The organism is Candidatus Pseudoscillospira sp. SGI.172 (genome assembly GCF_050313575.1).
GTDB lineage: Bacteria > Bacillota > Clostridia > Oscillospirales > Oscillospiraceae > Vermiculatibacterium.
In genome coordinates this window covers 1-56,008 of sequence record NZ_JBNPLQ010000011.1, presented here as the reverse complement: position 1 = coordinate 56,008, position 56,008 = coordinate 1, and the positions used below count along the sequence as shown (strand labels likewise).

At 61.4% G+C, this 56,008-nt stretch carries 59 protein-coding genes and 1 tRNA gene (1 of these 60 cut by a window edge); 50 read left to right on the top strand and 10 right to left on the bottom strand.

All coding sequences use genetic code 11. The features are described from left to right. The 7 genes from ACQRD3_RS06175 to ACQRD3_RS06145 form a co-directional block, all read right to left on the bottom strand. Nucleotides 1–184 carry the 5' portion of a hypothetical protein gene (locus ACQRD3_RS06175; RefSeq protein ID WP_427780449.1) on the bottom strand. It extends 119 nt beyond the left edge of the window, so 184 of the gene's 303 nt are visible here — the first part of the coding sequence; the start codon lies at nt 182–184; the stop codon falls past the left edge of the window. Continuing rightward, nucleotides 174–1,100, bottom strand: coding sequence for a plasmid segregation actin-type ATPase ParM (locus tag ACQRD3_RS06170; RefSeq protein WP_427780447.1), 927 nt, complete (start codon nt 1,098–1,100; stop codon nt 174–176). The genes ACQRD3_RS06175 and ACQRD3_RS06170 overlap by 11 nt, the downstream gene beginning before the upstream one ends. Continuing rightward, complete coding sequence (locus ACQRD3_RS06165) at nt 1,097–2,152, bottom strand: DUF4240 domain-containing protein (RefSeq protein WP_427780445.1); 1,056 nt, start codon at nt 2,150–2,152, stop codon at nt 1,097–1,099. Before ACQRD3_RS06165 ends, ACQRD3_RS06170 begins: the two co-directional genes overlap by 4 nt. Next, nucleotides 2,139–2,567: a synapsin-1 (Synapsin I) gene (locus tag ACQRD3_RS06160; protein WP_427780444.1), complete on the bottom strand. Its 429-nt coding sequence runs from the start codon at nt 2,565–2,567 to the stop codon at nt 2,139–2,141. Before ACQRD3_RS06160 ends, ACQRD3_RS06165 begins: the two co-directional genes overlap by 14 nt. Further along, nucleotides 2,518–3,468 (bottom strand): hypothetical protein, encoded by a 951-nt coding sequence (locus ACQRD3_RS06155; RefSeq protein ID WP_427780442.1) that lies wholly within the window; start codon nt 3,466–3,468, stop codon nt 2,518–2,520. Before ACQRD3_RS06155 ends, ACQRD3_RS06160 begins: the two co-directional genes overlap by 50 nt. Further along, entirely contained in the window at nt 3,468–3,842 is a 375-nt protein-coding gene (locus ACQRD3_RS06150) for a single-stranded DNA-binding protein (protein ID WP_412625087.1), read from the bottom strand. The genes ACQRD3_RS06155 and ACQRD3_RS06150 overlap by 1 nt, the downstream gene beginning before the upstream one ends. Nucleotides 3,843–3,926: 84 nt before the next feature. Beyond that, a complete protein-coding gene (locus ACQRD3_RS06145) occupies nt 3,927–6,002 on the bottom strand; it encodes an S-layer homology domain-containing protein (protein WP_427780439.1) in 2,076 nt (691 codons plus the stop codon). On the opposite strand from ACQRD3_RS06145, the gene ACQRD3_RS06140 reads away from it, so the two are divergent. Beyond that, nucleotides 5,985–6,263: a hypothetical protein gene (locus ACQRD3_RS06140; RefSeq protein ID WP_427780438.1), complete on the top strand. Its 279-nt coding sequence runs from the start codon at nt 5,985–5,987 to the stop codon at nt 6,261–6,263. The two genes, ACQRD3_RS06145 and ACQRD3_RS06140, sit on opposite strands and share 18 nt — an antisense overlap. Before the next feature lie 209 nt (nt 6,264–6,472). Here ACQRD3_RS06140 and ACQRD3_RS06135 read toward each other — a convergent pair whose 3' ends face one another. Continuing rightward, nucleotides 6,473–6,904, bottom strand: a complete 432-nt coding sequence (locus ACQRD3_RS06135) for a translation initiation factor 2 (RefSeq protein WP_427780436.1) — start codon at nt 6,902–6,904, stop codon at nt 6,473–6,475. A gap of 392 nt (nt 6,905–7,296) precedes the next feature. Then, nucleotides 7,297–7,382 (bottom strand) — tRNA-Leu (locus tag ACQRD3_RS06130). 172 nt (nt 7,383–7,554) lie between these two features. On the opposite strand from ACQRD3_RS06130, the gene ACQRD3_RS06125 reads away from it, so the two are divergent. The 41 genes from ACQRD3_RS06125 (at nt 7,555) to ACQRD3_RS05925 (ending at nt 44,512) form a co-directional block, all read left to right on the top strand. Further along, the gene (locus tag ACQRD3_RS06125) at nt 7,555–8,523 is read left to right on the top strand and encodes a M23 family metallopeptidase (RefSeq protein ID WP_427780434.1); all 969 of its coding nucleotides are present in this window, start codon (nt 7,555–7,557) and stop codon (nt 8,521–8,523) included. Beyond that, nucleotides 8,520–9,134, top strand: coding sequence for a site-2 protease family protein (locus ACQRD3_RS06120; RefSeq protein WP_080908460.1), 615 nt, complete (start codon nt 8,520–8,522; stop codon nt 9,132–9,134). The genes ACQRD3_RS06125 and ACQRD3_RS06120 overlap by 4 nt, the downstream gene beginning before the upstream one ends. 176 nt (nt 9,135–9,310) lie before the next feature. Further along, complete coding sequence (gene rplS, locus ACQRD3_RS06115; protein WP_427780433.1) at nt 9,311–9,652, top strand: 50S ribosomal protein L19; 342 nt, start codon at nt 9,311–9,313, stop codon at nt 9,650–9,652. A gap of 153 nt (nt 9,653–9,805) precedes the next feature. Further along, a complete protein-coding gene (ylqF, locus tag ACQRD3_RS06110) occupies nt 9,806–10,687 on the top strand; it encodes a ribosome biogenesis GTPase YlqF (protein WP_080908805.1) in 882 nt (293 codons plus the stop codon). Further along, nucleotides 10,684–11,289, top strand: coding sequence for a ribonuclease HII (locus tag ACQRD3_RS06105; protein WP_080908458.1), 606 nt, complete (start codon nt 10,684–10,686; stop codon nt 11,287–11,289). The genes ylqF and ACQRD3_RS06105 overlap by 4 nt, the downstream gene beginning before the upstream one ends. Continuing rightward, nucleotides 11,286–11,657 carry a YraN family protein gene (locus ACQRD3_RS06100; protein ID WP_080908457.1) on the top strand — a complete coding sequence of 124 codons (372 nt, stop codon included), beginning with the start codon at nt 11,286–11,288 and terminating at the stop codon, nt 11,655–11,657. The genes ACQRD3_RS06105 and ACQRD3_RS06100 overlap by 4 nt, the downstream gene beginning before the upstream one ends. Then, on the top strand, nt 11,654–12,589 hold the full coding sequence (locus tag ACQRD3_RS06095; RefSeq protein WP_427780430.1) for a dipeptidase: 936 nt from the start codon (nt 11,654–11,656) through the stop codon (nt 12,587–12,589). The genes ACQRD3_RS06100 and ACQRD3_RS06095 overlap by 4 nt, the downstream gene beginning before the upstream one ends. Then, nucleotides 12,577–14,064 (top strand): threonine synthase, encoded by a 1,488-nt coding sequence (thrC, locus tag ACQRD3_RS06090; protein ID WP_427780428.1) that lies wholly within the window; start codon nt 12,577–12,579, stop codon nt 14,062–14,064. Before ACQRD3_RS06095 ends, thrC begins: the two co-directional genes overlap by 13 nt. Continuing rightward, nucleotides 14,064–14,765 (top strand): metallophosphoesterase, encoded by a 702-nt coding sequence (locus tag ACQRD3_RS06085; RefSeq protein ID WP_080908454.1) that lies wholly within the window; start codon nt 14,064–14,066, stop codon nt 14,763–14,765. Before thrC ends, ACQRD3_RS06085 begins: the two co-directional genes overlap by 1 nt. A gap of 132 nt (nt 14,766–14,897) precedes the next feature. Then, the gene (tig, locus tag ACQRD3_RS06080) at nt 14,898–16,334 is read left to right on the top strand and encodes a trigger factor (protein WP_427780426.1); all 1,437 of its coding nucleotides are present in this window, start codon (nt 14,898–14,900) and stop codon (nt 16,332–16,334) included. 76 nt (nt 16,335–16,410) lie between these two features. Next, complete coding sequence (locus ACQRD3_RS06075) at nt 16,411–16,992, top strand: ATP-dependent Clp protease proteolytic subunit (protein WP_080908452.1); 582 nt, start codon at nt 16,411–16,413, stop codon at nt 16,990–16,992. Nucleotides 16,993–17,108: 116 nt separating this feature from the next. Then, nucleotides 17,109–18,425, top strand: coding sequence for an ATP-dependent Clp protease ATP-binding subunit ClpX (clpX, locus tag ACQRD3_RS06070; RefSeq protein WP_427780424.1), 1,317 nt, complete (start codon nt 17,109–17,111; stop codon nt 18,423–18,425). 62 nt (nt 18,426–18,487) lie between these two features. After that, entirely contained in the window at nt 18,488–20,890 is a 2,403-nt protein-coding gene (gene lon / locus ACQRD3_RS06065) for an endopeptidase La (RefSeq protein ID WP_427780422.1), read from the top strand. A 7-nt stretch (nt 20,891–20,897) separates the two neighbouring features. Continuing rightward, a complete protein-coding gene (gene yihA / locus ACQRD3_RS06060; protein WP_427780420.1) occupies nt 20,898–21,497 on the top strand; it encodes a ribosome biogenesis GTP-binding protein YihA/YsxC in 600 nt (199 codons plus the stop codon). Continuing rightward, a complete protein-coding gene (locus tag ACQRD3_RS06055) occupies nt 21,494–22,246 on the top strand; it encodes a fumarylacetoacetate hydrolase family protein (protein ID WP_427780418.1) in 753 nt (250 codons plus the stop codon). Before yihA ends, ACQRD3_RS06055 begins: the two co-directional genes overlap by 4 nt. 129 nt (nt 22,247–22,375) lie before the next feature. After that, complete coding sequence (locus ACQRD3_RS06050) at nt 22,376–23,089, top strand: site-2 protease family protein (protein WP_427780417.1); 714 nt, start codon at nt 22,376–22,378, stop codon at nt 23,087–23,089. A gap of 18 nt (nt 23,090–23,107) precedes the next feature. After that, entirely contained in the window at nt 23,108–23,905 is a 798-nt protein-coding gene (locus tag ACQRD3_RS06045; RefSeq protein ID WP_427780416.1) for a segregation and condensation protein A, read from the top strand. 12 nt (nt 23,906–23,917) lie between these two features. After that, nucleotides 23,918–24,592 carry an SMC-Scp complex subunit ScpB gene (scpB, locus tag ACQRD3_RS06040; RefSeq protein ID WP_427780414.1) on the top strand — a complete coding sequence of 225 codons (675 nt, stop codon included), beginning with the start codon at nt 23,918–23,920 and terminating at the stop codon, nt 24,590–24,592. Further along, the gene (locus ACQRD3_RS06035) at nt 24,589–25,194 is read left to right on the top strand and encodes a DUF2953 domain-containing protein (protein WP_427780412.1); all 606 of its coding nucleotides are present in this window, start codon (nt 24,589–24,591) and stop codon (nt 25,192–25,194) included. The genes scpB and ACQRD3_RS06035 overlap by 4 nt, the downstream gene beginning before the upstream one ends. Before the next feature lies 1 nt (nt 25,195). Beyond that, nucleotides 25,196–25,606, top strand: coding sequence for a GerW family sporulation protein (gene ytfJ / locus ACQRD3_RS06030; protein WP_427780410.1), 411 nt, complete (start codon nt 25,196–25,198; stop codon nt 25,604–25,606). A 41-nt stretch (nt 25,607–25,647) separates the two neighbouring features. Further along, the gene (locus ACQRD3_RS06025) at nt 25,648–26,781 is read left to right on the top strand and encodes a D-alanyl-D-alanine carboxypeptidase family protein (protein WP_427780408.1); all 1,134 of its coding nucleotides are present in this window, start codon (nt 25,648–25,650) and stop codon (nt 26,779–26,781) included. A gap of 6 nt (nt 26,782–26,787) precedes the next feature. Then, nucleotides 26,788–27,492, top strand: a complete 705-nt coding sequence (locus tag ACQRD3_RS06020; RefSeq protein ID WP_080908443.1) for a pseudouridine synthase — start codon at nt 26,788–26,790, stop codon at nt 27,490–27,492. 133 nt (nt 27,493–27,625) lie between these two features. Beyond that, nucleotides 27,626–28,489: a MurR/RpiR family transcriptional regulator gene (locus tag ACQRD3_RS06015; RefSeq protein WP_080908802.1), complete on the top strand. Its 864-nt coding sequence runs from the start codon at nt 27,626–27,628 to the stop codon at nt 28,487–28,489. 12 nt (nt 28,490–28,501) lie between these two features. Then, the gene (locus ACQRD3_RS06010; RefSeq protein ID WP_427780406.1) at nt 28,502–29,764 is read left to right on the top strand and encodes an NAD(P)/FAD-dependent oxidoreductase; all 1,263 of its coding nucleotides are present in this window, start codon (nt 28,502–28,504) and stop codon (nt 29,762–29,764) included. After that, entirely contained in the window at nt 29,754–30,428 is a 675-nt protein-coding gene (cmk, locus tag ACQRD3_RS06005) for a (d)CMP kinase (protein ID WP_080908442.1), read from the top strand. The genes ACQRD3_RS06010 and cmk overlap by 11 nt, the downstream gene beginning before the upstream one ends. Then, nucleotides 30,425–31,018 carry a lysophospholipid acyltransferase family protein gene (locus ACQRD3_RS06000; protein WP_080908441.1) on the top strand — a complete coding sequence of 198 codons (594 nt, stop codon included), beginning with the start codon at nt 30,425–30,427 and terminating at the stop codon, nt 31,016–31,018. The genes cmk and ACQRD3_RS06000 overlap by 4 nt, the downstream gene beginning before the upstream one ends. Further along, nucleotides 31,015–32,961, top strand: coding sequence for a bifunctional 4-hydroxy-3-methylbut-2-enyl diphosphate reductase/30S ribosomal protein S1 (locus ACQRD3_RS05995; RefSeq protein ID WP_427780404.1), 1,947 nt, complete (start codon nt 31,015–31,017; stop codon nt 32,959–32,961). Before ACQRD3_RS06000 ends, ACQRD3_RS05995 begins: the two co-directional genes overlap by 4 nt. Nucleotides 32,962–33,136: 175 nt before the next feature. Further along, entirely contained in the window at nt 33,137–33,616 is a 480-nt protein-coding gene (locus ACQRD3_RS05990; RefSeq protein WP_080908439.1) for a CarD family transcriptional regulator, read from the top strand. Between the two features lie 297 nt (nt 33,617–33,913). After that, entirely contained in the window at nt 33,914–34,552 is a 639-nt protein-coding gene (ispD, locus tag ACQRD3_RS05985) for a 2-C-methyl-D-erythritol 4-phosphate cytidylyltransferase (protein ID WP_427780402.1), read from the top strand. Further along, nucleotides 34,549–35,031 carry a 2-C-methyl-D-erythritol 2,4-cyclodiphosphate synthase gene (gene ispF, locus ACQRD3_RS05980; protein ID WP_080908437.1) on the top strand — a complete coding sequence of 161 codons (483 nt, stop codon included), beginning with the start codon at nt 34,549–34,551 and terminating at the stop codon, nt 35,029–35,031. The genes ispD and ispF overlap by 4 nt, the downstream gene beginning before the upstream one ends. A gap of 151 nt (nt 35,032–35,182) precedes the next feature. Further along, nucleotides 35,183–35,437, top strand: coding sequence for a DUF3343 domain-containing protein (locus tag ACQRD3_RS05975; RefSeq protein WP_080908436.1), 255 nt, complete (start codon nt 35,183–35,185; stop codon nt 35,435–35,437). After that, nucleotides 35,437–36,561 carry an aminotransferase class V-fold PLP-dependent enzyme gene (locus ACQRD3_RS05970; protein WP_080908435.1) on the top strand — a complete coding sequence of 375 codons (1,125 nt, stop codon included), beginning with the start codon at nt 35,437–35,439 and terminating at the stop codon, nt 36,559–36,561. The genes ACQRD3_RS05975 and ACQRD3_RS05970 overlap by 1 nt, the downstream gene beginning before the upstream one ends. A gap of 167 nt (nt 36,562–36,728) precedes the next feature. Beyond that, nucleotides 36,729–38,345, top strand: a complete 1,617-nt coding sequence (gene hisZ, locus ACQRD3_RS05965; RefSeq protein ID WP_427780400.1) for an ATP phosphoribosyltransferase regulatory subunit — start codon at nt 36,729–36,731, stop codon at nt 38,343–38,345. Then, entirely contained in the window at nt 38,339–39,613 is a 1,275-nt protein-coding gene (gene hisD / locus ACQRD3_RS05960; RefSeq protein WP_427780398.1) for a histidinol dehydrogenase, read from the top strand. Before hisZ ends, hisD begins: the two co-directional genes overlap by 7 nt. A gap of 28 nt (nt 39,614–39,641) precedes the next feature. Next, nucleotides 39,642–40,217: an imidazoleglycerol-phosphate dehydratase HisB gene (gene hisB / locus ACQRD3_RS05955; RefSeq protein WP_080908432.1), complete on the top strand. Its 576-nt coding sequence runs from the start codon at nt 39,642–39,644 to the stop codon at nt 40,215–40,217. Nucleotides 40,218–40,235: 18 nt separating this feature from the next. Beyond that, the gene (hisH, locus tag ACQRD3_RS05950) at nt 40,236–40,844 is read left to right on the top strand and encodes an imidazole glycerol phosphate synthase subunit HisH (protein ID WP_427780396.1); all 609 of its coding nucleotides are present in this window, start codon (nt 40,236–40,238) and stop codon (nt 40,842–40,844) included. Beyond that, nucleotides 40,841–41,563 (top strand): 1-(5-phosphoribosyl)-5-[(5-phosphoribosylamino)methylideneamino]imidazole-4-carboxamide isomerase, encoded by a 723-nt coding sequence (gene hisA / locus ACQRD3_RS05945; RefSeq protein WP_427780394.1) that lies wholly within the window; start codon nt 40,841–40,843, stop codon nt 41,561–41,563. Before hisH ends, hisA begins: the two co-directional genes overlap by 4 nt. Nucleotides 41,564–41,577: 14 nt before the next feature. Next, complete coding sequence (hisF, locus tag ACQRD3_RS05940) at nt 41,578–42,333, top strand: imidazole glycerol phosphate synthase subunit HisF (RefSeq protein ID WP_427780392.1); 756 nt, start codon at nt 41,578–41,580, stop codon at nt 42,331–42,333. Nucleotides 42,334–42,345: 12 nt separating this feature from the next. Next, nucleotides 42,346–42,681: a phosphoribosyl-AMP cyclohydrolase gene (hisI, locus tag ACQRD3_RS05935; RefSeq protein ID WP_080908428.1), complete on the top strand. Its 336-nt coding sequence runs from the start codon at nt 42,346–42,348 to the stop codon at nt 42,679–42,681. Then, the gene (hisE, locus tag ACQRD3_RS05930) at nt 42,674–43,000 is read left to right on the top strand and encodes a phosphoribosyl-ATP diphosphatase (protein WP_427780390.1); all 327 of its coding nucleotides are present in this window, start codon (nt 42,674–42,676) and stop codon (nt 42,998–43,000) included. Before hisI ends, hisE begins: the two co-directional genes overlap by 8 nt. Nucleotides 43,001–43,123: 123 nt before the next feature. Beyond that, complete coding sequence (locus tag ACQRD3_RS05925; RefSeq protein WP_080908426.1) at nt 43,124–44,512, top strand: MATE family efflux transporter; 1,389 nt, start codon at nt 43,124–43,126, stop codon at nt 44,510–44,512. Nucleotides 44,513–44,574: 62 nt separating this feature from the next. Here ACQRD3_RS05925 and ACQRD3_RS05920 read toward each other — a convergent pair whose 3' ends face one another. After that, the gene (locus ACQRD3_RS05920; protein ID WP_080908425.1) at nt 44,575–45,417 is read right to left on the bottom strand and encodes a DegV family protein; all 843 of its coding nucleotides are present in this window, start codon (nt 45,415–45,417) and stop codon (nt 44,575–44,577) included. Nucleotides 45,418–45,601: 184 nt separating this feature from the next. Between ACQRD3_RS05920 and pyrH the strand changes: the two genes are divergently transcribed. From pyrH to ACQRD3_RS05880, 8 genes are all read left to right on the top strand, one after another. Continuing rightward, on the top strand, nt 45,602–46,324 hold the full coding sequence (gene pyrH, locus ACQRD3_RS05915; RefSeq protein ID WP_080908424.1) for a UMP kinase: 723 nt from the start codon (nt 45,602–45,604) through the stop codon (nt 46,322–46,324). Nucleotide 46,325: 1 nt separating this feature from the next. Next, the gene (frr, locus tag ACQRD3_RS05910; protein WP_080908423.1) at nt 46,326–46,880 is read left to right on the top strand and encodes a ribosome recycling factor; all 555 of its coding nucleotides are present in this window, start codon (nt 46,326–46,328) and stop codon (nt 46,878–46,880) included. A gap of 92 nt (nt 46,881–46,972) precedes the next feature. After that, nucleotides 46,973–47,713 carry an isoprenyl transferase gene (locus ACQRD3_RS05905; protein WP_427780388.1) on the top strand — a complete coding sequence of 247 codons (741 nt, stop codon included), beginning with the start codon at nt 46,973–46,975 and terminating at the stop codon, nt 47,711–47,713. Nucleotide 47,714: 1 nt separating this feature from the next. Continuing rightward, complete coding sequence (locus ACQRD3_RS05900; protein ID WP_080908421.1) at nt 47,715–48,530, top strand: phosphatidate cytidylyltransferase; 816 nt, start codon at nt 47,715–47,717, stop codon at nt 48,528–48,530. A 3-nt stretch (nt 48,531–48,533) separates the two neighbouring features. Continuing rightward, complete coding sequence (locus tag ACQRD3_RS05895; protein WP_427780386.1) at nt 48,534–49,670, top strand: 1-deoxy-D-xylulose-5-phosphate reductoisomerase; 1,137 nt, start codon at nt 48,534–48,536, stop codon at nt 49,668–49,670. Between the two features lie 49 nt (nt 49,671–49,719). After that, entirely contained in the window at nt 49,720–50,814 is a 1,095-nt protein-coding gene (locus ACQRD3_RS05890; RefSeq protein WP_427780384.1) for a M50 family metallopeptidase, read from the top strand. 5 nt (nt 50,815–50,819) lie between these two features. After that, the gene (gene ispG, locus ACQRD3_RS05885) at nt 50,820–51,857 is read left to right on the top strand and encodes a flavodoxin-dependent (E)-4-hydroxy-3-methylbut-2-enyl-diphosphate synthase (RefSeq protein ID WP_427780382.1); all 1,038 of its coding nucleotides are present in this window, start codon (nt 50,820–50,822) and stop codon (nt 51,855–51,857) included. Nucleotides 51,858–51,916: 59 nt separating this feature from the next. Then, a partial coding sequence (locus ACQRD3_RS05880) for a PolC-type DNA polymerase III (protein WP_427780380.1) occupies nt 51,917–56,008 on the top strand: 4,092 nt, incomplete at its 3' end.

The window sequence follows — 56,008 nt, the reverse complement described above, 5'->3', positions numbered from 1 at the left end:
CCTGTCGGATGGTCTGGCGAACGGCGTCCAGCAGTTCCTGCTGCCCTTTATACTCACAGACCATGCGGCAGACCGCGGCGGTGCGCTGTCCTGCGGGGATCTCCGTCAGCTTCTTCCACGCCCTGCGCTGGATGGGTGAGGACATGGAAAAGGACAGATTGATCCGCTTTTTGTTACTGCTCATCGTTCTTGGAAAGACGTTCCGCCAGCCGCTCATAGCCTTTGGCGTTGAGGGATACATCGTCAAGGATGACTGGGCGGCAAAGACCGTCCGCGGCGGATACAGTCCGCTTCAGCAGCGCTGCGCCGCCGCCCAGAAAAACAGCAGGCATGGCGCGGGTATCCAGTCCGCTCTCCGTAATGGCGGAGAGCAGGCGATGGACATAGGCGTCTGCCTGCCGGTCAATAATTTTTCTGGCATCCTCGTTGATATGGACAGCATCGCCGCGCAGCACGCTTTCCATCTGTGCCGCCGTCATAGACAGGCCCAGCGTGCGGCGGATCTGCTCACCGATCTCATCCAGACAGCGGATCATGCCAAGTTCCAGACTGCGGCAGGTCGATGCATTGGGGATACGGTTGTCCAAACGCATCAGATCCACTGTCCATCCGCCAATATCCGCCACGATCACAGAAGGCTCATCCAGCAGGATGCTCTGGGTCAAGACTGCGGCATAACCTTGCGGGAACAGGGACACCTTGCGGATGGTGATAGAGTAGTCCTGTCCCTCATAGCGGAAACTCACCGTTTTCCCATCCCGGAGCAGATAGTCCCGGAATGCATTTTTCTCCCGTCCAAAGCTGGTGAGGGGCAGTCCGGCCGCTAGATGGATCTCTGCTGCAGGCTCCGCATGACGGAAGGAGATCTCCTTTGCGATGGCTGCCAGCGTAAGGAGGTAGTAGTCCTCTGTCTGCGTTTTGTTCTTCTGAAGCGCCTGTCGCCCGCTGCCCACCACATAGAATTTTCCGCCGTATTCCAGCACGTCCTTCAGCGTATATGGCTCATGCTCATACGCCACCAGACCAGATGGAAAAGAGAAATGGGCCGTTTTCATAGCGGCATAGCCGTGGTCGACACCAACAATCATGGACTCGCTCATCTTGCTTCACCTCCACGGCTGCGTTTCTTCTTATTTGATGTCTGGCGCCAGTCATAGTCCTTTCCGGCATGGATCAGATCCCGAATCTCCTTCAGCTGCAGATTCCAGCGCGTTTGACCGTCCCACTCCGGATGCTTCGCGCAGAGCCGGGGCAGATATTTCTTCAGATCCGCGCCCTCTCTGGGAAACTCGATGCCGCCCTTATAAACGATATCCTGTTCCAACTTCATCAAAAGCGCTTCATATGCGCTCCAATCTGTCTGATCATAGGCGCTTTTCCCAGTGAGCTGCTCGTAGGCATAGTCCCCGACATAGCTCAACTGCTCAAAGCAGCAATCTCCGTAGGGAACGACATCCGCAAGGCTGTCCGGGTCTGCCAGCGCGGCAAAATAGACCTCGCGCCCCTGTGCGATGAGCCAGGCGCGAAAATCGATAAACCCATCATCGCTGCAGCCGTATTCCTTCATGATCCCTGCCGCGTCCCACAGGCCGTACTTGTCTGCGAGATCTTCATAGGCGTGGATGATGTCGTGAAAATTCTGTGCCTGCATGGGGCCCATAGAAGCCAGCCGGTCTTTCAGATAGGCCAGCATAGCGTCCATATCCTGCCCGCAGGCGTTTTTTGCCTCATGGATCAGGTCCCAGAAGGATTCTTTGTTGATCTCTGAGATCGGTTCCTTCACATTCTGTCTCTCCTTCCCAATACGTTTTTTGATGTGCGCTGCTGCACCCGCGCAGATCTTTTGATAAAACGTGCGATACTTCGGTGTGGTTTTGTCCACTTCACCGAGAATAGCACGCTCATAGGGTGTGCCGGGGACGATCTCCCAGGTAACGGTCCCAAAGTATGCCGCTTCCAGATACCGCAGCAGCGTGTGTCCGTCTGCCAGCTCAAACATTCCCCGGTTATCCTCATAGGGAAATTCTTCATAGACCTTGAGCCCGGTGACTTCTTCCGCGGCGGCATACAGCGAGAAACCGTCTGCGTCCAGCGTCGGTGCAAGCTGCACGTACTGTTCCTCCGGGGATAGCATTTCCTCATGCTGCTCCATCTGACCGCTCCTTTCTTACCCAGCCCGCAAAACGCTCTAAAAAGTGAACGCGCCCATGCACTTTCACGGCAGACACATCCAGCCCATTCATCTGCGCCTGAATGCGGCGCTGGATGGCTTTCAGCTTCTGCGGGTCATTGCAGCAATCTACGATGACATACTCGCCGCCGCTGGTGGAGAGGATTTCCCGCTTGCCGTTCTCGTCCCGGATGCCGGACAGGAGACGCTGTCCCAGCCGTTTCCGGTAGGCGTCCTGGAGCGCATCCATATCTCCGCAGACATCATGCTTTTTCAAGATCTCCGCGATCTCACAGGAAGTGATCTTCGTCTCGGCAGACAGCTTTTGCAAAATCTCCGCCTGCGCGTCAGGCGGGATTCCCGTCCGGCTGGGCATCGTTTTCTTCGCTTTCTGCATCGGCACACCTCCAATCCGCGGGCAGGATCTTCTGCTCGATGATATCCGCAATCGTCCGGAACACCTCCGCCAGCTCGCGGGATTCCTTCACGGTATCCCGCATTTCCTCCGGGGTCATCCGCGTCCCGTCCGTCCAGCAGCGGACATTTTCCTCGGACGGTGTCAGCAGGACGGCTTTTTCATACGCTTTGCAGAAAAGCGCCGCGATCTTTCCTTTCCGGTCGATCTCGGCATCCTGCTTTTTCAGTTCTTTTTTCGCTTTTTCGTATTCCAGCGCTTCGGCGGCCGCCTGCTCCCGCTGCTCTTCCGGCAGGTCCTGAAGCTGCCGGGTCAGGTCATAACCCTTGTTGATGGAAAGTTCCTTCTTATCCAGAGCCTCCTTGATAACCTCCGGGGCATTCTCATCGATCTGCATGACCTTGCCCATGGTGCGCTCACCTAGGCCGACTGCTTCTGCCAGCTCCTTGCGGGTGTCCACAGTATCGGAACTTTCCGGCAATGTTGCCGAAAGGTCTGTGCGTGTCCCTTGGTTTGCCCTGGCTTTCGCCTCGATCTCCGGCTTCAGCTTCAGTGCGATCTTGCCCAGCTCCCACTTTTCCAGATTGCGACGACCTTTCTGGGTATCCAGCGCCCACTGCTTGGCTTCCAGCAGATCCTCGAAGGAGAATACCGCCATCGTATAGGGCAGACCATGCTTTTCACACAGCGACTGTCGGTTATGCCCGTCCACGATCACCATGTCCTCATTGACGATGATGGGGGAGTAACAGCCGTTTCGCATCAGATCCTCTTCCAGAGCGGCAGACTGCTCCGCGCTCAAAGGCGGGAGCAGTTCGGCCATCTCCGGCAGGATCACAGGACTGCGCTCTGCGCTGGTGTATGTGATCCCGGTGTTTTTCATCAGGCGGCGTCCTCACTGGCGGACATATCCTCCACCGCCTGTGCCGCGTCCTCCGCCTTGCGGGGAGACAGGAATTCCACATCGCTGGCTTTGATGAGGAAACCGGGTTGGCGCTGGGGATCGTCCGCGAAGGTGATGGTCTCGAAATCGCCGGTGGCTGCCAGCTTACAGCCCTTCCACGCAAACGCCGCGCAGCGCTCGGCCAGAGGGCCGCGCACCTTGATGGAGATAAAATCGGTGAGCTTGTTGCCGTCCTTATCCTTATAGCGGCGATCCGAGGCGATACGCAGGATGGCATAGGGTTTGCCGGTGGCCTCGTTCATCTTCAGTTCCACATCGTGGGTCAGATTGCCAATGGCAGTGATTTTCAGCATATTCAGTGCTCCTTTTTTTAATGGTTAGGTTTAGTTAAAAAGTGCGGGTGGTCTGCTCTCAGACCACCCGCAGGGGGATACAATTTACTTGCTCCAGCTTTCGCTGTCACCAAGAATGGCGGTATGGGCGTTGGCAGCCTCCATGACTGCGTAGTACGCCCAATGCTTGCGGCTGACATCCGGGAAGGTGTTCAGCTTGCGGAGATTGTCCGCGATGTAGTCCTCATCCGCTTCGCGGCCCAGCAGGCGGTTGACGATGGTGATGACCTCGGCGCGGTTGATCTCGCGGTCTGCGTGGAACGAGCCGTCCCCGTAGCCGTTGATCCAGCCGTGGAGCGCGGCGTACTTGATGTATTCTGCCGCCCAATAGCCGGAAGAAACATCGTTGAAGCCGCTGAACTGCTCCATGATCTCCGCATCACCGCTGCCGTAAACATCAAAGAAACGGACAGCCATCGTGGTAAACTCAGCACGGGTAATGGCATCGTTGGGGGCAAAGATGGTCTTGCTCTTACCATAGGTAATGCCGTTGTTGCTCAGATACTTCACATAGCCGCTATACCAGGCGTGGGCAGGAATGTCCGCAAATTTGGTATTTGCCGCCGTGGAAATGGTATCACCGTTCTTCTCGGCAAGCAGACGGGCGAAGATGGCGGCGGCTTCCGCGCGGGTCATGCTGCGGCTGGGGCCAAAGGTGCCGTCCGTGTAGCCGACGATGTAAACGCCGTGGCGCTCGGTCTGCTCCACTTCGGGGACGGTCAGCTCACCGTTTTTGTCGGTCTTGCCTACGGCAGACTGACCCAGATCACCCTTGACCGTGACATTTTTGCCCTGCTGGGGAGCCTTCTTGTGGTCGGTCACGATGACCGTCACCTGATGCTTGGCGTCCAGATCTGTGCCGTCCGGCAGCTTCACCGTGATATTGCCGGTCTTACCGATGGACACTGCACTGCCGGAGATGGGGCGCTTCGTGTCCGTGCGGATGACCTTGACGGTCAGCGTCCAGCGGTCGCCGTCCGCGTCCTCATAGCCAGTAGTGACCTTGCCGTCCTCGTTGGTCTTGCCGCTGCCGGTGGGGACGGTGATCTGACCTGCCTTGTCGGTCTTGCCGGAGGCGTAGTTGTCATTCTTATCCGTGACAGCGATGCTCATGTCCGGCACAGCGGACTTGTCCTTGACAAGCTGCACGGTCACGGTGGTCTGGTCGGCGTAGTCCAGCAGGCGGCTGTTCGGCAGGCGGATGGAGATGCTGTTATCCTTGTGGAGCGCAACTGCGGCGTTTGCCACAGGATTTTTGGTGTCGGTATCGGTGACGGTCACAAGGTAGCCGCCCACAATGGCCTCACCCTTGCTGTCCGTGGTGGCGCTGTTGTAGATTTTCTCAATGGGCTGCGCCTCCAGCTTTTCACCGCACACGGTACACTCCTTGTGCTTGCTGCCCTCAGAATCGGTGGTAGGCTCCTTGTCGATGATCCAGTCGCCGGGTTTATGACCGGCAGGCTCGGTATAGTCGGTCTTGGTAGTGTCGCCACAGCGGGCGCAGGTGTTTGTGGTGTAACCCATCTCGGTGCAGGTGGGGGCGGTCACTTCGGACTTGTAATCGTGTCCCAGCACGTTTTTCAGCACTGCGCCGCACTTGGTACAGAGCTGCGGCTGGGTGCAGGTGGCATCATTGCCGGGGACATGACCTGCCGCCTCATTGCCCTCGATGCGGTGATAGCCACAGCGGGTGCAGCGGTATTCCATGACCCCCTCGCCGGTGCAGGTGGCGTTGGTAACAAGGGTTCCCTTATCCCAGCTATGGCCCAGGGAGTCCGTATAGTCTGTGACAAAGGAACTGCCGCAGCCATCGCAGCGGTGGATGGTCTTGCCGCCGCCCTCACAGGTCGCGGCGATTACATGGGATTCGTAGTTATGGGGCAGAACGGAAGTGATGTCCTCGATATGGCGGTCGCCGCAGACGGAGCACTCGCGGACGGTGTAGCCGGGGTTCATGCAGGTGGCGGCTACGGGATAGGTCTTATACTGATGCTCTCCCTTGGGCGTGGCGGTCTGCTTCATCTGGCCGCAGCGGGAGCAGAGCTCCAGCAGCTTGCCATCGGTTTCGCAGGTGGCATCGCGGATGACGATGCTCTGCCATGCGTGGCCGAGAGAGTCCACATAGTCGCGCTTTTCGATCTTGCCGCACTCGGTGCAGAGGTAACGGTCATAGCCAGGGGTGATGCAGCCAGCCTTGGTGCGGTCCAGCAGAATGAAGTGGTGGTTTTCACCGCAGCCCTTGTCGGCACAGCAATTTCCGTTGCAATGCTTGTTCTGGCAGCCGCAGTTGGGGTTAGAGCAGCCGCAGCCGCAGTTGCCGTTCTCATCTGTGGTATCATCACGGAGCCAGACATATGGAAGCGTCCCACGCGCTTCACCTGATAGCCGAGGTGGGAGAGCAGCTCCGGCAGGTCCGTTTCTCTGGCGATCTGCATTTCTGTGTCTGTGAAGCGTCTTTTGATCTCGCTTGCCATGGTGATGACCTCCTTTCTGGCGAAACGCAAAAAGCCACCCAGGGCATCCGAATATCTCGGATGCCCTGGGTGGCTTTTCCCTAAATCATGTTCTTTTGTTTTGGCTTTAATACGGGCTTACACGGCGTTATCTTCGTTGGGGGTATCCGTGTCCGCTGGAGCGGTCACGTCGGCTACACGGGGCGCGACAGAGGCCTCAGTGGGGGCGTTCTGCTCTGCGGTGTTCTCAGCGTCCGCTTCGTCCAGCGCCTGCGTGATCAGGTTCAGCACGAAGTCTCGCTGGGTGAGCTTTTTGCCGTTGCGGAGCGTCTCGCGCTCCAAGTGACGCTTGATGCGCTGGAAGAGTTCTTCGGGAATCTGGAATGCCATGGTTCTGCCTTTTTCAGTCATTTGAATGCCGCCTTTCTGATTTTCTATCATGTTGTAATAGTCTTGGATGAGGTTGGTGATGTACTCACTGGTGGTCTGACCCAGCCGTTCTCGTTCTTCACTGACCCGCTCATGTAGGTCGATGGGAATCTGAGCACACAAGTTTTTAGTGGTTGCCATTCTCGGATACCTCCTCGTTTTTTGTAACGCAAGCATACCCGAAAGGTCCAGTAAAAGCTATTACCAACACCACCAAGGAATGATAGACAAACGAAGCGAAAGCAACATAAGCACCAATGAGACGAAAAAGGCCGCCGTCCGCTCCCACATAGGGAGCCGAACGGCGGCCTGCCTTCTTATTCTTATTCTTTTTTAAGCCTCGGTGTTCGAACCACACCAGACCACAAATCTGGCAGGGCGCATCTTCAAAATGTCGCCTCTCGCTGGGCAAAACTGAAATTTTGAAAAATCGAGTTTTTGCAACTTTTTCATTCTAAAAGTGGCGCATTATATGTGAAAACGCCGCACTTTCGTGCGGCGTTTTCGGCGTTGCATCTTTCATCAACACATTTTGGTGCCGGCGGTGGGACTCGAACCCACACCCTGTTGCCAGGAACGGATTTTGAGTCCGTCACGTCTACCATTCCATCACGCCGGCAGATACAGCCCATGGGCCTGACATTAAATTATTATATCGTTTTTTGTCCGCCTTGACAAGCCTTTTTTTCATTTTTGCGGCAGGAAATGCCGGGCCGGGCCACGGACAAAAAAGAGGAATAGAACCGCCGCCTGTCTCATACAATGTCCCAGCAGCAAAAGGGGTGGGGCATATGGAAAAGACGGCGCGCTTGGAAGCCGGACGGCGGATATCTGTTGGAAAAAAAAGGCAGAAGGCTGCCCTAGGCAAACGGGAAAAACGGAGACTGATCCAGCTGACAGCCTGCCTGCTCCTGTTCCTGACGGTGTTTTTTGCCAAAGGCATGGACAGGCTGGCGGATCTGCGGGGTCACCTGGAGGCGGCGATCTGCGCGGATACGGACTTCCGGGCGGCCTTTGCGGACTTGGGCTGGTCGGTTGCCGCGGGGCGGCCGATCCGGGAGACCCTGGAAGAGTTCTGGGTGGATGTGATGATGCCGTCCGACCAGATCACTGTGGAGCCGAACGGGGGAGGGGCGCTTTACCGGCAGGCTGTGAAGGCAATGGGAGTTTCAGACGGAAAGTCGGTCTCTGTGCTGGTGGGGCTGGGTGCGGCCTCTGTTCCGGTCGATCCCATGGAGGCCAGCGTTTCCCGCCAGGCCTCGGCGGTGCAGCCGGCTCAGGAAGCTGAGCCGGAAGTGGTCCACGTAGACTATACGGGCCCCGCGCTTCCGGACAACACCACGATGGACCGGTACGCGCTTGGTCTGGGGGAAACCGTTACTCCTGTGATGGGAGCTCTCTCGTCCGATTTCGGCTGGCGGGAGCACCCCATCGACGGGGAGGAGAAATTCCACTGTGGAGTGGATCTGGCTGTGGACACCGGGACACCGGTTCTGGCGTTCGCCGCCGGAACGGTGGACTATATCGGAGAAAGCGACATCTATGGGCAATATCTTCAACTCCGCCACGCCAACGGCGTGACGACTTTCTATGCCCATTGCAGCAAGCTGTGCGTCCAGCAGGGGCAGGTCGTGGCGGCGGGGGAAAAGGTGGCCGAATCCGGCGCCACCGGCCGGGTCACAGGCCCGCATCTCCATTTTGAGGTGAAACGGAACGGGGTCCGTCTGGAGCCCCTCTATTATATCCAGACACTTTCATGACGATTGGGAAACTGGAGATCAGCGGGGGCTTCGCACTGGCTCTGGCGCTTCTGTATTATCTGGATGGGGACGAGATCGTCCCATGGGCTTTGACCGCCTGTGCCGCCCATGAGCTGGGCCACTGGTGGGTGATCCAGCGCCTGGGGGGGCGGGTGACCCGTATGCGTCTGAGCTGTTCCGGGGCGGAACTCAGGCTCTCGGCGGCCCGGCCGCTGTCCTCCGGGCGGATGATCCTGGCGGCGCTGGCCGGTCCGGCGATCAATTTTGCGCTGGCCGGGCTGGCCGCCCGGCTGGCTCGGCTGGGCGCGGGAGAGCGGCTCTATCTGTTTGCCGGACTGAACCTGGGACTGGGCTGCTTTAATCTCTTGCCTGCGGGCTGGCTGGACGGGGGAAGAGTGCTGCACGGGCTCTTTGCCGTCCTTGGGCTGGAGGAGACGGGGGGGCGGGTCGTGAGACTCTGCTCCATAGGGGCGGCGGCACTTCTGAGCGCGGTGGGGGCCTGCCTGCTCTGGCAGAGCGGCGGACGAAATTTCACTTTGCTGGCCGCATCGCTCTGGATGTGGAACGCCGCGCTCCGGGAGGAGCGGCAGGGGAACGCAGCGGCCTGGTAAGACCGGGCGGAAGGTCCCCCAAAGAACAAAAAAACTGCCGATTTTGCTTGCATCTCCATAAAATATGTGGTAAAATACTTCAGTCTCAATAAAGGGTGTTCCGCTGCGGCGCCGACCCGGAACAGCGGCGGCAGAAAGGCCGGCATGAACGCCTATAAACTTAGGAGGAAAATAGAATGGATTTAATGCAGGCTTTTACCGCCAAATATGCCAAGGCTGAACCCCCCGTGGCCAACGTGGGTGACACCGTTCGTGTCCACGTGAAGATCAAGGAAGGCAGCCGTGAGCGTGTCCAGATTTTTGAGGGCCTTGTGATCGCCAAGAAGCACGGCGGTATCGATGAGAGCATCACTGTGCGCCGCGTATCCTATGGCGTTGGCGTGGAGAAGGTGTTCCCCCTCCATGCTCCCGCTGTGGAGCAGATCGAGCTGGTCCGCAAGGGCAAGGCTCGCCGGGCGAAGCTCTACTACCTGCGCGACCGCGTGGGCAAGAGCGCCAAGCTCAAGGAGAAGCTGTAAGAACCATACGGGAAAGGAGCGGGAAACCGCTCCTTTTTTGTATATTTGCCCTGCCCGAAGGGGATTTTTTGCCTTTTCAAATGGGAAAAAATTGTGTATAATGAGATTTAATAGTCGGATGAAGAATCCGGCGGCAGAAGGGGGATGCGGAAGGTGAATATCCAGTGGTATCCGGGCCACATGACCAAAACCCGGCGGCAGATCGAGGCCGATCTGGGTCAGGTGGACATGGTGGCGGAGATCGTGGACGCCCGTATCCCGATCTCTTCTCGCAATCCGGACATTGACGCGCTGGTGGGGAGCAAGCCCAGGCTGATCGTGCTCAACCGGGCCGACCAGGCCGACCCCGCGGGGAACCGGCTCTGGGCCCGGAGCTATCAGACAAAGGGGTATGCGGTGCTGGAGACCGACGCCAAGAGCGGGCGGGGCGTGCCGGGTTTTGCCGCCGCCTCCCGGGGGCTGCTCCGGGAGCAGATCGAGCGGTGGAAGGCCAAAGGGCTGGTGGGGCGGCCTGTTCGGGCCATGGTGGTGGGTGTGCCCAATGTGGGGAAGTCTACCTTTATCAACCAGGTGGCCCGCCGCAAATCCGCCAAGGCGGGGGACAGGCCTGGCGTCACCCGGGGCAAGCAGTGGGTGACAGTGGATACGGGATTGTCCCTCCTGGACACCCCGGGTATCCTCTGGCCCAAATTCGAGGATGAGCGGGTGGGACTCCACCTGGCCTATACCGGCGCGGTGAAGGACGACATCATGGACGTGGAGACCCTGGCCTGCCGTCTGATGGACGATCTGGCCCGGCGCTACCCCAGGGCTCTGGCCGAGCGATATCGGCTGGAGGTTTCCCCGAAAGGTACGGAGCAGGACAGCGTGGCCTACGGCTATGAGCTGCTGCGCGCCGCCGCCGAGAGGCGGGGATTCCGCATTTCCGGGGGTGACGTGGACACGGAGCGGATGGCGCATATCCTCCTGGACGAGTTCCGGTCTGGAAAGCTTGGACGCTTTACACTGGAACTGCCCGAGGAGGAGAACGCATGAGCCTGTGGGCGTTGGAGCGGCGTTGCTGGGCCGAGGGGTACACGCTGGTCTGCGGCGCGGATGAGGCGGGAGCCGGGCCGCTGGCCGGAGCGGTATACGCCGGGGCGGTCATCCTGCCCCGGGGTCTGGAACTTAGGTGGCTCAACGACTCCAAGCAGGTGACTCCAAAGCGGCGAGATCTGCTGTTCGACGAGATCAGGGACTGCGCGGTGGCGTGGGCCGTGACGGCGGTGGACGAAAAGACGATCGATGAGATCAACATATTGAACGCCAGACTGCTGGCCATGGAGCGGGCGATCCGCAGCCTGGAGCCCGCCCCGGACTACGCGCTGATCGACGGGAATCGCGACAAGGGAATTACCTTGCCACATGCGGCGGTCATAAAGGGAGACAGCCTCAGCGCCAACATCGCGGCGGCCTCCATTTTGGCCAAGGTCAGCCGGGACCGGTACATGGAGGAAATGGCGGAGAAATACCCGGAATACCGCTTCGATCAACATAAGGGCTATCCTACCAAGCTGCACTATGAGATGCTGGACCGTTACGGGCCCAGCCCCATTCACCGGATGTCCTTTCTGAAAAAGTGGGAGGCCGGGAAATGAGCGGAGAAGAGAGCCGGGTTTTAGGCCGCTGGGGAGAGACGCTGGTGGCAGAAAAACTGCGCCGGGAGGGCTGCACGCTGCTGGCCGCCGGGTGGCGCTGCCGGATGGGGGAGATCGACCTCATTGCCGTTGACGGAACCTACCTGCGGTTTGTGGAGGTCAAGCTCCGCAGGAACGACCGCTTTTCCAAGGCGATGGAGGCTGTGGACCGGCGCAAGCAGGAGAAGCTGCGCATCACGGCCCAGCTCTATCTGGCGGAGCACTCCACGGAACTCCAGCCCCGGTTCGACGTGGCGGAGGTCTATGTCCCGGAGGGGATCCGGACCCAAAGTCCCAAAATCAACTATATAGAGGATGCGTTTCAATGAAGGTTTTTGACGGACACTGCGACACCATTCTCCGCTGCTATCAAAAGGGCGGCGGGATCCGAAGGAATGGCGGGCATCTGGATCTGGAGCGGATGGGGAAGTACGGCGGCTATGCCCAGTTCTTTGCTATTTTCGGCTCAAAAGGAGACATGCCGGGCCGTTCGCTCTGGCAGGTCTTTCAAGAGGAGTATGCCATTTTTCACCGGGAAATGGCGGAGAATGCGGATCTGGTGGAGCACTGCCGGACGGCGGCGGAGGCCGAGGCGGCCTGGCGGAGCGGAAAGAATGCGGCCTTCCTCTCAGTGGAGGGAGCCGACCTGCTGGAGTGCAGCCTGGAGAAGCTGGAGCGGGCCTATGAGCTGGGCGTGCGGGCCGTCAACCTGACGTGGAACTATGAAAACGCGCTCTCCGGGACCAATGAGGAGGGGGCGGAGCGGGGCCTGACAAAGCAGGGCCGCGCCTTTGTGGAGAAGATGCAGGAACTGGGCATGCTGGTGGATGTCTCCCATCTGTCCGATCCCGGCTTTTGGGACGTGATCGCCCTGGCCGGGAAGCCCATCTTTGCCAGCCATTCCAATTCTCGGGCGGTCTGCCCCCACAAACGGAACTTGACCGACGCGCAATTTACTGCCATAATAGGCAATCATGGTGTGGCCGGGCTCAATCTGTGCGACGAATTCATCGGGGAAAACCCGGATATGGACCAGACAGTGGCGCATATTGAGCATTTTCTGGCGCTGGGCGGAGAGAAAAACGTCTCCCTGGGCGGGGACTGGGACGGGATCACCGGGATGCCGGAGGGCTTTCACGGGATCCAGGATCTGGACGCCCTGGCGGAGCGCCTGCTGCAGATGAATTATCCGGAGGGACAGGTGGAGGACCTGTTCTGCAATAATTTGATGAGGGTCGTGAGAGAAGTATGTACTATGTAAGCACGAGAGACCGGCTGAGAAAAACTACGGTGTCCGGCGCCATTGCCTATGGACTGGCTCCCGATGGCGGCCTTTATACGCCGGAGGCCATCCCCACGCTGGCGGGCAGCGCCCTGAATACCCTGAAGGATATGAATTATCAGCAGAGGGCGCTCTATCTTATGAATATGTATCTCGACGGCTATTCCGCCGCCGAGCTGGTGGGTTTCTGCTCCCGGGCTTACGGCGGCGGGAAGTTTGACGATCCCGCCGTGGCTCCCGTCCGGCCGGTGGAGGAGGGTACCTACGCTCTGGAGCTCTGGCATGGGCCCACCTGCGCCTTCAAGGACCTGGCGCTCCAGATGCTGCCCCACCTGCTCACCGCCGCCCTGCGGAAGGAGGGGGAGAACAAGACCGCCTGTATCCTGGCGGCCACCTCGGGGGACACCGGAAAGGGCGCGCTGGAGGGTTTCCGGGACGTGCCGGGCACCCGTATCCTGGTGTTTTACCCCAAGGACGGGGTCTCCGCCGTCCAGGAGATGCAGATGAACACCCAGGAGGGCTGCAACGTGGGGGTGTGCTCCGTGGTGGGCAACTTCGACGATGCCCAGACCGGGGTCAAGCGCATCTTCTCCGACCCGGAGCTGAAGGCGGAGTTGGCGGGGCGTGGGATGTTCCTGTCCTCGGCCAACTCCATCAACTGGGGCCGGGTGCTTCCGCAGATCGTCTACTACGTCTCGGCCTACTGCGATCTGATGAAGGAGGGTGTGCTGGAGAAGGGGGACAAGCTCAACGTCTGCGTGCCCACCGGAAACTTCGGCAACATCCTGGCGGCCTATTACGCCAAGCGGATGGGCGTCCCCTTCGGAAAGCTCATCTGCGCCTCCAACCGGAACAATGTTCTCACCGATTTTATCCGCACCGGCGTGTATGACCGGAACCGTCCTTTCTACAACACCATCTCTCCCTCCATGGACATCCTGATCTCCTCCAACCTGGAGCGGCTGCTTCATGCCCTCACCAACGGGGATGCCGCGCAGGTCAAGGGCTATATGGATTCTCTGGCGGAGCACGGCCGCTACGAAGTGTCCGGCGGACTGCGCCGGAACTTGGAGCGGGACTTTGCCGCCGGCTTCTGCGACGACGGGGAGGCCAAAAAGACCATTGCCCGGGTGTGGAATGAGCGGAAGTACCTCATCGACCCCCACACCGCGGTGGCCATGAACGTGCTGGAGCAGTACCGCGCCGAGACCGGGGACGCCACGCCCGTGCTGGTGGCCTCCACCGCCAGCCCCTTCAAGTTCGGCCCCGCCGTGCTGGAGGCACTGGGGGTGCCCCAGCCCCAGCAGGGCCTGGAGAGCATCGGGCAGCTGGCCGAGTTTACGGGCATCTCCGCCCCTGCGCCGCTGGAGAACCTGGCCGGGAAGCGGATCCGCTTCGACCGGACAGTGGAGAAGGACCATATGACCGACGCGATCCGGGAGATGCTGTTGTAATGGCCCTTTATGCCATCGGAGACACCCATCTGTCCCTGGGGGGAAACAAGGCCATGGACACCTTCGGCGGGGCCTGGGAGGGCTACGTGGACAAGTTGCGCGCCGGATTCGCGCCCCTGACGGCCGAAGACGCCGTGGTGTTCTGCGGAGACCTGTCCTGGGGGATGAGCCTGGAGGAGGCGCTGCCCGACTTCCGGTTTCTGGACGGGCTGTTTCCGGGAAAAAAATATTTGCTGAAGGGAAACCACGACTACTGGTGGACCACTGTCAGCAAAATGATGAACTTTTTCACGGGAGAGGGCCTGACCAATTTTTCGCTCCTCCACAACAACTGTCAACTCTACGGGGAGACCGCCCTCTGCGGGACGCGGGGCTGGTTTTTTGAAGAGGAGGCCGACGGCCACAACGAAAAGGTCTTTCGCCGGGAGCTGCTGCGGCTGGAGACCTCCCTGAAGGCGGCGGGGGAGCGGGAGAAGCTGTGCTTCCTCCACTACCCGCCCCGCTATCAGGGCTACATCTGCCAGGAGATCGTGGATCTGCTGGAGCGCTACCGGGTCGCCGCCTGCTACTACGGACACCTCCACGGCGGGAGCCACCGTCTGGCCCAGGAGGGGAGACGGGGGAGCGTGGAGTACCACCTGGTGGCGGGGGATTATGTGGGTTTTGTCCCCCGGCTGGTTTCAGAATGGGACGGAAATTGAAAAAGTTCTGTGAATTCCTGAAAAACCTCTGGAAATGTGCAGTCATCTCTGATACAATAAATAAGATTTCGTAAACGGGCGCTGCCGGCCAAGAGAAGGTGGGGCCTGCGCCGACAGGAGGAAATAACAAACATGAATGTCAAGAGCGTGGAGAAACTGGAAAAGAGCATGGTCGCCCTGACCATCGAGGCCAGCGCTGAGGAGCTGGAGGCCGCGGTTCAGAAGGTTTATCTGAAGCAGCGCGGCAAGATCATGATCCCTGGATTCCGGAAGGGCCACGCGCCTCGGAAGATCATTGAGACCATGTATGGCGCGAATGTATTCTATGAAGACGCTGTGAACGAGGTCTATCCCGACCTCTTTGACCAGGCCGTCGCCCAGGAGAAGCTGGATACCGTCGCGTATCCCTCTGTGGATGTTCTGGAGATGAGCAAGGACGGCTTTACCTTTAAGGCCACCGTGGCTGTCCGCCCCGAGGTCGCTCTGGGCGACTACAAGGGCCTGACCGCCCCCAAGGACGTGGCTGCCGTCACTGAAGAGGACATCGACAACGAGCTCAAGCCCTTCATCCAGCGTGCCACTCAGATGGTGGACGTGGATCGTGAGGCCAAGCTGGGCGACACTGTCACCATCGACTTCGAGGGCTTTGTCGGCGACAATGCGTTCGAGGGCGGCAAGGCTGAGGGCCACGATCTGGAGCTGGGCTCCGGCTCCTTCATCCCCGGCTTCGAGGATCAGCTGGTGGGTGTGAAGACCGGCGACGAGAAGGATGTCAACGTCACCTTCCCCACGGAGTATCAGGCTGAGGAGCTGGCCGGCAAAGAGGCCCGCTTCCGGGTGAAGGTCCATGCCGTCAAGGAGAAGGTCGAGCCCAAGCTGGACGATGAGTTCGCCAAGGACGTGTCCGAGTTTGAGACCCTGGCCGCCCTCCGGGAGGACCTGGGCAAGAAGCTGGCCGACCGCCGGGAGAACCAGGCCCGCAGCGCCTTTGAGGAGAACCTGCTGGATCAGGTCGCCGCGAATATGACCGCCGAGATCCCCGACGCCATGGTGGAGGTCCGCGCCCAGCGGATGCTGGAGCAGTACAGCCAGCAGATCACCCAGCAGGGGATCCCCTTTGAGCAGTATCTGGCCATGACCGGGCTGACTGTGGACATGCTCCGCGAGCAGGCCATGGAGGGTGCTCTGCGTCAGGTGAAGGTGGATCTGGCCCTGTCCGCCGTGGCCAAGGCCGAGGGCATCGAGGTCACCGACGCCGATATCGATGAAGAGTGCAAGCGCCTGGGCGAGCAGTACCACATGGACGCCGAGAAGGTGAAGAAGATCGTGCCCCTGGGCGACCTGAAGAACGACCTGACCAACCAGAAGGCAGCCAACGTGATCTTTGACTCCGCCAAGGTGGGCAAGGCCCCCGAGAAGAAGGCGGAGGAACCTGCCGCCAAGGGCGAGGAGAAGAAGCCCGCCAAGAAGACCGCGGCTAAGAGGACCGCAAAGAAGGCCGAGGGCGAAGAGACGGAGAAGCCCGCCGCCAAAAAGACCGCCAAAAAAGCGGAGAAAACCGAGGAATAATCCGGGGTGCTCTGGGGATACTGTAAAGTGTGTCTGTGTTTCCTGTGTCGATCTTGGTAAAGGAGATTAGTAAATCATGAGTTTGGTTCCTTATGTAGTGGAGCAGACCAGCCGGGGCGAGCGTTCCTACGACATTTTTTCCCGGCTGCTCAATGACCGTATCATCTTCCTGGGGGAGGAGGTCAACGCCACCACCGCCAGCCTGGTGGTCGCCCAGATGCTGTATCTGGAGGCACAGGACCCCGACAAGGAAATCCAGTTCTACATCAACAGCCCCGGCGGCTCCGTGACCGACGGCATGGCCATTTATGACACCATGCAGTATATCAAGTGCGACGTGTCCACCATCTGCATCGGCATGGCGGCGTCCATGGGCGCTTTCCTGCTGTCCTCGGGCACCAAGGGCAAGCGTCTGGCGCTGCCCAACGCGGAGATCATGATCCATCAGCCCTCCGCCGGCACCCAGGGCCAGATCACCGATATGGCCATCCATCTCAAGCGTTTGGAGATCATCAAGCAGCGGATGAACAAGATCCTCTCGGGCAACACCGGAAAGTCCCTGGAAGAGGTCACTGCCGCCTGCGAGCGGGACAATTTCATGTCCGCTGAGGAAGCCAAGGACTTCGGACTGGTTGACAAGGTCATCTATCAGCGATAAAATAACCGCAAGGAGCGGGGCCGATCGCCCCGCTCCTTTGAGTATGAGAGACAGTTCCCGCGGCTTTCGCGGTCCCGGCCGCTCATTTGAGAAACCGTGAATGATGAGGTAACACTATGCCGAAAAACGACGAACACAAATCAGTCCGCTGCTCTTTCTGCGGCAAGCACCAGGAGCAGGTCGCCCGCATCATCGCGGGCCCCGGGGCTTATATCTGCAATGAGTGCGTCCATCTGTGCATGTCCATTCTGGACGACGCGGAGGATCAGGCCGAGCCTTTCAGCCCGGAGATCCCGGACGCCATTCCCACCCCGAGGGAGATCCACCAGGTGCTGGACCAGTATATCATCGGTCAGGACAGCGCCAAGGTGGCCCTTTCGGTGGCGGTCTACAACCACTATAAACGCATCTACTTCGGGGGGTCCGACGAAGTGGAGCTCCAGAAGAGCAACATCCTCCTGGTGGGTCCCACCGGCTGCGGCAAGACTCTGTTTGCCCAGACCCTGGCCCGGGTGCTGAAGGTGCCCTTCGCCATCGCCGACGCCACCACTCTCACCGAGGCTGGCTATGTGGGCGACGATGTGGAGAATATCCTGCTGCGCCTGGTGCAGGCCGCCGACTACGACGTGGAGCTGGCCGAGCGTGGGATCATCTACATCGATGAGATGGACAAGATCGCCCGGAAGAGCGAGAACACCTCCATCACCCGGGATGTGTCCGGCGAGGGCGTGCAGCAGGCCTTGCTGAAGATCCTGGAGGGCACGGTGGCCAATGTGCCTCCTCAGGGCGGGCGCAAGCACCCCCATCAGGAGTTCATCCAGGTCAACACCAAGAACATCCTTTTCATCTGCGGCGGCGCGTTTGACGGCCTGGACAAGATCATCGAGCAGCGGCTGGACAAAAAGACCATCGGCTTCGGAGCTGAGATCAAGAGCAAGGAGGAGCGGAACACCGGCGAGCTCTTCGCCCAGGTCCAGCCCCATGACCTCATCAAGTTCGGGATCATCCCTGAGCTGGTGGGCCGTCTGCCTGTGGTGACCACCCTGGGCTCCCTCACCCGGGAGCAGCTTGTGCGCATCCTCACCGAGCCAAAGAACGCCCTGGTGCGCCAATACCAGAAGCTGATGTCTTACGACGACGTGGAGCTGGAGTTTCAGCCCGAGGCGCTGGACGCCACCGCTGGAAAGGCCATCGAGCGGGGCATCGGCGCCCGCGGCCTGCGGGCCGTACTGGAGGAGGTCATGACCCACACCATGTACGACGTGCCCTCCGACCCCACCATCTCCAAGGTGATCATCACTGCCGAGAGCGTGAACGGGAAGGAGCCGCCTGAGTTGGTTCGTGACCGGGAGAAGGCCGACCGGCCCAAGCTGGGCAGCGGCGCCCTCCACTCTGCCCAGGGTGGAACCCCCATGCGGGACACCGCATCTTAAAATGATCAGCCGTGGGGCGGGGGAGACCCCGCCCCACTTTTTCAGAAAGGAAGTGACATGCCGTGGCGGAGGAGAATACGATCACCACGATGCCTGCTCTGGCCCTGCGGGGTCTCACCGTTTTTCCCAATATGCTCCTCCACTTCGACGTCAGCCGAGAGAGCTCCGTCCATGCGTTGGACAAGGCGATGAGTGACAATTCCAGCGTATTTCTGGTCTCTCAGCGGAATCTGTCGGTGGAAGAGCCCGGGGAAAAGGATCTGTTTTCCATTGGCACCATCTGCACCATCCGCCAGCTTCTGCGGATGCCCGGCGACAACGTGCGGGTGATGGTGGAGGGAGTGAGCCGGGGACGGCTGCTGGAGCTCTCCGCCGCCGACGCCTGCCTCACTGCGCAGGTGGAGACTCTGCCGGCTTCCCAGCCGGTTCGACAGACAGCCCGCACCGAGGCGCTGGTACGCACGGCCTACGGCCTGTTTGAGCACTATGTGGAGCTCTCCCCCCGGCTGAACTCGGATCTGCTGCTGAGTATCCTTTCCAGTGACGATCCGGGCTATATCGCCGACTACATCGCCCAGAACATCCCCATGCGCACGGAGGATAAACAGGCCATCCTGGAGGAGACCAATCCCGTCCGCCGTCTGAGCCGCCTGAGCCAGTTCCTCCGCCGGGAGACCGAGGTGCTGGAGCTGGAGCAGGACATCGAGTCCAAAGTGCGTCAGCAGGTGGCGGGGACCCAGCGGGATTTTGTGCTGCGGGAGCAGCTCAAGGTCATTCAAAGCGAGCTGGGGGAGACCGGCGGCGGAGACGACGAAATGGCGGAATACCATAGCCGCATTGATGCGATGCAGGCCCCTGAGGAGACTCGGGAGAAGCTGCGCAAAGAGCTGTCCCGCCTGGAGAAGCAGCCCTTCGGCTCCGCCGAGGGGGCGGTGCTGCGGGGCTATCTGGACGCCTGCCTTGACCTCCCCTGGGGGAAGAAGACCCGGGACCGGCTGGACGTAGAGGCTGCCCGCAAGTCGCTGGACGCCGACCATTACGGCCTGAGTAAGGTCAAGGAGCGGGTGCTGGAATTTTTGGCGGTGAAGCAGCTGGCTCCCGATCTGAAGGGGCAGATCCTCTGCCTGGTGGGCCCTCCCGGGGTGGGCAAAACCTCGGTGGCGATGTCCGTGGCCAAGGCCACCCGCCGGAAGCTCACCCGGGTCTCCCTGGGCGGCGTCCATGACGAGGCCGAGATCCGGGGGCATCGAAAGACCTATGTGGGCGCCATGCCGGGCCGGATCATCGCGGCCGTCCAGCAGGCGGGGACCTGCAACCCGCTGATGGTGCTGGACGAGATCGACAAGCTGGGCAGCGACCAGCGGGGCGATCCCGCCTCTGCGCTGCTGGAGGTGCTGGATCCGGAGCAGAACAGCACCTTCCGGGACCACTTCCTGGAGATCCCCTTCGACCTGTCTGAGGTGCTGTTCATCACTACAGCCAACACTACGGAGACCATTCCCCGCCCCCTGCTGGACCGGATGGAGATCATTGAACTGCCCAGCTACACCGACGAGGAAAAGCTTCAGATCGCCCGCCGACATCTGCTCCCCAAGGAGATGAAACGCCACGGCCTGCGAAAGACACAGCTCCGGATCACAGACGAAGCCATCCGGGCCGTGATCGCCGGGTATACCAAGGAGTCGGGGGTCCGTGTGCTGGAGCGGGAGCTGGCGTCCCTGTGCCGAAAGGCCGCAATGCGCATTGTATCAACGGGCGTAAAGTCTGTTTCCATTACAGAAAAAGGCCTGGAAGAGCTGCTTGGCCCCCGGAAATTCCGACCCGAACTGCGCAGCCATGCCCCCCGGGTGGGGGTGGTCAACGGTTTGGCCTGGACCAGCGTGGGCGGCGAGCTGCTGGAGGCCGAGGCCAATGTGGTCCCGGGCAGCGGCAAGCTGGAGCTCACCGGCAACCTGGGGGACGTGATGAAGGAGTCCTGCCGCACCGCCCTGAGCTACATCCGGGCCCACGCCGACACCCTGGGAGTGGAGGCGGATTTCTACAAGACAAAGGACATCCATGTTCACTTCCCGGAGGGTGCGGTACCCAAGGACGGCCCTTCCGCCGGAGTGGCCGTCACTACGGCCCTGGTCTCGGCCCTGACCGGTATCCCGGTGCGGGGCGATGTAGCCATGACAGGCGAAGTGACCTTACAGGGACGGGTCCTCGCCATCGGCGGGCTGCGGGAAAAGACCATGGCGGCCCTGCGGGAGGGGATCCGTACGGTGCTCATCCCGGCGGACAATCTCCCCGACCTGGAGGAGATCGACCCTGCCGTCCGCGCCGCTCTGCGGTTTGTGCCCGTCCGGGATGCGGATGGGGTGCTGGCCAATGCTCTGGCGGTATCGAAGCCGGAGACCGAGCTGTCTCCAATGCCCGAGACGGCGGCCTGCGGCCCAAAAGGCGGCAGGGCTCTGATCCAGTGAGGTGAATATGGGACTGAACACACAAAAGGCGGAATTTATCCGCTCTGCCGCCGGGCCCCGGGATTTTCCCCGGGATCCGCTGCCCCAGGTGGCCTTCGCGGGCCGCTCCAACGTGGGCAAATCCTCGGTCATCAACCGTCTGCTGAACCGGAAGAACTTTGCCCGGGTGGGCGCGGCGCCGGGTAAGACCGTCCACATCAATTACTTCCGCATCGACGAGAAGCTCTATCTGGTGGATCTGCCGGGCTACGGCTACGCCAGAGTCTCCCAGGCGGAAAAGGCGCGCTGGGCGGGGCTCATCCAGAGCTGGTTTGACGACCGGAGCCTGATGAGCCTGGGCGTCCTTATCATAGACGCCCGCCACAGGCCCACCGCCGACGACAAGGTCATGTGCGATTATTTCAAGTCTACGCTCCGTCCCTTCGCGGTGGTGGCCAACAAGCTGGACAAGCTGAAAAAGAGCGAGATCGAGCCCAATCTGGCACTGATTCGGGAGACCTTGGAGCTGTCCGACGATGTGAAGGTAATTCCCTTTTCGGCAGAAAAGGGGGACGGCCGGGAGGAGCTGCTGGGCCTCATTCTGGACCATCTGGAGGGAACGGTATGAAATATGTCCGTGTTCTGCGGGGAGAGACGCCGGTCTGGGGCGTTTTGGAGGGTGAGACCGTCCGCACCCTGAGCGCCGCGCCCTACGAGGGCCTTGTCTATGACGGCGGGCAGCTGCCTCTGGCGGAGTGCCGCCTGCTGGCCCCCTGTGAGCCCACGAAGATCGTGTGCATCGGCAAGAACTACTACGACCACGCCAAGGAGATGGGGAGCGAGCCTCCGGCCAAACCCCTGCTCTTCCTCAAGGCTCCCAACACCCTCAACCACCCCGAGGGGAAGGTCCACGCCCCGTCCTTTGTGGAGCGGCTGGACTATGAGGGAGAGCTGGCTTTCGTGGTGAAGCGCCGGGCAAAGGATGTAAAGGAAGAAAACTTTGCAGATTATGTGCTGGGCTACACCTGTCTCAACGACGTCACGGCCCGGGATGTGCAGTACGGGGACGGCCAGTGGACCCGGGGAAAGAGCATGGACGGCTTTGCCCCTGTGGGGCCGGTGGTCACCGACGAGATCGACGGCGCCTGTGTGGAGGTGGAGACCCGCCTCAACGGCCGGATGGTCCAGAAAGGGAACACGGCGCTCTTCATGCACAAGCTCCCCGCCCTGATGGCCTTCATCACCGCCTCCATGACCTTGGAGCCCGGCGACGTGGTGACCACGGGGACGCCCGCCGGTGTGGGCCCCATGCAGCCGGGGGACACGGTGGAGGTGGAGATCCCAGGGATCGGGGTGCTCCGGAACCACATTATTTAAATGCAGCGGAAAGCCTCATCCCTGGCGGATGGGGCTTTCTGTCTCGAAGGCCGCGTTCCGCCGCTTGTGCCCGGGGCGGAAATTTGGTATAATCATCTATCTGGATTTTCAAAAGGGGGCGGCGGGGCGATGACAGAAGTTTCTGATTTTCTGGAGCGCATGGACTGGTGGGGGTTCCTGGGCCTGTTGGTCTCGGCTGCGGCCGCGCTTTTGTGCATCACCTTTCACGAGCTCTCCCACGGTTTTGTGGCCTTCCGACTGGGGGATCCCACGGCCAAAAACGCCGGACGGCTGACCCTGAATCCCATCCGGCACATCGACCCGCTGGGCCTTGTGATGATGCTGGTGGCCAAGGTGGGCTGGGCCAAGCCCGTACCCGTGGACATGCGCTGGTTTAAGCACCCCAAGCGGGATATGGCTGTCACCGCCCTGGCCGGGCCGGTCTCCAACTTCCTGCTGGCGCTGGCGGCCCTGGGGCTCAGCTCGGTGATCTACCACGTCTCCGATCTGGGAAACGCGGCCCTTGTCTGCCTGTGCTTTCTGTCCAACGTGGCGGTGCTGAGCATGGGGCTTGGGATCTTCAATCTGATCCCCATTTCGCCGCTGGACGGCTCCAAGGTGCTCTTTGCCTTCCTGCCAGACCGCATCTATCTGGCTATCCTGCGCTATGAGAAGTACGTGATGATCCTGGTGGTCATCCTCACCATGGCGGGGGTGTTTCAGGGACCGCTCTCCCGGCTGATCCTCTGGGGCCTTCAGGGCCTCTGCGATTTGGTGGGGTACCCCATTCAGGCGGTGTTCCTCACCCAGGACATCTCTTCCCTCATCCGGCTTTTGCACTGAAAGGGCGGTGAACACATCGTGGAGACACCGATCTATCACCTGGAGAAGGTGGTCCGGGTCCGCATGGACGACGTGGAGGACTTTACCGGCCCGCTGGATCTGATCCTCGCTCTGCTGGCCAAGAACAAGATGGAGATCCAGGACATCCAGATCTCGCTGATCCTGGAGCAGTACCTGGCCTGGATGGACAAGCGCCGCGCTCTGGACCTGGAGGTGGCCAGCGAATTCGTCTCCATGGCCGCCCAGCTCATGTTCATCAAGAGCCGGATGCTCCTGTCCATCCACGATGAGGAGGCCATCTCCGAGCTCGACCAGCTCATCGCGTCTCTGGAAGAACACCAGAGGCACGAAAACTACGCCCGTATCCAGTCCGTGCTGCCCCGACTCTCCGACCGCTATGACCTCTGCCGGGATTACATCCCCAAGGGTCCAGAGTACCTGCCGGTGAACCGGGTCTACCGATACAGCCACCGGCCCGAGGATCTCTTCCGGGCCATCGGCGCGGCGCTGGAGCGGGTGGATCACCACCTGCCGCCCACCATGGCCGCCTTTGAGGGCATCGTTGGCCGGGAGCCCTACCCGGTGTCGGACAAGGCCGGGGAGATCGTGGAGCGTCTGCGCCGCTTTGGAGTGACCCGCTTCCGGGCACTTTTCCAGGGCAGCCGGAGCCGGTCGGAGATCGTGGCCACCTTTCTGGCGGTGCTGGAGCTCTGCAAGGCCCGGCGTCTGCGCCTGACGGGGACTGACGGCGACTGCACGGTGACCACCGTGAGCGGCGGAGAAGAGGACTTTGAATTTTCCGCCGACGTTGATTAAGGAGGGATCGCCTTGGACGTAAAAGAAGTGGAGTCGGCCATCGAAGGCATCCTGTTTGCCGCGGGAGAGCCGGTGGGGGTGGAGCGGCTTTGCATGACGCTGGAGATCGACCGGGCCACGGCGGACGCCGTCTGCCAGCGTCTGGCCGATCAGTACAGCTATGAGCGCCGGGGGATCCGGCTGGTGAAGCTGGAGAACTGCTATCAGTTGTGCTCCGCACCGGAATACGCGGACTATATCCGCAGGGCCTTTGAAAGCCGCCGCCCGGCCAAGCTGTCTCAGCCGGCGCTGGAGGTACTGGCCATCATCGCCTATTACCAACCTACCACCAAGGCCTACGTGGATCAGATCCGGGGGGTGGACAGCGCCTACACCGTGGGCCTGCTCACCGAGCGGGACCTCATCGAGGAGTGCGGACGTCTGGCAGTGCCCGGCCGCCCCATTCTGTATCGGACGACCCAGAACTTTTTGCGCTCCTTCGGCCTGTCCAGCCTGGAGGAGCTGCCTGACCTGCCCAGCGCCTCGGAAGAGGAGGAGCAGCTCACCCTGGACATGCAGAACCAGGTGGAGCGTCTGCGTGAGCAGGCCGAGGCGTCGGATTCCGAGCAGATCGGGGACGAAGAGCTGGTCGCGGCCGCCACAGCGCTGGCCCAACAGGAAGGGGCCTCGGAGGCGGAAAAGGGATGAGTGCGCTGAAGATCCTGCTGGCAGTTTTTCTGGTCCTGTTTCTCCTGAGCCTGATCCGGGTGGGCGGGGAGGCGGAATACACCGCGGACGGAGCCCTGGTACGGCTCCGGGTGGGGGCATTCCGGGTTCAGGTCTATCCCGTCCGACGGCCGAAACGGGAAAAGAAAGCCCAAAAAGAGCGGAAAAAACCGGAAAAAGCCCAATCGGAGCCAAAACCCGGTGCGCCCATGGAGCTGGCGCGGCGGTTCCTTCCGCTGGTGGGAGAGGCCGCAGGGGCGCTGAAACGGAGGATCCGCATCGACCGGCTGTTTTTGGACGTCACGGCGGGCGGCCGGGACGCTGCGGCCGCAGCCCTCTCTTTTGGAAGGATCAATGGCGCGGTGGGTATGATTTGGCCCATTTTCGAGCAGAATTTTGATGTGCGGGATCACCGCATCCGCACGGCGGTGGATTTTCAATCGAGCGGACTCACCGTCTCCCTGAGCGCCGCGTTTTCAGCCCGGCTGGGTCAGCTGATTTCCTTTGCCGTCCGCTATGGGCTGAAGTTTTTTACCTGCTACCGAAGCGCGAAGAGCGCGCCAAAACAGAAAGAGGCGATTTGACATGGAAAAGAAAGAGCATCCGCTGAACGATCTGATGAGCGCCACTATGGAGAAGATCCGCGCCATGGTGGATGTGAACGCTGTGGTGGGACAGCCCATCCAGACCGGGGAGGTCACCATCATCCCGGTCTCCAAGGTGAGCTTCGGCTTTGCCTCCGGCGGGAGCGACTTTGCCGGGAAGAACCAGAAGCCCGAGGCTGAGAACTCCTTTGGCGGCGGCAGCGGCGCGGGCGTGAACATCAACCCTATCGCGTTCCTGGTGGTGCGGGGGGACAATGTCCGGCTGCTGTATGTGGCGCCTCCCATTGACGGCGCGGTGGACCGGGTGGTGGACATGGTGCCGGAGCTGGTGGACAAGGTCACCGGGTTTATTGAAAAGCAGCAGGAAAAAAAGGATAACGCGGACTTCTGATACGCATACTGGCACTATCTCATGCTGTGAGGGAGTGCCGAATGAAACGATTGTCTGCGGCCTTTTTGGCTGCCTGTCTGCTCTGCCCTGCCTGTCGGGCGGCGGAACCGGTCCCGGTTTCCGCCGTCTCCGCCATTTTGGTGGACGCCGAGAGCGGGCGGGTCTTGTATGAAAAGAATCCCCATCAAAAGCGGCTCATCGCCAGCATCACCAAGCTGATGACCGCCCTGGTGGCGGTGGAGTCCACTCCGGATCTGAACTGCGTGATCCCGATCAAGGCCGAGTATCAGGCGGAGGGATCTTCCATGTATCTCCGGCCGGGAGAGGAGATCACCCTGGAGGGGCTGCTCTACGGACTGCTGCTCTCTTCCGGGAACGACGCGGCGCTGGCCATTGCGGGCGGCTGCGCCGGGGAGATAGATACCTTTGTGGAGTGGATGAACCGGAGGGCCGCCGACCTGGGAATGAAGGACACCCACTTTTCCAACCCCAACGGCCTGGACGCGGAGGACCACTACTCCACCGCCGCGGATATGGTGCTGCTGGCCCGGGCAGTGCTGGAAAACGAGACGCTGGCCCAGATCGTGGGGACCAAATCCACCACCATTGCGGGCCGGAGCCTGACCAACCACAACAAGCTGCTGTGGCGATACGAGGGCTGTTCGGGGATGAAAACAGGATACACGGACGCCGCAGGCCGGACGCTGGTCTCCAGCGCCTGCCGGGACGGGCAGACTCTCATCTGTGTCACCCTGAAGGATCCAAACGACTGGGAGGATCACGCCACGCTGTTTGACTACGGCTTTTCGACGTTTCCCCGCCATCCGCTGGCCCGGGAGGGAAAGCTGTTCCGCACTCTCCCGGTGACGGGAAGCCTGCTGTCCCAGGTGGAGGTGGAGACCGCCTCCGACGTGGGGTATCCGCTGGCGGCGGACGAGCGGGTGCGGGCTCGGATCGCACTGCCCGACCGGGTGGCTGCGCCAGTGCGGAAGGGGGCTATCGCGGGAAAGCTCACGTTCCTGGTGGGGGAGAAGATCGTGGGGGAGACCTACCTGCTCTATACTTCTGAAGTGCCGGAGAATACTCCGCAGCCCAATCTTTTTGAACGCATGACCCAATTCCTGCGCGGCGGGGAGAACTCCTCCCTGGCCGTACTCCTGACCGAACTGGGGTGAATCGGCGTGGAAGAGCGCCTGCAAAAAATATTGTCCGGGGCGGGGATCTGTTCCCGGCGTGCGGCGGAGGGATACCTGGCCGCCGGGCGGGTGGCCGTCAACGGCGTGACCGCCCGGGTGGGGGAGAAGGCCGACCCTGAGCGGGATCGGGTGACCGTGGACGGCGTACCCGTCGCAGCCGGCGCGCCCCGGGTCTGGCTGATGCTCCACAAGCCCAGGGGCTATGTCACGACCCTGTCGGACGAGAAGGGACGGCGGACGGCAGCCGAGCTGGTGGCCGACTGCGGTCATCGGGTCTGGCCGGTGGGGCGGCTGGATCTGGATTCGGAAGGGCTGCTCCTCTTTTCCAATGACGGCGCCGGAACCAACCGCCTTCTCCACCCCAGTCATGAGGTGGAGAAGGAGTATCGGGTCCTGGTGGAGGGGGATGTGGCGGCGGCTCTTCCCATTTTGAACGGCCCCATGGAACTGGACGGGGACCTGCTGGCCCCGTCCCGGGCTTCCGTGCTCCGGACGGGGAGCGGCGGGGGAGAGATCGCCGTGGTCATCCACCAGGGCAAGAACCGCCAGGTCCGCCGGATGTGCGCTCAGGCCGGACTCCGGGTGCGGCGGCTCTGCCGGGTGCGGGAGGGGACACTGCGCCTGGGCTCGCTCCCCAGCGGAAAATGGCGCTATCTCACCCGGGAGGAAGAGGCGGCGCTCCTTTTGTGAGAGGATTAGGCCCGTTTTGCAAGTCTGCGTGGGATCCCTGCAAAAAACGGTTGATTTTCCCGCCGATTCCGGCTATGATAACAAGGTGAACTTTCTTCGAAAGACGGAGAAAAAGAAGCCGGAGAGTGAAAAAATGGGGAAAGATATTCTGACGACGATCCAAAATGAGATGAGTTCCTTTTCCAAGGGCCAAAAGCTCATCGCAGCTTACATCTTAAAATTCTATGACAAGGCGGCGTTTATGACCGCCAGCAAGCTGGGCAAGACGGTGAATGTCAGCGAGTCCACGGTGGTGCGTTTTGCCGCCGAGCTGGGCTATGACGGCTATCCCGCCATGCAGAAGGCCCTTCAGGAGATGATCCGCAATAAGCTCACCGCGGTGCAGCGCATCGAGGTCTCCAACGACCGCATCGGAAACCACGACATCCTTTCTATGGTCATGCACGCGGACGCGGAGAATATCCGTGCCACCCTGGAGGAGATGAACCGCCAGGATTTCGACCGCTCGGTCAGCACCATCCTGGCTGCCCGGAAAATTTACATCCTGGGAGTTCGCTCCGCATCCGCGCTGTCCAGCTTTCTGGGCTTTTATTTCAATATGATGTTTGAAAATGTGGTGGTGGCCCACACGAACTCCTCCAGCGAGCTCTTTGAGCAGATCCTGCGGATCAGGGAGGGGGACGTCATCATCGGCATCAGCTTCCCCCGCTACTCCCGCCGGACGGTCAAAGCCATGCGCTACGCCAAGGACCGGGGCGCGGGTGTCATCGCCATCACCGACAGCGCGGCCTCTCCGCTGGCCGAACTGGCCGACCACACTCTGATGGCCCGGAGCGACATGGCGTCCTTCGTGGATTCCCTGGCGGCCCCACTCTCCCTGGTCAATGCGCTGATTGTGGCGGTGAGCCGGAAGAAGAGCGAGGAGATCTCCGGGACCTTCAGCAAGCTGGAGAAGATCTGGGACGAATATGAAGTCTACGAAAAGACGGACGAATAAGGAGCTTTGGCATTGTCATCCTTTGATGTGATCGTGATCGGCGGGGGCGCCGCCGGGTGCATGGCGGCGCTGTCCGCCGCGGCCTCGGGCGTCTCCGTTCTCCTGATGGAGCGCAACTCCAAGATCGGACGTAAGCTGTATATTACGGGCAAGGGCCGGTGCAACGTGACCAACCGCTGCTCGGTGCAGGAGTGTCTGAGCAGTATCCCCCACAACGCCCGATTCCTGACCAGCGCCATGACCCGGTTTCCGCCGGAGGAGGCGGTGGCCTTTTTTGAGGGACTTGGGGTCCCCCTGAAAACCGAGCGGGGCAGCCGCGTGTTTCCCCAGTCCGACCGGGCCGCCGATGTGATCGATGCCCTGCTTCGGGCCCTGCGTAAGAGCCGGGTGGAGCTGGTTCAGGATCGGGCCTCCGCGCTGGAGATTCAGGATGGGGCCGTGACGGGCGTCACAGGGGAGAAGGGCAGGCACTATGCCTGCCGGGCGGTGATCCTGGCCACCGGCGGAGTCTCCTATCCCGGCACCGGCTCCACGGGCGACGGCTACGCCCTGGCCCGGTCTGCGGGCCACACCATTCAGCCGCCGAAGGGCTCCCTGGTGCCATGGGAGGCGGCGGGGTGCGCCGAGCTCCAGGGACTGTCGCTGAAGAACGTGGAGCTGACCGTCCGGGACAGCCGCAAAAAAGTGCTGTTCCGGGAGCAGGGGGAGCTGCTGTTCACCCACTTCGGCCTCTCCGGCCCGCTGGTCCTCAGCGCCAGCGCCCACACCCGGGACTTTGAGAAGGAGCGCTATACCGCCGTCATCGACCTCAAGCCCGCGCTGGACGAGGAGACGCTGGACCGGCGTCTGGTCCGCGAGCTGACGGAGGGGGCCAACCGGGATCTGCGCCATGTGGTGGAGACGATGGAGCCCCGCTCCCTGGTGCCGGTGCTGCTGGAGCGGGCCGGACTCACAGGCGGGGAGAAGGCCAACGCAGTCACCCGTGCTCAGCGCAGGAGCCTGCTGGAAGGGATCAAGGGCCTGACCTTTCCCATCACCGGTCCCCGGCCGGTGGAGGAGGCCATCGTCACCGCCGGCGGCGTGACGGTGCGAGAGGTCTCACCCGGGGATATGGCCTCCAAAAAGACCCGGGGGCTCTATCTGGCGGGGGAGCTGCTGGATGTGGACGCCTACACCGGCGGCTTCAATCTGCAGATCGCCTGGGCCACCGGCCGGGCGGCCGGACTGGGTGCGGGAGCGTTTTGCCGGGAGGAGAGATGTGCATATGAAGTATAGAAGCATTGCCGTGGACGGCCCTTCGGGGGCGGGAAAGAGCACCATGGCCAGAATGGTTGCCCGGGCGCTGGGCTTTCTCTATGTGGACACCGGGGCCATTTACCGGACGCTGGCCCTCTTTGCCCTCCGGGAGGGGGCCGCGCCCGCCGATGCGCAGGCGGTGGCCGGGCTGTTGCCCCGGGCCGGGATCCGGATGGGCTACGGTGAGGACGGGGGGCAGCGGATGTATTTGAACGGGGAGGACGTCACCGAGGCCATCCGGACGCCGGAAGTCTCCGCCGCGGCTTCCCAGGTTTCGGCCCACCCCCAGGTGCGGGCCTTCCTGCTGGATATGCAGCGGGATCTGGCCAAGACGGGAAACGTCATCATGGACGGCCGGGACATCGGGACCGTGGTGCTCCCGGACGCCGACGTGAAGATCTTTCTCACTGCTTCGGCGGAGGACCGGGCCCGGCGGCGTCTGGCCGAGCTGCTGGAGCGGGGAGAGCAGATTCGTTTTGACACGGTGCTGTCCGACATCACAGAGCGGGATCGCAGAGACTCCACCCGCTCCGCTGCGCCCCTCCGCCAGGCGGAGGACGCTCTTTTGGTGGATACCACGGACAAGTCTCTGGAGGAGAGCTTTGCACTGCTCCTTCAGACCATTCAGGAGAAATTAGCATGAAAACAGCCTATGCCATCGTCTACTGCATCGCCTGGCCCTTCTTCAACCTGTTCCATCCCTGCCGGGCCATTGGCCGGGAGCACGTGCCGGAGGGGCCGGTCATCTTCTGCCCCAACCACACCCGGCTGTCCGACCCTCTCTTCGTGGCCTTTGCTTTGGGACTGCGGTTCCGACCCCAGGTCATGGCCAAGGCGGAGCTGCTGGAGATCCCTGTTCTGGGCTGGATCCTGAAAAAAGTCGGGGTCTTTGCCGTGGAGCGGGGGAAGTCAGATGTGGGTGCGGTGAAACGGGCCATGAAGTGCCTGAAAAGCGGTGACAAGCTGCTCCTCTTTCCGGAGGGGACCCGCTACAAGGACGGAAAGATGGGGGAGGCTAAGGCGGGCGTGGCCCTGCTGGCCCTCCGCACCGGGACCCCCATCCTGCCCATGTATATCCCGCCCAACAAAAAATGGTTTGGCCGGACGCCGGTGGTCTTTGGGGAGCCCTATCTGCCCCGGGCCGAATCCCGGCACGGCTCCGCGGAGGAGTATGAGATCATCGCCCGGGACCTGATGGAACGCATCGCGGCACTGGAGGCGCAGGCGAGGTGAGGATCACGGTGGCAAAGTTCGCGGGCTTCTGCTACGGCGTCCGGCGGGCGGTGGAGCTGACCGAGGCGGCCGCCCGAAGCCCGAACCCCTGCGTGATGCTGGGGCCGGTGATCCACAACCGTTCGATGATCCGCCGTCTCCAGGCCCAGCGGGTGGAGGTAGTGGAGCGGCCGGAGGATGTGCCGGAAGGGGCGGCAGTGATCCTGCGCTCTCACGGGGAGAGCGCGGCGGTCCACCGGCAGCTTCAGGAACGGAGCATCCCGGTGGTGGACACCACCTGCCCCAATGTCTCTCATATTCACAGGCTGGTTGCTCAGGCGGAGAACGAGGGGAGAACCGTCATCATCATCGGGGCTCCGGAGCATCCGGAGGTGCAGGCTATCGCCGGCTGGTGCGGCGATCCGCTGATCTTTTCGGACGGCGGCGCGCTGAAAAAATACCTGCTGGATCATCCTGAAATCGCCGGTGGGCCTGTGACCATGGTGTCACAGACCACATCAACTCAGGCTACATGGAATTTTTGCGTAGAAAACGCAAAAAAACTGTGTACAAATATTGAAATTTTTGATACAATATGTAATGCTACCTATGCACGCCAATCCGAAGCACAGAGGCTGGCTGCCCAAAATGATGCCGTCATCGTCATCGGGGGGAGGGACAGCGCGAATACCAGGCGTTTGTTTGAACTGTGCGCGGCGCTTTGCCCTCATACGGTCTGGGTGGAGGACGCGGACGAGCTGGCGAGCTCTGACTTCAGAGAATGCTCGAGCGTGGCAATCACCGCAGGCGCTTCCACGCCTGCGTGGATCATAAAGGAGGTTTATGACAAAATGAGTGAAGAAAACATGGAGATCGAGGAATCCTTTGCCGAACTGCTGGAGAAGTCGATCAAAACTTTGCATACGGGGGAGAAAGTCACGGGCGTCGTTACTGACATCACGCCCACCGAGATCTACGTGGACCTTGGGACCAAGCACGCCGGTTACATACCGGTGTCTGAACTGACCGACGACCCCACTGTCAAAGTGGAAGATCTGGTGCATGTGGGCGACTCCATCGAGACCTACGTCATGCGCGTCAATGACGCGGAGGGCGTGGTCACCCTGTCCAAGAAGCGCCTGGATACCGTCAAGAGCTGGGACGACGTGGAGCAGGCCTGCGAGGACCACACCACCGTCGAAGGCGTCGTCACCGAGGAGAACAAGGGCGGCGTCGTGGTCAGCATCAAGGGCGTGCGGGTGTTCGTGCCCGCCTCCCAGACCGGGCTGCCCCGGGATGCGGCCATGTCCGAGCTGGTCAAGCAGAAGGTCAAGCTGCGCATCACCGAGGTCAACCGTGCCCGCCGCCGCGTGGTGGGCTCCATCCGCGCCGTCTCCGCCGCGGAGCGGGCTGAGAAGGCCGCCGCGGTCTGGAGCGCCATCGAGGAGGGCAAGCACTATCATGGCGTGGTGAAGTCCCTCACCTCTTACGGCGCCTTTGTCGACATCGGCGGCGTGGACGGCATGGTCCACATCTCCGAGCTGTCCTGGAGCCGCATCAAGCACCCCTCCGAGGTGGTCAACCCCGGCGACGAGGTGGATGTGTACGTCATCTCCTTCGACCCGGAGAAGAAGAAGATCTCCCTGGGCATGAAGGATCACGGCCAGGATCCCTGGGCCAACTTCACCGAGCAGTATCACGTGGGCGACACCGCCAATGTCCGCGTGGTGAAACTGATGACCTTCGGCGCCTTTGCCGAGGTCGTCCCCGGCGTGGACGGTCTGATTCACATCTCCCAGATTGCCGATCACCGGATCGACAAGCCCGGCGACGTCCTCCACGAGGGTGACAAGGTGGACGTGAAGATCACCGACATCGACTACGACCGCAAGAAGGTCTCCCTCTCTATCCGCGCTCTGCTGGAGGATGGACAGGCTGATTCTGAGGAGTCCTCCGAGGACTGAGTTTCTTTCCGGGGCCCTACCTGACAAATCAGACAAAACAGCGCTATTTTCTTTGGGAAATGGCGCTGTTTTTCTGCTTTTCGAGAAAAAGTTTCAGTTTTGCTTGCATGAAATTGATGGAGAGGGTATAATCAATCTTGTAAGAATTGGAAACGGGGGCGTCGGGAGGCGTAACATGTTTCAGGTAGGGGATAAAATTGTCCATCCCATGCACGGTGCGGGTATCATCGACAGCATTGTGACCAAGAAAGTCAACGGGGTAGTGCGGGATTATTATATCCTGAAACTGCCCGTGGGCGGTATGCTGGTGATGATCCCCACGGAGAATTCGCAGGAGATCGGTGTGCGCCCGGTGATGGATCCGGATCAGGCCGACCGGGTCATTGACGCGATCCCCTCCATTCAGGTGGATGCAGACCCGAACTGGAACCGGCGTTACCGGGAAAATATGGTGCGGCTCAAGAGCGGAAATCTGCTCGAGGTCGCCCGAGTGGTCAAAAGCTTGATTCTGCGGGACGGAGTAAAGGGCCTGTCTACCGGGGAGCGCAAGATGCTCCATTCGGCCAAGCAGATCCTGATCTCCGAGATCGTGCTGTCCGAAAGCGCCAGCTATGAAGAGGTGGAGCGGCGCATAAACCGGGCGATGGCCCAATAGAATGGTCCGGGGCTGTCCGGCTGGTGCGGCAGCGAACGGATTTCAAATAAGAGAGGAACCGTCAAGCCCTCTGTTTCAGAAACGCATTGAGGCAAGACCGCGTTCGCCTGCGGGCAGACTGCGGACGCCCCTGCCGGTGTTTCTCAGGCAGGAGGTGTTTTTCGGTTCCTTTTTTATCCAAAATCGGACGGAAAAGAGGAGAAAATTGTGGGACTTCTGCAAAAAGTCTTTCGAAGAGCCGGCCCGCCCGTTACGCGGTGTACGGCTGTGGTACCGGCGGCAGGCCGTTCCACCCGGATGGGCGAAGATAAGCTGATGCTCCCCCTGGGGGATGTACCTGTCCTGCTCCGTACGCTGTGGGCGTTGGAGCAGTGTGCCGGGATCACTGAAATCGTGGTGGTTACCCGGGAGGATCTGATCGTCCCTGTGGGCCAGCTGTGCAGGGACGCGGGTCTTGTCAAGGTACATAAAGTGGTGGTGGGAGGAGAGAGCCGGACAGAGTCGGTACTGGCAGGCGTCCGGGAGGCAGATCCTGCGGCGGAGCTCATCGCCGTTCACGATGCGGCCCGTCCCCTGATTACCCGGGATCTTCTGGAGAAGGTGCTGAAAACGGCGGAACAGTACGGCGCGGCGGCCCCGGCCGTCCCTGTGAAGGACACCATCAAGCGGGCGGTGAACGGTGTGGTGGAAAGTACGCCCGACCGGTCGGAGCTCTACGCGGTGCAGACCCCCCAGGTGTTTGAGCACGGGCTCCTTCTGGGTGCGCTGGAGAAGGCACTGGCCGAGGGGGCGGAGCTCACCGACGACTGCTCTGCCGTGGAGCGGCTTGGAATGTCGGTGCGGTTGACGGCCGGCTCCTATGAGAATATCAAGCTGACCACCCCGGAGGATCTGGCGGTAGCCGAGTCCATTTTGGAGAGGAGGGGAGCGCTGTGAGGATCGGACACGGTTATGATGTCCACCGCCTGACCGAGGGGCGGAAGCTGCTCCTGGGCGGGGTGGAGATCCCCTTTGAAAAAGGCCTGCTGGGCCACTCTGACGCCGACGTGCTCACCCACGCGGTGATGGACGCTCTGCTGGGGGCCTGTGCCCTGGGAGACATCGGACACTTTTTCCCGGACAGTGACCCGGCCTTTGCCGGTGCGGACAGTCTGAAGCTGCTGGAGGAAGTGATGCGGCAGCTGAGGGCTCGGGGTTTCCGAGTGGGAAATGTGGACGCCACCGTCCTGGCTCAGCGGCCCAAGCTGGCGCCCTATCTGGATAGGATGCGGGAAAACCTGGCTGTACGGCTGGGGGTCGCCCCGGATCGGATCAGCGTAAAGGCCACCACCGAGGAAAAGCTGGGATTCACCGGCAGCGGTGAAGGGATGGCGGCCCATGCGATGGCGCTGATCCTTGAGGCAGACGACCGGTAAGAAGCGGGACGTTCCAAAACGCTCCTCTCGCGCATAGAATGCGCTGAGAGGAGCGTTTTTGCCTCTTTTGGTGAGAGGCCATTTCTCTCAGGGCAGGGAGGAGCGCCGGCGCTCCTCTTTTTCCCACGACCTGGAAAGGAATGGTCATTGAATGGTCTATTATCTTATTGTCTGCCGCTCCCTGACCTATGCCCAGCGGACGCAGACCGCGCTGGAACGCGCCGGAATCACGGCTCATATCCTGCGGTCCCCAAAGGTGATCGACAGCGAGGGCTGCAGCCACTCGGTCAAGGTCTCGGAGCGGAATCTGGCTCCTGCGCTGCTAGTCCTGGCCAAAGCGGGTCTGTCGCCCAAGCGGGTGTTCATTATGGCCAGCGACGGAAGCTATAAGGAGGTGCTGCTTTGATGATTTATCTGGACAGTGCAGCCACCACGCTGCAAAAACCGCCCGCCGTAGCCCGGGCAATGGTCTCCGCACTCAAACACTGTGCCAGCCTCGGCCGGGGAGGACACAAGCCGGCCATGCTGTCGGCAGACACCGCCTTTGCCTGCCGACAGGCGGCGGCGGAGCTGTTTCATGTGTCGGATCCGGAAAATGTCATCTTTACCATGAACGCCACCCATGCCCTCAACCTGGCCATCAAATCTCTGGTGCGGCCGGGGGACACGGTGGTGGTCTCGGGCTATGAGCACAACGCGGTCACCCGTCCGCTGACGGTGTTGGGTTGCAACATCCAGGTGGCCAGGGCTCCGCTGTTTCAGCCGGAGGCGCTGATGGCGGAGTTCGACCGGCTGATCACCCCGGAGACGGCGTGCGTTGTCTGTACCCACGTCTCCAATGTGTTTGGCTATATTCTGCCGGTGGGCGAGGTGGCGGAGCTGTGCCGGAAGAGGGGCGTGCCCTTCCTTCTGGATGCCTCCCAGTCCGCGGGCTGTCTGCCCGTCCACCTGGCGGAACTGGGCTGCGCTTTTATCGCCATGCCGGGGCACAAGGGGCTGTACGGCCCCCAGGGGACCGGGCTGCTGCTCTGCGGAGATGGAACTCCGATCAAAACGCTCCTGGAGGGCGGGACGGGGAGCCTCTCTGCCCGTCAGGAGATGCCGGACTTTCTGCCTGACCGTTTGGAGGCCGGGACTCACAACGTTCCCGGGATCGCCGGGCTTCTGGCCGGGATCCGGTATGTTTCTCAGCGGGGAGAGGATGCCATTCTCCGCCGGGAGCGGGATCTGATGATCCAGGCGGCCTCCGAACTCTCCGCTTTGCCCGGAGTAAAGGTCTATGACTCTCCCCGGCCGGAGCGGCAGGCGGGCGTGCTCTCTTTTTCTGTGGAGGGGAAGGACTGTGAGACTGTGGGTGAGGCCCTGGGAGAGAAGGGGATCGCGGTGCGGGCAGGGCTCCACTGCGCCCCCTATGCCCATCGGAGTGCCGGGACCCTGGAAAAGGGGACGGTCCGGGCCAGCTTCTCCGACTTCAACACGCCGCTGGAGATCAGACGCTTTGCATCCGAAATCCGGAACATCACCGCTTAGCGGGGGGTGCACCGTAACCATGTTTCCCTGTGGCAGGTACCTCTGCCGCAGGGATTTTTTTGTCCTCTCCGTCCGACGGCCGGCTGTTTTTCGGTTTTCTCTTGACAGAAGACTGATAGTGTAGTATATTAGCGTGGTAAAGTGTAAAAGTGAGGGGGATTGGCGGTATGAGTGTGATCGCGACGCCGGAGGGGACGAGGGACCGCCTGTTTTCGGAGTGCCAGGATTTCTGCGCCGCGCAGAATAAACTGACGGAACTTTTTCGGGGCAGGGGCTATGAGGAGATCCGGACGCCGGAGGTGGAGTACTACGACCTGTTTCTCCAGTCGGGCAACCCCATTCCTCAGGAGTACATGCTGAAGATCGTGGATCGCTCCGGGAAGCTGATGGTCATGCGGCCGGACTGCACCACCCCCATTGCCCGGGTGGCGGCCACCAAGCTGAAAACGGTGCCGCTGCCCCAGAGGCTCTATTACAATGAGACGGTGTTCCGCTCGGGGGCCGCCCACCGGGGGGGCAGCAGCGAGATCCCCCAGTGCGGCATCGAGCTGCTGGGCGCAGGAGGACTGGAGGCGGATGTGGAGGCGGTCACCCTGGCGGTGGAGGCGCTGAAAACAGTGTGTCCCCAGGGCTTTCATATCGAGTTGGGCCATGCCGGTCTCTTCCGGGTTTTGGCCGACCAGATGGGGATGAGTGAGCCCCAGGTGGAAGAGATGCGCGCCCTCATCGAGGGGAAGCATTTCGCGGCGCTGGACGACTTCCTGCGGCCTCATCGGGAAAAACCGGCCTATGCCCTTTTGTCCCGGCTCTCACGTCTCTTTGGAGGGACAGAGGTGCTGGACGAGGCAGAGGCCCTGATCGGCTCCCAGCCGGAGCTGCAATATCTCCGGGAGCTCTCAGCGGCTCTGGCGGCGGCAGGGGACGGGGAATTCGTCCGCTTTGACCTGGGTCTGGTGCACCAGATCGATTACTACACCGGCCTGGTGTTTCGTGGCTATGCCCAGGAGGTAGGCGCACCTGTCCTCTCCGGAGGGCGATACGACAACCTGCTGGGGGCCTTTGGCCGCCCAGCCCCCGCGGTGGGGTTTGCCGTTGATGTGGATTTAGTGACAAGCGGTTCTACTATACAGGATGGAACCGGCAGGCTGCGTCTGGCGCTCACCAAAGGGCGGCTTCAGGATCAGACGGTGGAGCTGCTGGAGCGGGCAGGACTGGACTGTGAGCCGGTGCGGCACCCTGGGAGACGGCTGGTGCACCCTTTGCCCGACTATCCCCTGGATGCGGTGCTGGCCAAGGCCCCCGACGTTATCACCTATGTGGAGCACGGGGTCTGCGACCTGGGCGTGGTGGGAAAGGACACCATCCTGGAGCAGAGCGGCAGCCCCTTTTACGAGGTGCTGGATCTGGGCTTTGGGAAGTGCCGGTTCGCCCTGGCGGTGAAGGAGGGGACGGACTTTTACGGCACCTACCGCACCCGCCGGGTGGCCACCAAGTACCCCAACGTGGCCAAGCGCTTCTTTGCGGAGAAGGGCATGGATGTGGAGATCATCAAGATCGAGGGCTCGGTGGAGCTGGCCCCCATCCTGGGTCTGGCCGACGCCATCGTGGACATCGTGGAGACCGGGGCGACCCTGCGGGAGAACGGACTGGTGCCCATCGAGGATGTGGCCGACGTGTCCGCCCGGCTGATCGTCAACACAGCGGCCATGAAGCTGAAGAAACAAGAAATTTTGGACTTGATCGCCAAGTGCCAGTCCGGACTGGAGCGGGAAACGCCATGCTGAATATTGTTTTGGCCAACGGGACAGAGGAGCGGAAGGTGATCGGGGCCATGCGGGCCAGAGCAGCCAGCGCCAATACCGCCATCGACGCCGCAGTCTCCGCCATCTTAAAAGATGTAAAGGAAAATGGCTTTTCGGCTGTAAAGGAGTACTCCATACGCTTTGACCGGGCCGAACCCCGGGAAATCGGCTCAGAGGAACTGGAGGCGGCCTATGCCGCCTGCCCGCAGCCGCTGATCGCGGCGCTGGAGCATGCGGCGGCCAATATCCGGGACTATAACCGGCGGCTGCTCTCGGTGAGCGAGACCTGGCCCTCTCTGGACAGCGGCTTGGTGGGCCGGGTGGTGAGAGGGCTGGACCGGGTTGGCATTTACGTCCCGGGTGGGACGGCGGCCTATCCTTCCTCCGTCCTCATGAATGCCGTCCCCGCCAAGGTGGCCGGGGTCCGGGAGGTCGTTATGGTCACGCCCCCCACGGAAAATCTGAATGCGGCGGTTTTGGCCGCCGCCCGGATCGCCGGGGTGGACAGGGTCATCGCCGTGGGCGGGGCTCAGGCGGTGGCGGCGCTGGCCTACGGGGCCGGGTTCATTCCACGGGTGGACAAGCTGGTGGGCCCAGGCAACGCCTACGTGGCCTCGGCCAAGCGGCAGGTCTATGGATGCGTGGACATCGATATGGTGGCGGGGCCTTCCGAAGTGCTGGTGGTGGCGGACGAGACGGCCGATCCCAAGTTTGTGGCGGCCGACCTCCTGAGCCAGGCCGAGCACGACAAGCTGGCTTCGGCGGTGCTGCTTACCACCAGCGCAGACCTGGCCCGGGCGGTGGATGGGGAGATCATCCGGCAGACCGGATATCTGGAGCGCTCCGAGATCATGGAGGCGTCTATCCGGGACTTCGGCTGCGCCGTGGCCTGCAACAACATAGAGCAAGCAATAACACTTGTCAATGAGATCGCCCCCGAGCACCTGGAACTTGTGACAAAAAATCCGAGGGAGCTGTTGCCTCGGATCAAAAACGCCGGGGCAGTATTTCTGGGCAGCTGGTCACCCGAGCCGCTGGGCGATTATCTGGCGGGCCCCAACCACGTGCTGCCCACTTCTGGGACCGCCCGGTTCTTTTCACCCCTGTCGGCAGTGAGTTTTTTAAAGACCATGAGTGTCATTCAATATGACCGGGCGGCCCTGGAGCCGGTGAAGGACGAAATCATTGCTCTGGCGGAAAGCGAGAAGCTCACCGCCCACGCCAATTCCATCCGGGTCCGATTTGAATGAGCAGCGCGGCGCAGAAGGAGGAGCGGGTATGAGGACTTCCAGAATTTCCCGGGAAACAAAAGAGACGCAAATTTCCCTGACCCTCTGTCTGGACGGAGGAGAGACCCGGGTGGACACCGGGATCGGCTTTTTTGACCACATGCTCACCGCTTTTGCCTTCTATTCCGGATTCGGTTTGGAACTGAAGGCCGTCGGAGACCTTAATGTGGACGGCCACCACACTGTGGAGGATGTGGGAATCTGCCTGGGGCAGGCCCTGCGGGAGGCGCTGGGGGACAAGCGGGGGATTGCCCGGTTCGGCACGGCCTTTGTTCCCATGGATGAGGCCCTCTGCCGCACGGTGCTGGACATTTCCAACCGGCCTTTCCTGGTCTATGAGGCTGAGATGCCACAATCTGCCGTGGGAGCCTATCATTCCTGTCTGACAGAGGAGTTCATGAGGGCATTTGCGGTGAATAGCGGAATTACTTTACATATGAGCTGTCTCTATGGAAAAAACGCACACCACATCACAGAGGCCCTCTTCAAGTCCCTGGGTCTGGCCCTCAAGGTGGCCGCTGCGGTGGAAGGGGACGGTGTGGCCTCCGCTAAGGGACTTCTGTAACGGAAAGGGGAGACCGAAATGGGTTATACCGCCATCGTGGACTACGGCGTGGGAAATTTAAAGAGTGTGGCCAACGCCATGTCCTGGCTGGGTTTTGATACCGCCATCACCGGCGACGCCGGAGAGTTGGAGCGGGCGGAGGCCGTTATTTTGCCAGGTGTGGGAGCTTTTCCCGATGCCGCAGAGCGGCTGAGAAAGAATAATCTGGATAGTAAAATTGCTTTACAGATATTGAAAAAGCCGGTCTTGGGAATCTGCCTGGGGATGCAGCTCCTGTTTGAGACGGGGCAGGAAGTGCGGCCCTGCGTGGGACTGGGGCTGATCCCCGGAACGGTGGAGCGGATCGAGACGAGCCGTAAGCTGCCACACATCGGGTGGAACAGCCTGACTTTTTCCAACGACTGTCCCATCTTCCGGGGTCTGGAGGATGGGACCTATGTCTATTTCGTCCACTCCTTTTGCGGAAAGGCCGCCCGGGAGGAGGACGTGGCCGCCCGCACCGACTACGGCGCTTCGGTGGTGGCCGCGGTACACCGTGGCAACGTCTATGGCTGCCAGTTCCACCCGGAGAAAAGCGGGGAGGCCGGGCTCCAAATCTTAAAAAACTTCGGGGAGTTGAGCCGATGATCCTGCTGCCTGCGATCGACTTAAAAGACGGCCGGTGTGTCCGGCTGCGAAAGGGTTCCTTTGACACCGTCCATCAGGTGGCGGACAGCCCGGAGGATACCGTCGCGGGCTTTGCCGCCGCGGGCGTGGAGTGGGTCCACATGGTGGATCTGGACGGCGCCCGGGACGGTACGCGCAAAAATGCCGCTCTGGCGGCTGGCGTGGCCGCCCGATCCGGCCTGAAGGTGGAACTGGGAGGCGGGATGCGCTCCATGGCCGACCTGGAGGCCGCCGATGCCATGGGAGTTTCCCGCATGGTCATCGGTTCCGCCGCGGTGAACGACCCGGGGTTTGCTGCCCGGGCGGTGGAGCGCTACGGGGCGCGCATCGCCGTTGGGATCGACTGCCTGGACGGGCGGGTACGCACTGCAGGCTGGGAGGAGGACTCCGGCCGGGATGGGGTGGAGTTTGCCCGGGAAATGGAAGAAGTTGGGGTAAAGTATATCATCTATACAGACATTGCAATGGATGGGATGTTGTCCGGCCCCAGCTTCTCTCAGCTGGAGCGGCTGGCGGGGGCGGTGTCCTGTAGGATCGTGGCCTCGGGAGGCGTGACCACCCTGGAGGACGTAAAAAAACTCCGGGCGCTGGGGCTCTACGGGGCGATCATCGGGAAGGCCTGTTACGCCGGGACGCTGGATCTGGACGCCGCGCTGGCGGCGGCCGGGCCGCAGAATTGATGGAGGGTGGCTCCATGCTGGCAAAACGCATTATTCCCTGCCTGGATGTCCGGGACGGAAGGGTTGTAAAGGGAATTAACTTTATCAATATCAGAGATGCGGGAGATCCTGTGGCGTTGGCAAAGTACTACTCCGACCAGGGGGCGGACGAGATCGTCTTTCTGGACATCACCGCCACCAGCGACGACCGGGCCACAGTGGCCGGCGTGGTGGAGCGCGCGGCCGCCCAGGTTTTTGTGCCCCTCACGGTGGGGGGAGGGATCCGGACGATGGAGGATTTTCAGCAGCTGCTCCGGGCAGGGGCGGACAAAATCTCGGTCAACTCCGCCGCGGTGAAGGATCCAACTCTGATTTCCCGGGCGGCGGAGCGCTTCGGCAGCCAGTGCGTGGTGCTGGCCATCGACGCCAGGGCGCGGGGGGACGGCATCTGGGAGGTGGTCACCGCCGGGGGCCGGACGCCCACCGGGCTGGACGCGGTGGCGTGGGCCAGGGAGGGACAGCGCCTGGGGGCGGGAGAGATCCTCCTCACCTCCATGGATGCGGACGGGACCAAGGCCGGGTTCGACCTGGCGCTCACCCGGGCGGTGACCGATGCAGTGACCATCCCGGTGATCGCCTCCGGCGGCTGCGGCGCGCTGGAACACTTTGCGCAGGTATTTGAGGAGACCGGCTGCGACGCCGCCCTGGCGGCGTCTCTGTTCCACTTCGGGGAGCTGACGGTGCCCCAGGTCAAGCGGGATCTGGTCCGGCGCGGTATCCCTGTGCGGTGAGGAGGAGAGAATATGCTTGATCTGGACTGCCTGTTTCAAAAGTCGGAGCTCATTCCCGTCATTATCCAGCATGCCCATACCAGGGAAGTCCTGATGTTGGGCTTCACCAACCGGGAGGCGGCGGAACGGACGCTGGTGACCAGGACCGCCTGGTTCTGGTCCCGGAGCCGGAAGAAGCTCTGGAACAAGGGGGAGAGCTCCGGGCATTTCCTCCATGTGAAGAAGATCGTCACCGACTGTGATACCGATACTCTGCTCTATTTCTGCATCCCCGAGGGCCCCGCCTGCCATACCGGAGCGCCCTCCTGTTTTTTCAATACCGTTTGGGAGGAAAACGACCATGGATAATACATTTCAAACGCTCTACAATGTCATTCTTGAACGGAAAAACAGTCCTCAGGAGGGCTCTTATACCTGCTATCTCTTTGAAAAGGGACTGGATAAGATCCTGAAAAAGGTGGGGGAAGAGAGTGCTGAGACCATCATCGCCGCCAAAAACGGCGTGGAGAGCGAGACGGTGGGGGAGATCTCCGATCTTATTTACCACCTGCTGGTGATGATGGCGGATCAGAACATTTCCCTGTCCGCCGTGGAGGATGAGTTGGAGCGGCGGAGCCAAAAGATCGGCAATTTGAAGCAGTTCCACACCGCGAATAAGGACAGCTGAGGGTGGGGCTTGACAGAAAATGGCTTTTCCTGTATAATAAATAAAATCATTGCGGGCCGCAACGTTGGTTGCGGCCCCTTTTACGCCGTAATTGTGTGTTTCGGCGAGACAAGGAGGTCAACTGTGTCGGAACGGATCAGAGAGAACAAGATGGGCGTCATGCCGGTGGGAAAGCTGCTGCGGAACATGTCTGTGCCCATGATGCTGGCCATGCTGGTGCAGGCATTGTACAACGTGGTGGACAGCTATTTTGTGGCTAAGATCAGTCAGGATGCCCTCAACGCGGTGGGGATGTCCTTTCCGGTGCAGAATCTGATGATCGCAGTGGGCGTGGGCACTGGCGTGGGCGTCAATGCGCTGCTGTCCCGAAGCCTGGGAGAGAAGGAGTTCGAGACGGCCAACGAGGCCGCCGGAAACGGGATCTTCCTCAGCGTCATCAGTTGCCTCATTTTCATGACGGCGGGGGTGGCAGCGGCCCGGCCCTTCTTTCTGCTCCAGACCGACATTCCTGGCATCGTAGAGCAGGGGACCTCTTATCTCACCATCTGCTGCGGCTGCTCGGTGGGCATGTTTATGGGCGTCATGTTCGATCGCCTGCTCCAGTCCACCGGTAAGACAGCCCTCACCATGGCCACCCAGGGCGTGGGGGCCGTCATCAACATCGTAATGGACCCGGTGCTGATCTTCGGCCTGGGGCCCTTCCCGGAGATGGGGGTAGCGGGCGCCGCCGCCGCCACGGTCATCGGCCAGATCATCGGTGCGGTGATGTCGGTGATCATGAACCTCAGGTTCAATCGTGATCTGACCTTTTCCTTCCACTATCTCAAGCCCAGAAGCCGCGTGATCCGCCGGATCTACGCCGTAGGTATCCCAACCATGGTGATGAACTCCATCGGCTCGGTGATGGTCTTTGGGATGAACAAGATCCTCATCGGATTCACCGACGCGGCCACGGCGGTGTTCAGCGTCTACTTCAAGCTCCAGAGCTTCATCTTTATGCCCGTGTTCGGTCTCAACAACGGCATGGTGCCCATCATTGCCTACAACTACGGCGCCCGGAACCGGGAGCGCATTCTCAAGACCATGAAGCTCTCCGCCATCACCGCCGTGTGCATCATGCTGGCGGGCCTGGCGGCAGCCGAAATTTTCCCGGCCCAGCTTCTGGGGCTCTTCGAGGCTTCCGACGAGATGCTCGCCATCGGTGTGCCCGCGCTGCGTATCATCTGCACCAGCTTCACCTTCGCCGGGTTCGGCATCGTCTCCAGCTCCACCTTCCAGGCGCTGGGACACGGCGTGCTGAGCATGGTGGTCTCCATCATCCGGCAGCTTGTGGTGCTGCTCCCCGTGGCCTTCCTGCTCTCCTTCAGCGGCCGGGTGGAGCTGGTTTGGCTTGCCTTCCCCATCTCCGAGCTCTTCTCGGTGACGCTTTGCGTCCTGTTTACCCGCCACATCATCCGCAATGTGATCGATCCGCTGGGCGCGGAGGGCGGCTCCGAGCCTGCCTGCCCCTGACGGCAAAGCGAAGAAAAGCGCCAGACGGAAACAATTCCGTCGGGCGCTTTCGTCAACTGCCGTTATTTGTGGGCGAACATGATGCCCACTGTGGCGGGTCCGCAGTGGCTGGACACGGTGCTGCCGCAGCGCACCTCCACCACCTCCTGGAAGGGGGCCAGACTGCGGATCTCGTCCATGACCGTCTCTACTGCCTCCCGGGGCGCGTCCGGATGGGCCACACAGCACATGGTGAGATCCAGGTCGTCCCGGCCGGCGATGCGGTCCCGGGCGTAGTCGCACAAGGCTTTGGTGAAGGAGCCGCGGTACTTTTTTCCCACTGCCAGGGCTCCGTCCCTTGCCTCGATGCAGGGCTTGAGCCGCAGCAGGTTGGCTCCCATGGCCGCCACGGCGGAGCAGCGCCCGCCCTTGCAGAGGTAATCCAGACGATCCACGGTGAAGGTGGTCTCCACCCGGGCGGCGTAGTCTTTCATGTACTCCACCACGGCCCTTGGCTCCATGCCCGAAGCTGCGGCAATCGCCCCGGCGACGGCCACCAGACCCTGTCCGGCGGAAAGGGAGCCGCTGTCAATGACGTATACGTTGTCGAACTCCTCTGCGGCGATGCAGGCGTTTTGATAGCAGGCGGACATCTTGGACCCGATGTCCACATTGATGACCGCCTCGTGCAGAGGAGAGAGGCGGGTGAAGCAGTCGTGGAACTCAGCTACGCTGACCGCCGAAGTCTTGGGCAGGTCTCCTCCGGCGTCCACATGGCGGAAGATATCGTCCCGGGAGATCTCCAGCCCGTCCCGATAACCCTTGTCTCCCAGGTTGATGGTCAGCGGAAGGACTTCGATCTGGTAACGCTCCAACAGCTCCGGTGTCAAATCTGCGGTGCTGTCGGTGGTGATTTTGATAGACATAGTTCCGCGTCCTTTCTTTCCCATATTTACGGATTAATTCTACAACTGTCGCCTAAAAAAGTCAATTCCGGTTGTTTCCGGGGTGCGAACATTTTGTAAAAACTTCGCCTTCCCCCCTATGCAAAAATAGAAAACTATATTAAAATAGAACTTGTAATATTATATCCACTGAAGGGGTGTCATCATGTCAAACCCAAAATATAAGCGGGTACTATTGAAGATCAGCGGCGAGGCTCTGGCCGGCGATGCCGGGCGGGGCCTGGATTTTGATGTGATCGGAGAGGTGTGCAAGGTCATTCAGAAGTGCACCGAGGAGGGCGTCCAGGTGGGCATCGTTGTGGGTGGTGGTAATTTCTGGCGCGGCGTCAAGGACGGCGGCGACAAGATGGAGCGCACCCGCGCCGACCACATGGGGATGCTGGCCACCACGCTCAACTGTCTGGCCGTGGCGGACGTGCTGGAGCAGCACGGGGTCGAGGTCCGGGTCCAGACCGCCATTGAGATGCGGGCCATCGCGGAGCCCTATATCCGCTCCCGGGCCATCCGGCATCTGGAGAAGGGGAGAGTGGTCATCTTCGGCTGCGGCACCGGCAACCCGTTCTTCTCTACCGATACCGCCGCGGTGCTCCGGGCCGCCGAGATCGATGCCGATGTGATCCTTCTGGCCAAGAACATCGACGGCATCTATTCTGCCGATCCCAGGAAAGACGCCACCGCGGTGAAGTACGACTCCATTACCTATGATGAGATCCTGGCCCAGCATCTGGAGGTGATGGACTCCACCGCCACATCCCTGTCCATGGACAACAAGATCCCCGTGGTCCTCTTTGCCCTCAAAGATCCGAAGAACATCTACCGGGTGGTCATGGGCGAGAGGATCGGTACGGTCATTAAGGAGGTAAAGTAAGATGCAGGAATTTAACAAGGACTTTGACATCAAGATGCAAAAGACCATCGAAGTGGTGATGAGCGACTTTGCCTCTGTGCGGGCAGGCCGCGCCAACGCTGCCGTTCTGGACAAGATCACCGTGGACTACTATGGTACGCCCACCCCCATCAACCAGGTGGCCGCCATCTCTTCCCCCGATCCCCGCAGCCTGATGATCCAGCCCTGGGACAGCTCCCTGCTGAAGGCCATTGAAAAGGCCATCCAGGTTTCCGACCTGGGCATCAACCCACAAAACGACGGCAAGGTCATCCGCCTTCTTTTTCCGCAGCTCACCGAGGAGCGCCGCAAGGAATTGACCAAACAGGTGAAGAAGTACGCTGAGAACGGCAAGATCGCCGTGCGCAACATCCGCCGGGACGCCATGGAAAAGCTCAAGGCCGCCGAGAAGAAGGGCGACATGACCGAGGATGACCGCAAGGACTGCGAAAAGGAGCTGCAGGACATGACCGACAAGTACTGCAAGCACCTGGATGATCTCTCCGCCAAGAAGGACAAAGAACTCATGGCGGTGTAACGCTGTCAAAGCCAACACAAAGACAAGGACGGATTTCCCACCGGTAAAGCCCGGCGGGAAATCCGTTGCTGTCACAACGGGAGGTTCCGGGAATGCCCCTGTTTGGGAAAAAAGAAGAGACGAAGGTGGATTTCAGCCACCTGCCCCGCCATGTGGCCATCATCATGGACGGAAACGGCCGCTGGGCCAAGAGCCGCGGCCTGCCTCGGACGGCAGGCCATGCCGCAGGGGCGGAGACCTTCCGCACGATTGCCACCTACTGCCGGGAGATCGGCATCTCCTATCTGACCGTCTACGCCTTCTCCACGGAGAACTGGAAGCGGCCGGCGGAGGAGGTCTCCGCCATTATGAAGCTGCTGAAAAAATATCTTATGGAGGCCATCTCCGACATGGAGAAGGAGAAGGTCCGCTTCTGCTTTTTCGGAGATCTCACCCCCCTGACTCCGGAACTGCGGACACTCTGCGAGGAGACGGAGCGCTCCTCGGCCAAGTTTGACGGCTGCCAGGTAAACATCTGCCTCAACTATGGCGGGCGGGATGAGCTCCTGCGGGCGGCCCGCGCATTCGCCGCCGACTGCGCCGCCGGGAAAGACGCACCGGAGAGCCTCACAGACGGGCAATTTTCCGGGTACCTCTGGTCTGCCGGGGTGCCCGATCCCGACCTGGTCATCCGGCCCGGCGGGGAAGTGCGGATCTCCAACTTCCTGCTGTGGCAGTCGGCTTACGCCGAATTTTACTTCACTGATGTGAACTGGCCCGACTTCAGCAAAGAGGAACTGCGCCGTGCTCTGGCGGTCTATCAGAGCCGCTCACGCCGATTTGGAGGGATTTGACTTGCTCAAGCGGATACTGGTAGCTGTGGTTTTTGTTCCCGTCATTTTTTTGGTGCTCTATGCGGCGCCCCCTATCGCACTCTCGATCGCCGTGGCGATCCTCTCCGGGATCGCCGTCTATGAGGCGCTGTGCGCCACCAATTTTCTGAAACACTCCCGGATCGCCGCCTATTCTATTCTGCTGGCGGCGGTGATCCCGTTCTGGGTCTATTACGATGGGCGGCCCCTGCCGGCGCTGTGCGGACTGTTTCTCTACGTGGTGCTCCTCTTCTGTGAGGCCATCGGGAGCCGCAAGCAGGTGGGGCTGGAAAAAATGGGGGGAACCTTCTTCCTTTCCGTAGTCATTCCTTTCTTTTTGTCCTCGTTCCTGCGGATCCGCCACATGGCGGGGTGGGAGTTTTATGTCCTGCTGCCCTTTGTGGCGGCTTTTATGAGCGACGCCTGCGCCCTGTTTGCCGGAATGCTCTTCGGCCGGCACAAGCTGGCCCCGGATCTCTCTCCCAAAAAGACAGTGGAGGGTGCCGTCGGCGGCCTGGCAGGCGCAGTATTGGGTATGATGATTTACGGCCTGGTAGCCCGGGGACTGTTTCACCTGGAAGGGCTCCGATTCTCCGTCCTCATCGTTTACGGTGTTCTGGGGAGCGTGCTGTCCCAGCTGGGGGATCTGTCTTTTTCCTACATCAAGCGGGAATACGGCATCAAGGACTTCGGCAACATCTTGCCCGGACACGGCGGGATCCTCGACCGGTTCGACAGCGTGATCTTCTGCGCGCCCCTCATTGAACTGCTCATCCATCTTCTTCCGGTGGTGAAATAAGAGATGAAAACGATCGCGTTGCTGGGCTCCACCGGCTCTATTGGGCGGCAGTCCCTGGAGGTGGCGGAGACCCTTGGCCTCACCGTCACGGCCCTTACTGCCAACCGCAGTGTGGAGCTGCTGGAGGCGCAGTGCCGAAAATTCCGCCCCCGGCTGGCGGTGTGCATGGACCCGGCGGCCGCCGGGGAACTGAAGCTCCGGCTGGCTGATACCGGTATTCGGGTGGCCGGAGGGATGGAGGGACTTTTGGAGGCCGCCGCTCTGGACGGCACCGACGTGGTGCTCACCGCCGTGATGGGCATGGTGGGGCTTCGCCCCACGCTGGCGGCCCTGGAACTGGGGCGGCGGGTGGCGCTGGCCAACAAGGAGACCCTGGTGTGCGCCGGGGAGCTGGTGATGGAGACGGCCCGCCGCTGCGGCGGGGAGGTGGTGCCCGTGGACTCGGAACACTCCGCCATCTTCCAATGCCTTCAAGGCTGTCGGGACCGGGGAGAGATCCGGAGGCTCATCCTCACCGCTTCCGGCGGCCCCTTTTTCGGGAAAAAGCTGGAGGAGCTGGAGGGGGTGACGGTGGAACAGGCCCTCCGGCATCCCAACTGGTCCATGGGAGCCAAGATCACCGTGGACTCGGCCACCATGATGAACAAGGGCCTGGAGGTCATTGAGGCCATGCGCCTTTACGAGATGCCGCTGGAAAAAATTTCGGTGGTGATCCACCGGGAGAGTATCATTCACTCTTTGGTGGAATACTGTGATAATGCCATCCTCGCGCAGCTGGGTTCGGCGGACATGCGCCTGCCCATCCAGTACGCGCTCACCTGGCCGGAGCGGACCTGCGGCCCCGCCGCGCCCCTGGACCTGCTGAACTGCCCGCCCCTTACGTTCGCACCCCCCAACGAAGAAAATTTCCCCTGCCTGGCGCTGGCCAAGGCAGCCGCCCGGACAGGAGGTACCGCCACCGCCATCCTCAGCGGCGCCAACGAGGCGGCTGTGGGGGACTTTTTGGCGGGGAAGATCGGCTTTGGGGAGATCGTCCGGCGGGTGGCGCGGGCTATGGATGCGGTACCCGCGGTCCAGAGTCCCACCCTGGACGAGATCCTGGCGGCCGACGCCGCCGCCCGAAGAGCGGCGGGGGGGTAACTCTGCGGCGGCCCTGTTCCCTGACGCCCCGCGTATGGAGGTACGACCTTTGGTACTTTATATTCTGATTGCAATCCTCATGTTCGGCATCCTCATAGCCCTGCACGAGTTCGGCCACTTTGCCGCCGCCAAGCTGTGCGGGGTGAAGGTGAACGAATTCTCCATCGGTATGGGCCCCCAGATCGTCCACAGGAAGAAGGGGGAGACCGACTACTCCTTCCGCCTCTTTCCCATCGGCGGGTTCTGCGCCATGGAGGGGGAGGAGGAGGGCGAGTCCGGAGATCCCAGAGCCTTTCCCAACCGGCCCTGGCCCCAGCGGCTGGTCATTTTGCTGGCGGGGGTGTTTATGAATTTTCTCACCGGCTTTGTCATCATTCTCTGCCTCTTTTCTCAGGCAACGGACTTTTATACGCCGGTGATTTCAACTGTTCGGGAGGACGCTTATGCCTACGGCTCCGCACTTCAGCCGGGAGATCGGATCCTGGCCGTGGACGGCCACCCTGTCTATCTCCAGCAGGACGTGTCCTTCTTTCTCAGTCGGGTGAAGGGGGACAGTGTGGATCTGCTGGTGGAACGGGACGGGGTTCGATACCGCAACCGGGATGTGAAGCTGACCCCCTATACAAATGAGACCACCGGGGAGTCCCAATTTATGCTGGGGATCACCCTCTCCGAGACTGAGCGGGCCACTCTGGGCGTCAAGCTGAAAAATGCCTGGTTCCAGTCGGTGGACTACATCCGTATGGTATGGTACAGCCTGGGCGATCTGATCTCGGGGTCTGTGGGCCTGCGGGATATGTCCGGCCCTCTGGGCATCATCGACATGGTGGGACAGGTGGGGGCCGAGGGGGCCGAGGCAGCCGAGGCGGCGGGCACCTCCGCGTTTTTGGGAGCGCTGGTGAATATTCTGAGTCTGGTGTCCTTTATTTCCATCAACCTCTCGGTGATGAACCTGCTGCCCATCCCCGCCTTGGACGGGGGGCAGATCCTTTTCATGGCGGTGAACGGCGTCTATACCGGCCTGACCCGGAAGAAGCTGGATCCCAAGTACCAGAGCGCGGTGAGCACCGTCGGATTCATCTGCCTCATGCTGCTGATGGCGGCGGTGACGGTCAGCGATATTCTCAAAAAGTTTGGAGTGTGACGGACTTGACACGACAGATCCATGTGGGCGGCGTGGCGGTGGGGGGCGGCGCTCCGGTCACCATCCAGTCCATGACCAACACCCCCACCCACAACGTGGAGGCCACCGTGGCCCAGATCAGGCGCCTGGAAGAGGCCGGATGCGAGATCATCCGGGTGGCCGTCCCCGATCAGAGGGCAGCCGAGGCGGTGGGGGCCATCCGTGCCGCCATCTCCATCCCGCTGGTGGTAGACATCCACTTCGATTACAGACTGGCGCTGGAGTGCGTCCGGCAGGGCTGTGACGCGGTGCGGATCAACCCCGGCAACATCGGCGGACCGGATCGGGTGGCCGCTGTGGCGGATGCCTGTAAAGCGAAAAGACTTCCAATCCGAATCGGCGTCAACGGGGGCTCTCTGGAGAAGCCCCTGCTGGCCAGATTCGGGGGCGTGACGCCGGAAGCCCTGGTGGAGAGCGCCTTTGGACATATCAAGCTGCTGGAGGACTGCGGGTTTCGGGACATCTGCGTCTCGTTGAAATCCTCCTCCGTGCCCGTAACTATGCGGGCCTATCAGCTGATAAGTACGAAAAGTGATTATCCTTTACATATTGGGGTCACTGAGACGGGGACCCTTCGCATGGGTACCCTGAAGTCCGCGGTGGGCATCGGCGGGCTGCTGGCTCTGGGCATCGGGGACACCATGCGGGTCTCCCTCTCCGCCGACCCAGTGGAGGAGGTCCGTGCCGCCCGGGAGATCCTGAAGGCCGCCGGCGTGCGGCGGGAGGGGCCGGAGCTCATCTCCTGTCCCACCTGCGGCCGGACCCGGGTGGATCTCATCGCCCTGGTTGGGGAAGTGGAGGAGCGGCTCAAGCGCGTGGACAAGCCCATCACCGTGGCGGTGATGGGCTGCGCGGTGAACGGCCCCGGCGAGGCCGCCGCCGCCGACGTGGGGATCGCCGGCGGCGTGGGGGAGGGGCTGCTCTTCCGAAAGGGAGAGATCGTGAAAAAAGTCCCCCAGGAGCGGCTGGTGGACGAGCTGTTTGCCCTGATCGCAGAACTTTGACCTTGGATGTGTGAGTGCTCATGACGCAAAAGATACCGTTTTTAACTTTATTTTCCGCATTGAACGCCCAGCCGGAGGTGGCCGGACTGGTCTCCGGCTGGTGCGTGACAGGGGCGGAAATCGACAAGAGGAGCCGGGCCATTCAGGCCCGGGTCCTCTGTCCTGTTTTTCCGGCGGAGGAGCTTCGCCGGAAGGTGGAGACCGCTCTGGTCCGGGCCTATCAGGCGGAGCGGGTGGAACTGGAGCTGACGGCGGAGGCCGCGCCCCCGGAGGAGCATCCTCTGCCGGAGCCGCCCCCCGAGCCGGGGGTTTCTCTCCCGGAACCCCCGGCGGAACCGGAAACGCCTGCCCCACCGGCGGAGGATCCCGCCATGGAGGCCTTCCGCCGCACCGAGGAGATCCGCCGCCAGGCCCTCCGTTCCCTGAAAATTGCCCGGCCCAGAGAGAAGAAGCAGGGGGGAAAGAAGGCCCGGCTCATCTTCGGCCAGCATGAGATCAAAAAAGACCCGATCCCCATGTCGGAGCTCAATCTGGACATGGGCACGGTGGTGGTGAAGGGCGATGTGTTTTCAGTGGAGAACAAGGAGCTGACCCGGCGGAAAGCCTGGGTGGTCAGCTTCGACGTCACCGACTATACCGGTTCGGTACGGATCAGCAAGTTTTTCCCCGGGGACGAGGGGAAGGCCCTGGTGGACAGTATCCACGAGGGGATGCACATTCTCGTCCAAGGCAGGCTCAACCTGGACCGTTTTACAAACGACATGGTGCTGGAGCCCTATGCCGTCATGGAAGGGGAGCGGGAGGAGCGGAAGGACACCGCGCCCGAAAAGCGGGTGGAGCTCCATCTCCATACCACCATGTCCAGCATGGACGCCCTCACCCCCACCGGAGCGGCGGTGAAGCGTGCGGAGCAGTGGGGGCACCGGGCGGTGGCCATCACCGACCACGGGGTGGCCCAGTCCTTCCCGGACGCCTGGCACGCGGCCAAGAAGATCAAAGTCCTCTACGGCGTGGAGGCCTACTTCATCAACGACGTGGACGACCGGGTGGTGGTGCACGGCCCAGCCGAGCAGGACTTCCACGGAGAGATCGTCTGCTTCGACATTGAGACCACCGGCCTGAGCAAGCGGGACGACCTCATCATCGAGATCGGCGCGGTGGTCCTCCGGGACGGGCAGGTGTGCGAGGCCTTCAACACCTTCGTCAGCCCCGGGCGGAAGCTCTCCCGCCAGATCGTGGAGCTTACCGGCATCACCGACAAGATGCTGGAGGGGGCCCCCGGGCAGGCCGAGGCCATCGACGCCTTCCTGACCTTTGCCGCAGGACGGCCCCTGGCCGCCCACAACGCCGAGTTCGACATGGGCTTCATCGCCGAGGGCTGCCGCCGGATGGGGAGACCCTTTCCCAACACCGCGCTGGACTCTCTCATCCTGGCCCAGAACCTGCTGCCCGATCTGGGGAAATACAAGCTGGACATCGTGGCCGCGCGGCTCAACCTGCCCGCCTTCAACCACCACCGGGCCAGCGACGATGCCGCCACGGTGGCCTATATGCTCATTCCCTTTTTTCAGATGCTGGACGACATGGGGGTCCATACCCTCCAGGCCATCAACCCGGCCATGGTCGCTCTCCGGGGCAAGGGCAAGGCCCGGCGGCAGCCCAAGCACCTCATCGTGCTGGCCAAGAACCAGCAGGGGCTGCGGAACCTCTACCGCCTCATCTCCGACGCCCATCTGAAACACTACAAGCGCTATCCCATCATGCCCAAGAGTGAGATCGACAAGTTCCGGGAGGGGCTGATCATCGGCTCCGCCTGTCAGGCGGGGGAGCTTTACGAGGCTGTCTCCAAGCGGAAGGACTGGGAGGAGCTCAAGCGCATCGCCTCCTGGTACGACTTTTTGGAGATCCAGCCCCTGTGCAACAACTTTTTTATGCTCCGCAGGGGGATGGTCCGCTCGGAGGAGGAGCTCCGGGAGTTCAACCGCACCATCCTGGCCCTGGGAAAGGAGCTGGACAAGCCGGTGTGCGCCACCGGCGACGTGCATTTCATGGACCCCAAGGACGAGGTCTACCGCCACGTCCTGCTGGACTCCAAGGGCTTTGAGGACTGCGACGAGCCGCTGCCCATCTACTTCAAGACCACCGACGAAATGCTGAGAGAGTTTGCCTACCTGGGCAAGGACGACTGCTACGACGTGGTCATCCGCTATCCCAATCTGGTGGCCGACTGGTGCGAGCGGATGGACCCGCTGCCTCAGGGCCTCTTCGCCCCCAAGCTGGAGAACTCGGCCGGGGAGCTGGAGAGCCTGGTCTACAACAAGGCCCATGAGCTCTACGGGGAGGAGCTGCCCCAGATTGTCCAGGACCGGATCGACCTGGAGCTGCCCGGCATCATCAAGCGCAAGTACGACGTCATCTACATGTCGGCCCAGAAGCTGGTTCAGAACTCTCTGGAGCACGGCTATCTGGTGGGTTCCCGGGGCTCGGTGGGCTCCTCCATCGTGGCCTTTCTCTCGGGCATCACCGAGGTCAACTCCCTGCCCGCCCACTACCGCTGCCCCCAGTGCCGCCACAGCGACTTTGACGCCGGGAAGGACTATGGCTGCGGGGCGGACATGCCGGACGCCGTGTGCCCGGTGTGCGGGACGAAGTACGTCAAGGACGGCTTCAATATCCCCTTCGAGACCTTCCTGGGCTTCGGCGGCGACAAGGTTCCCGACATCGACCTGAACTTCTCCGGCGAATACCAGTCCAAGGCCCACCGCTACACCTTTGAGCTCTTCGGGGAAAGCCACGTATTCCGGGCGGGCACCATCGGTACGGTGGCGGAAAAGACCGCCTTCGGCTATGTGAAGAAGTACCTGGAAAAGCGGGGGATGCACGTCACCCGGGCGGAGGAGAACCGTCTGGCCAAGGGCTGCACCGGGGTCAAGCGCACCACCGGCCAGCACCCCGGCGGCATGGTGGTCATTCCCCAGGACCGGGAGATCTATGACTTCTGTCCGGTGCAGCACCCCGCGGACGACACCTCCACCGACATCGTCACCACCCACTTCGAATATCACTCCATGGAGTCCAACCTCCTCAAGCTGGACATGCTGGGGCACGATGACCCCACCATGATCCGGATGCTGGAGGACCTGACGGGGGTCAATGCCCGGACGGATATCTCCCTGGACGACGCCGACACCATGAGCCTCTTCACTTCCTCGGAGAAGCTGGGATATGTGGACGATCCGGTGCTGGGCCCAACGGGGGCCGTGGCCATCCCGGAGTTCAACACCCGGTTCACCCGCGGCATGCTCATGGACACCCAGCCGGAGGACTTCAACACTCTGGTGCGGCTGTCCGGCTTTTCCCACGGCACCGACGTGTGGGCGGGCAACGCCCGGGACCTGATCCTGGCGGGCACCGCCACCGTTCTGGAGACGGTGGGCTGCCGCGACGACATCATGCTCTACCTCATGCAGCAGGGGATGGAGCCCAAGGTGGCCTTCAAGATCATGGAGGCGGTTCGAAAGGGCAAGGTGAAGAAGGGAGGCTTCCAGGACGGCTGGGTGGAGGACATGAAGAGCCACGGTGTGCCCGACTGGTACATCGACTCCCTGGCCAAGATCGGCTACCTGTTCCCCAAGGCCCACGCGGTGGCCTACGTTATGATGGCCTTCCGCATCGCCTGGTTCAAGGTCCACCGGCCCCTGGCCTTCTACGCCGCCTTCTTCTCTATCCGGGCCAAGGCCTTTGACGCCACCATCATGTGTCAGGGCATGGAGCTGGTGAAGAGCAAGATGAAGGAGATCAAGGCCAAGATGGACGACAAGTCCGCCTCCGCTGTGGAGGAGGACACCTACACCACCCTGGAGGTGGTCTACGAGTTTTACCTGCGGGGGCTGACCTTCCGCAACGTGGATCTCTACCGCTCCCAGTCGGTCCGCTTTGTGCTGGACGGGGACAACGCCCTCATTCCGCCCTTTACCTCCATTCCGGGCCTGGGGGAGACGGCGGCCCAATCCATTGTTGAACAGCGGGTGGGAAAGGAGTTTGTGTCCATCGAGGAGTTCTCCGAGGCCTGCCCCAAGGTCTCCAAGACCCATATTGAGCAGCTCAAGGCCGCCGGGGCCTTCGACGACATGCCGGAGACCAGCCAGATC

Excerpts from the sequence above, each read along its gene's own strand:
- hisE (WP_427780390.1), top strand. The coding sequence starts at position 42,674 with ATGGATAATACATTTCAAACGCTCTACAATGTCATTCTTGAACGGAAA.
- ACQRD3_RS06105 (WP_080908458.1), top strand. The coding sequence starts at position 10,684 with ATGAGCCTGTGGGCGTTGGAGCGGCGTTGCTGGGCCGAGGGGTACACG.
- hisZ (WP_427780400.1), top strand. The coding sequence starts at position 36,729 with ATGAGTGTGATCGCGACGCCGGAGGGGACGAGGGACCGCCTGTTTTCG.
- ACQRD3_RS06055 (WP_427780418.1), top strand. The coding sequence starts at position 21,494 with ATGAAATATGTCCGTGTTCTGCGGGGAGAGACGCCGGTCTGGGGCGTT.
- ACQRD3_RS05975 (WP_080908436.1), top strand. The coding sequence starts at position 35,183 with ATGGTCTATTATCTTATTGTCTGCCGCTCCCTGACCTATGCCCAGCGG.
- ACQRD3_RS05920 (WP_080908425.1), bottom strand. The coding sequence starts at position 45,417 with ATGTCTATCAAAATCACCACCGACAGCACCGCAGATTTGACACCGGAG.
- ACQRD3_RS06050 (WP_427780417.1), top strand. The coding sequence starts at position 22,376 with ATGACAGAAGTTTCTGATTTTCTGGAGCGCATGGACTGGTGGGGGTTC.
- ACQRD3_RS05895 (WP_427780386.1), top strand. The coding sequence starts at position 48,534 with ATGAAAACGATCGCGTTGCTGGGCTCCACCGGCTCTATTGGGCGGCAG.
- ACQRD3_RS06135 (WP_427780436.1), bottom strand. The coding sequence starts at position 6,904 with ATGGCAACCACTAAAAACTTGTGTGCTCAGATTCCCATCGACCTACAT.
- ACQRD3_RS06025 (WP_427780408.1), top strand. The coding sequence starts at position 25,648 with ATGAAACGATTGTCTGCGGCCTTTTTGGCTGCCTGTCTGCTCTGCCCT.
- yihA (WP_427780420.1), top strand. The coding sequence starts at position 20,898 with ATGGGACTGAACACACAAAAGGCGGAATTTATCCGCTCTGCCGCCGGG.
- ACQRD3_RS06015 (WP_080908802.1), top strand. The coding sequence starts at position 27,626 with ATGGGGAAAGATATTCTGACGACGATCCAAAATGAGATGAGTTCCTTT.
- thrC (WP_427780428.1), top strand. The coding sequence starts at position 12,577 with ATGTACTATGTAAGCACGAGAGACCGGCTGAGAAAAACTACGGTGTCC.
- ACQRD3_RS06160 (WP_427780444.1), bottom strand. The coding sequence starts at position 2,567 with ATGCAGAAAGCGAAGAAAACGATGCCCAGCCGGACGGGAATCCCGCCT.
- clpX (WP_427780424.1), top strand. The coding sequence starts at position 17,109 with ATGCCGAAAAACGACGAACACAAATCAGTCCGCTGCTCTTTCTGCGGC.
- ispD (WP_427780402.1), top strand. The coding sequence starts at position 33,914 with ATGGGCGAAGATAAGCTGATGCTCCCCCTGGGGGATGTACCTGTCCTG.
- ACQRD3_RS06000 (WP_080908441.1), top strand. The coding sequence starts at position 30,425 with ATGAAAACAGCCTATGCCATCGTCTACTGCATCGCCTGGCCCTTCTTC.
- ACQRD3_RS06085 (WP_080908454.1), top strand. The coding sequence starts at position 14,064 with ATGGCCCTTTATGCCATCGGAGACACCCATCTGTCCCTGGGGGGAAAC.
- ACQRD3_RS06120 (WP_080908460.1), top strand. The coding sequence starts at position 8,520 with ATGACGATTGGGAAACTGGAGATCAGCGGGGGCTTCGCACTGGCTCTG.
- ACQRD3_RS05905 (WP_427780388.1), top strand. The coding sequence starts at position 46,973 with ATGCCCCTGTTTGGGAAAAAAGAAGAGACGAAGGTGGATTTCAGCCAC.
- ACQRD3_RS06170 (WP_427780447.1), bottom strand. The coding sequence starts at position 1,100 with ATGAGCGAGTCCATGATTGTTGGTGTCGACCACGGCTATGCCGCTATG.
- ytfJ (WP_427780410.1), top strand. The coding sequence starts at position 25,196 with ATGGAAAAGAAAGAGCATCCGCTGAACGATCTGATGAGCGCCACTATG.
- ACQRD3_RS05970 (WP_080908435.1), top strand. The coding sequence starts at position 35,437 with ATGATTTATCTGGACAGTGCAGCCACCACGCTGCAAAAACCGCCCGCC.
- ACQRD3_RS05990 (WP_080908439.1), top strand. The coding sequence starts at position 33,137 with ATGTTTCAGGTAGGGGATAAAATTGTCCATCCCATGCACGGTGCGGGT.
- frr (WP_080908423.1), top strand. The coding sequence starts at position 46,326 with ATGCAGGAATTTAACAAGGACTTTGACATCAAGATGCAAAAGACCATC.
- tig (WP_427780426.1), top strand. The coding sequence starts at position 14,898 with ATGAATGTCAAGAGCGTGGAGAAACTGGAAAAGAGCATGGTCGCCCTG.
- ACQRD3_RS06155 (WP_427780442.1), bottom strand. The coding sequence starts at position 3,468 with ATGAAAAACACCGGGATCACATACACCAGCGCAGAGCGCAGTCCTGTG.
- rplS (WP_427780433.1), top strand. The coding sequence starts at position 9,311 with ATGGATTTAATGCAGGCTTTTACCGCCAAATATGCCAAGGCTGAACCC.
- ACQRD3_RS06150 (WP_412625087.1), bottom strand. The coding sequence starts at position 3,842 with ATGCTGAAAATCACTGCCATTGGCAATCTGACCCACGATGTGGAACTG.
- hisA (WP_427780394.1), top strand. The coding sequence starts at position 40,841 with ATGATCCTGCTGCCTGCGATCGACTTAAAAGACGGCCGGTGTGTCCGG.
- hisF (WP_427780392.1), top strand. The coding sequence starts at position 41,578 with ATGCTGGCAAAACGCATTATTCCCTGCCTGGATGTCCGGGACGGAAGG.
- ACQRD3_RS06095 (WP_427780430.1), top strand. The coding sequence starts at position 11,654 with ATGAAGGTTTTTGACGGACACTGCGACACCATTCTCCGCTGCTATCAA.
- ACQRD3_RS06125 (WP_427780434.1), top strand. The coding sequence starts at position 7,555 with ATGGAAAAGACGGCGCGCTTGGAAGCCGGACGGCGGATATCTGTTGGA.
- pyrH (WP_080908424.1), top strand. The coding sequence starts at position 45,602 with ATGTCAAACCCAAAATATAAGCGGGTACTATTGAAGATCAGCGGCGAG.
- hisD (WP_427780398.1), top strand. The coding sequence starts at position 38,339 with ATGCTGAATATTGTTTTGGCCAACGGGACAGAGGAGCGGAAGGTGATC.
- hisH (WP_427780396.1), top strand. The coding sequence starts at position 40,236 with ATGGGTTATACCGCCATCGTGGACTACGGCGTGGGAAATTTAAAGAGT.
- ACQRD3_RS06035 (WP_427780412.1), top strand. The coding sequence starts at position 24,589 with ATGAGTGCGCTGAAGATCCTGCTGGCAGTTTTTCTGGTCCTGTTTCTC.
- hisI (WP_080908428.1), top strand. The coding sequence starts at position 42,346 with ATGCTTGATCTGGACTGCCTGTTTCAAAAGTCGGAGCTCATTCCCGTC.
- ACQRD3_RS06100 (WP_080908457.1), top strand. The coding sequence starts at position 11,286 with ATGAGCGGAGAAGAGAGCCGGGTTTTAGGCCGCTGGGGAGAGACGCTG.
- hisB (WP_080908432.1), top strand. The coding sequence starts at position 39,642 with ATGAGGACTTCCAGAATTTCCCGGGAAACAAAAGAGACGCAAATTTCC.
- ACQRD3_RS06075 (WP_080908452.1), top strand. The coding sequence starts at position 16,411 with ATGAGTTTGGTTCCTTATGTAGTGGAGCAGACCAGCCGGGGCGAGCGT.
- ACQRD3_RS06165 (WP_427780445.1), bottom strand. The coding sequence starts at position 2,152 with ATGGAGCAGCATGAGGAAATGCTATCCCCGGAGGAACAGTACGTGCAG.
- cmk (WP_080908442.1), top strand. The coding sequence starts at position 29,754 with ATGAAGTATAGAAGCATTGCCGTGGACGGCCCTTCGGGGGCGGGAAAG.